43 protein-coding genes and 1 tRNA gene (1 of these 44 running past the window's edge) are annotated in these 57,671 nt (G+C 43.5%); 17 read left to right on the forward strand and 27 right to left on the reverse strand.

Going from position 1 to position 57,671, the window contains the following annotated elements:
* Positions 1-544 precede the first annotated feature (544 nt).
* The 19 genes from NH462_RS10925 to NH462_RS11015 all read right to left on the reverse strand — a co-directional run bounded on the left by NH462_RS10925 (position 545) and on the right by NH462_RS11015 (position 23,440).
* Positions 545-1,402: a tetratricopeptide repeat protein gene (locus NH462_RS10925; protein WP_253105698.1), complete on the reverse strand. Its 858-nt coding sequence runs from the start codon at positions 1,400-1,402 to the stop codon at positions 545-547.
* A 78-nt stretch (positions 1,403-1,480) separates the two neighbouring features.
* Positions 1,481-3,403, reverse strand: a complete 1,923-nt coding sequence (locus tag NH462_RS10930) for a DNA topoisomerase III (RefSeq protein ID WP_253105699.1) — start codon at positions 3,401-3,403, stop codon at positions 1,481-1,483.
* A gap of 103 nt (positions 3,404-3,506) precedes the next feature.
* Positions 3,507-5,621, reverse strand: coding sequence for a methyl-accepting chemotaxis protein (locus NH462_RS10935; RefSeq protein ID WP_253105700.1), 2,115 nt, complete (start codon positions 5,619-5,621; stop codon positions 3,507-3,509).
* 216 nt (positions 5,622-5,837) lie between these two features.
* Positions 5,838-6,164, reverse strand: a complete 327-nt coding sequence (locus tag NH462_RS10940; RefSeq protein ID WP_010370840.1) for a Na+/H+ antiporter subunit G — start codon at positions 6,162-6,164, stop codon at positions 5,838-5,840.
* Between the two features lie 9 nt (positions 6,165-6,173).
* On the reverse strand, positions 6,174-6,443 hold the full coding sequence (locus NH462_RS10945) for a K+/H+ antiporter subunit F (RefSeq protein ID WP_010370838.1): 270 nt from the start codon (positions 6,441-6,443) through the stop codon (positions 6,174-6,176).
* Positions 6,437-6,973, reverse strand: a complete 537-nt coding sequence (locus tag NH462_RS10950; protein ID WP_253105701.1) for a Na+/H+ antiporter subunit E — start codon at positions 6,971-6,973, stop codon at positions 6,437-6,439. Before NH462_RS10950 ends, NH462_RS10945 begins: the two co-directional genes overlap by 7 nt.
* Positions 6,974-8,488 carry a monovalent cation/H+ antiporter subunit D gene (locus NH462_RS10955; RefSeq protein ID WP_010370834.1) on the reverse strand — a complete coding sequence of 505 codons (1,515 nt, stop codon included), beginning with the start codon at positions 8,486-8,488 and terminating at the stop codon, positions 6,974-6,976.
* Positions 8,485-8,826, reverse strand: a complete 342-nt coding sequence (locus NH462_RS10960) for a Na+/H+ antiporter subunit C (RefSeq protein WP_010370832.1) — start codon at positions 8,824-8,826, stop codon at positions 8,485-8,487. The genes NH462_RS10955 and NH462_RS10960 overlap by 4 nt, the downstream gene beginning before the upstream one ends.
* Positions 8,826-11,618 (reverse strand): monovalent cation/H+ antiporter subunit A, encoded by a 2,793-nt coding sequence (locus tag NH462_RS10965; RefSeq protein WP_017217780.1) that lies wholly within the window; start codon positions 11,616-11,618, stop codon positions 8,826-8,828. The genes NH462_RS10960 and NH462_RS10965 overlap by 1 nt, the downstream gene beginning before the upstream one ends.
* A gap of 203 nt (positions 11,619-11,821) precedes the next feature.
* Complete coding sequence (locus NH462_RS10970; protein ID WP_253105702.1) at positions 11,822-12,949, reverse strand: hypothetical protein; 1,128 nt, start codon at positions 12,947-12,949, stop codon at positions 11,822-11,824.
* A complete protein-coding gene (gene nlpI, locus NH462_RS10975) occupies positions 12,927-13,814 on the reverse strand; it encodes a lipoprotein NlpI (protein WP_253105703.1) in 888 nt (295 codons plus the stop codon). Before nlpI ends, NH462_RS10970 begins: the two co-directional genes overlap by 23 nt.
* 409 nt (positions 13,815-14,223) lie before the next feature.
* Entirely contained in the window at positions 14,224-16,350 is a 2,127-nt protein-coding gene (gene pnp, locus NH462_RS10980) for a polyribonucleotide nucleotidyltransferase (protein WP_010370826.1), read from the reverse strand.
* Positions 16,351-16,574: 224 nt separating this feature from the next.
* Positions 16,575-16,844 (reverse strand): 30S ribosomal protein S15, encoded by a 270-nt coding sequence (gene rpsO / locus NH462_RS10985; protein WP_010370825.1) that lies wholly within the window; start codon positions 16,842-16,844, stop codon positions 16,575-16,577.
* 107 nt (positions 16,845-16,951) lie between these two features.
* A complete protein-coding gene (gene truB / locus NH462_RS10990) occupies positions 16,952-17,899 on the reverse strand; it encodes a tRNA pseudouridine(55) synthase TruB (RefSeq protein WP_253105704.1) in 948 nt (315 codons plus the stop codon).
* Complete coding sequence (gene rbfA / locus NH462_RS10995; RefSeq protein WP_010370823.1) at positions 17,899-18,303, reverse strand: 30S ribosome-binding factor RbfA; 405 nt, start codon at positions 18,301-18,303, stop codon at positions 17,899-17,901. The genes truB and rbfA overlap by 1 nt, the downstream gene beginning before the upstream one ends.
* Before the next feature lie 82 nt (positions 18,304-18,385).
* The gene (infB, locus tag NH462_RS11000) at positions 18,386-21,073 is read right to left on the reverse strand and encodes a translation initiation factor IF-2 (RefSeq protein WP_253105705.1); all 2,688 of its coding nucleotides are present in this window, start codon (positions 21,071-21,073) and stop codon (positions 18,386-18,388) included.
* Between the two features lie 25 nt (positions 21,074-21,098).
* On the reverse strand, positions 21,099-22,598 hold the full coding sequence (gene nusA, locus NH462_RS11005; protein ID WP_010370820.1) for a transcription termination factor NusA: 1,500 nt from the start codon (positions 22,596-22,598) through the stop codon (positions 21,099-21,101).
* Between the two features lie 39 nt (positions 22,599-22,637).
* Positions 22,638-23,093, reverse strand: coding sequence for a ribosome maturation factor RimP (gene rimP / locus NH462_RS11010; protein ID WP_010370818.1), 456 nt, complete (start codon positions 23,091-23,093; stop codon positions 22,638-22,640).
* Between the two features lie 270 nt (positions 23,094-23,363).
* Positions 23,364-23,440 (reverse strand) — tRNA-Met (locus NH462_RS11015).
* A 487-nt stretch (positions 23,441-23,927) separates the two neighbouring features.
* Between NH462_RS11015 and NH462_RS11020 the strand changes: the two genes are divergently transcribed.
* The 5 genes from NH462_RS11020 to NH462_RS11040 all read left to right on the forward strand — a co-directional run bounded on the left by NH462_RS11020 (position 23,928) and on the right by NH462_RS11040 (position 28,969).
* A complete protein-coding gene (locus NH462_RS11020) occupies positions 23,928-24,707 on the forward strand; it encodes a delta-class carbonic anhydrase (RefSeq protein WP_253105706.1) in 780 nt (259 codons plus the stop codon).
* 207 nt (positions 24,708-24,914) lie between these two features.
* A complete protein-coding gene (locus NH462_RS11025; protein ID WP_253105707.1) occupies positions 24,915-25,385 on the forward strand; it encodes a hypothetical protein in 471 nt (156 codons plus the stop codon).
* A gap of 148 nt (positions 25,386-25,533) precedes the next feature.
* The gene (locus NH462_RS11030) at positions 25,534-26,046 is read left to right on the forward strand and encodes a hypothetical protein (protein ID WP_010370811.1); all 513 of its coding nucleotides are present in this window, start codon (positions 25,534-25,536) and stop codon (positions 26,044-26,046) included.
* A gap of 59 nt (positions 26,047-26,105) precedes the next feature.
* The gene (locus NH462_RS11035) at positions 26,106-27,410 is read left to right on the forward strand and encodes a DASH family cryptochrome (protein ID WP_010370807.1); all 1,305 of its coding nucleotides are present in this window, start codon (positions 26,106-26,108) and stop codon (positions 27,408-27,410) included.
* Complete coding sequence (locus NH462_RS11040) at positions 27,410-28,969, forward strand: cryptochrome/photolyase family protein (protein ID WP_253105708.1); 1,560 nt, start codon at positions 27,410-27,412, stop codon at positions 28,967-28,969. Before NH462_RS11035 ends, NH462_RS11040 begins: the two co-directional genes overlap by 1 nt.
* A gap of 25 nt (positions 28,970-28,994) precedes the next feature.
* On the opposite strand, the gene NH462_RS11045 is transcribed toward NH462_RS11040, so the two are convergent.
* Both NH462_RS11045 and NH462_RS11050 read right to left on the reverse strand, forming a co-directional pair.
* Positions 28,995-29,393: a DUF3019 domain-containing protein gene (locus tag NH462_RS11045; protein WP_010370801.1), complete on the reverse strand. Its 399-nt coding sequence runs from the start codon at positions 29,391-29,393 to the stop codon at positions 28,995-28,997.
* Positions 29,383-30,198 carry a MipA/OmpV family protein gene (locus NH462_RS11050; protein WP_045961893.1) on the reverse strand — a complete coding sequence of 272 codons (816 nt, stop codon included), beginning with the start codon at positions 30,196-30,198 and terminating at the stop codon, positions 29,383-29,385. The genes NH462_RS11045 and NH462_RS11050 overlap by 11 nt, the downstream gene beginning before the upstream one ends.
* A gap of 211 nt (positions 30,199-30,409) precedes the next feature.
* Between NH462_RS11050 and NH462_RS11055 the strand changes: the two genes are divergently transcribed.
* The 3 genes from NH462_RS11055 to NH462_RS11065 are packed head-to-tail and all read left to right on the forward strand — an operon-like array spanning position 30,410 to position 33,107.
* On the forward strand, positions 30,410-31,420 hold the full coding sequence (locus NH462_RS11055; RefSeq protein WP_017217794.1) for a phospholipase: 1,011 nt from the start codon (positions 30,410-30,412) through the stop codon (positions 31,418-31,420).
* Positions 31,420-32,598, forward strand: a complete 1,179-nt coding sequence (locus NH462_RS11060; protein ID WP_253105709.1) for a peptidylprolyl isomerase — start codon at positions 31,420-31,422, stop codon at positions 32,596-32,598. The genes NH462_RS11055 and NH462_RS11060 overlap by 1 nt, the downstream gene beginning before the upstream one ends.
* A complete protein-coding gene (locus NH462_RS11065; protein WP_253105710.1) occupies positions 32,595-33,107 on the forward strand; it encodes a hypothetical protein in 513 nt (170 codons plus the stop codon). The genes NH462_RS11060 and NH462_RS11065 overlap by 4 nt, the downstream gene beginning before the upstream one ends.
* Positions 33,108-33,163: 56 nt before the next feature.
* On the opposite strand, the gene NH462_RS11070 is transcribed toward NH462_RS11065, so the two are convergent.
* The 4 genes from NH462_RS11070 to dapE all read right to left on the reverse strand — a co-directional run bounded on the left by NH462_RS11070 (position 33,164) and on the right by dapE (position 36,203).
* On the reverse strand, positions 33,164-33,832 hold the full coding sequence (locus NH462_RS11070; protein WP_253105711.1) for a hypothetical protein: 669 nt from the start codon (positions 33,830-33,832) through the stop codon (positions 33,164-33,166).
* A 27-nt stretch (positions 33,833-33,859) separates the two neighbouring features.
* Positions 33,860-34,306: an acyltransferase gene (locus tag NH462_RS11075; protein WP_253105712.1), complete on the reverse strand. Its 447-nt coding sequence runs from the start codon at positions 34,304-34,306 to the stop codon at positions 33,860-33,862.
* A 113-nt stretch (positions 34,307-34,419) separates the two neighbouring features.
* On the reverse strand, positions 34,420-34,866 hold the full coding sequence (locus NH462_RS11080; RefSeq protein WP_010607857.1) for an Hsp20 family protein: 447 nt from the start codon (positions 34,864-34,866) through the stop codon (positions 34,420-34,422).
* A 155-nt stretch (positions 34,867-35,021) separates the two neighbouring features.
* Positions 35,022-36,203: a succinyl-diaminopimelate desuccinylase gene (dapE, locus tag NH462_RS11085; protein WP_222242726.1), complete on the reverse strand. Its 1,182-nt coding sequence runs from the start codon at positions 36,201-36,203 to the stop codon at positions 35,022-35,024.
* 259 nt (positions 36,204-36,462) lie between these two features.
* Between dapE and NH462_RS11090 the strand changes: the two genes are divergently transcribed.
* A complete protein-coding gene (locus NH462_RS11090; protein ID WP_010370776.1) occupies positions 36,463-37,113 on the forward strand; it encodes an OmpW family outer membrane protein in 651 nt (216 codons plus the stop codon).
* Positions 37,114-37,187: 74 nt separating this feature from the next.
* Here NH462_RS11090 and NH462_RS11095 read toward each other — a convergent pair whose 3' ends face one another.
* Positions 37,188-37,721, reverse strand: coding sequence for an acyl-CoA thioesterase (locus NH462_RS11095; protein WP_253105713.1), 534 nt, complete (start codon positions 37,719-37,721; stop codon positions 37,188-37,190).
* 200 nt (positions 37,722-37,921) lie between these two features.
* Between NH462_RS11095 and NH462_RS11100 the strand changes: the two genes are divergently transcribed.
* A complete protein-coding gene (locus NH462_RS11100; RefSeq protein ID WP_253105714.1) occupies positions 37,922-38,488 on the forward strand; it encodes a hypothetical protein in 567 nt (188 codons plus the stop codon).
* A 24-nt stretch (positions 38,489-38,512) separates the two neighbouring features.
* Here NH462_RS11100 and tyrR read toward each other — a convergent pair whose 3' ends face one another.
* Positions 38,513-40,069: a transcriptional regulator TyrR gene (tyrR, locus tag NH462_RS11105; protein ID WP_010370766.1), complete on the reverse strand. Its 1,557-nt coding sequence runs from the start codon at positions 40,067-40,069 to the stop codon at positions 38,513-38,515.
* Between the two features lie 290 nt (positions 40,070-40,359).
* Between tyrR and NH462_RS11110 the strand changes: the two genes are divergently transcribed.
* The 7 genes in view from NH462_RS11110 to pgsB are tightly spaced (at most 15 nt apart) and all read left to right on the forward strand, a layout consistent with a single transcriptional unit that may run on beyond the window.
* Complete coding sequence (locus NH462_RS11110) at positions 40,360-42,564, forward strand: CapA family protein (RefSeq protein WP_253105715.1); 2,205 nt, start codon at positions 40,360-40,362, stop codon at positions 42,562-42,564.
* A gap of 15 nt (positions 42,565-42,579) precedes the next feature.
* Positions 42,580-44,553 (forward strand): hypothetical protein, encoded by a 1,974-nt coding sequence (locus tag NH462_RS11115; RefSeq protein WP_010370760.1) that lies wholly within the window; start codon positions 42,580-42,582, stop codon positions 44,551-44,553.
* Complete coding sequence (locus NH462_RS11120) at positions 44,554-47,658, forward strand: poly-gamma-glutamate biosynthesis protein PgsC/CapC (protein ID WP_253105716.1); 3,105 nt, start codon at positions 44,554-44,556, stop codon at positions 47,656-47,658. It begins immediately after the preceding gene.
* Entirely contained in the window at positions 47,645-49,897 is a 2,253-nt protein-coding gene (locus NH462_RS11125) for a hypothetical protein (RefSeq protein ID WP_253105717.1), read from the forward strand. The genes NH462_RS11120 and NH462_RS11125 overlap by 14 nt, the downstream gene beginning before the upstream one ends.
* On the forward strand, positions 49,884-50,636 hold the full coding sequence (locus NH462_RS11130; RefSeq protein WP_253105718.1) for a hypothetical protein: 753 nt from the start codon (positions 49,884-49,886) through the stop codon (positions 50,634-50,636). The genes NH462_RS11125 and NH462_RS11130 overlap by 14 nt, the downstream gene beginning before the upstream one ends.
* Positions 50,615-54,838: a hypothetical protein gene (locus NH462_RS11135; RefSeq protein WP_253105719.1), complete on the forward strand. Its 4,224-nt coding sequence runs from the start codon at positions 50,615-50,617 to the stop codon at positions 54,836-54,838. The genes NH462_RS11130 and NH462_RS11135 overlap by 22 nt, the downstream gene beginning before the upstream one ends.
* A protein-coding gene (gene pgsB, locus NH462_RS11140; RefSeq protein WP_253105720.1) for a poly-gamma-glutamate synthase PgsB crosses the window boundary here: on the forward strand, positions 54,828-57,671 show its 5' portion. It continues 1,224 nt past the right edge of the window; 2,844 of the gene's 4,068 nt are visible here — the first part of the coding sequence; the start codon lies at positions 54,828-54,830; its stop codon lies off the right edge, out of view. The genes NH462_RS11135 and pgsB overlap by 11 nt, the downstream gene beginning before the upstream one ends.

A 57,671-nucleotide genomic window follows, 5' to 3' on the forward strand; every position in this document is an offset into this window, starting at 1 on the left:
TATATAGTCACTCAGTTACAATTGAGACTCTAAATTTGTTTGCGTCATCTAGCGAACTAGAATCTGCTGTTAGAACTCAATCTGTACGAGTGCCCACACAGATGATTGCTTCATATTTTTAAAGAACGTTTCGAAACATTTCGTTGTTTCGAGGGGTGTGCATTCTAAGCATTCCCGATTTTTTGTCAACACTTAATTTTGAATTTCTTTAGAAGTTTTCTTCCAAGCTCTCAAAGCTAAGTTTTACTCGACTACCAACTAGTTGACTTATTACTTTTCAGCGTTGCTCCCCGTGTCGGTGGAAGCGCATTATAGGGATATCCGATTTTAGTGCAACCCCTTTTTTCATTAAAACTTATAAAAACGGTTTGTTCGAACAGAAAACACACAAAACCACTTAAAAACCACATTAATGCAACATTTTCTTCATAAAACTGTCACCAGTTTTCGCGAAAGGATCATAAGTATTGATCAAATTTGGGAGGATGCAAGATACAGTTGAAGAAATTTTCACCTGTATCTTGGTATTCAACGATCTATTCTTTTAGTAAAGAAGACTATATAGCTTTCGTCGATATGCTGAAGCAACACTATCGCCATCAGGAAGCGAAGCAATAATATCTAAAAATCCCTTTTTGGCTTCACCGTAGTTCATATCTTTCTTAAGCACCATAAGTAGGCTAGCTAATGCGTCCTCTTTTTTACCCACATCTAACTGAGCTTGAGCTAACTGACAACGTAAGTCTAATGAATCAGGCTCAGCTTCCACCGCTAGCTCTAGACGCTTTACCTCTGGCGAATCTTGTGCAGCCGCGGCTTGCGCCAATTTAGCGACTAAATTGTGATAATACGGGTCTCGCTGTTCTTCATTTACAGAATCTAACAACGCTTGAGCTTCATCAAATTTTTGAATTTGCATACAGATATCCGCAAACACCAACTTAACCCGAGTGTTACTACTGTCAATGTCGTATGCCTTCTTCGCATAACTAAAGGCATTATTTAGCTCGCCGCTTGCAAGGAATTGCTTCGCTTGATCAAGTAAAATAACTTCAGGTGATGGTAAATGCTCAGACAAAGCTTCTTTAATTTCTTCTTCTGTTTTTGCCCCTGCCAGCATATCTACTGGCGCACCACCTTTTAAAATCACAATCGTTGGCAAAGCTTGTAAACCAATTTGCTGAGCGAGTTGAGATGCCAGAGCTTGTTGGACATCACAGTCGATAACACCTATGGTTATGTGCTCACTATAAGCAGCCGCGATCCCCTCCAATATTTGGTCTTGCTGAACACATTCAGGGTTTTGATTGCTATAAAAGGTTAGTAATAACACTTTCTCTGGATTTGGGTCGGTTATTACTTGCTGAATGTTTTCAGGGGTTAGTTGGATTTTATTGCTCATATTCTATTTTCTGTCTGAGTAATTAATATGGTTGATATAGTGACACTATCTGAATTTACAACCAAGCCAAGAAAACAATTATGCAGAGCTTGGCTTTCTCTTTCGAGTAAATTTCCCCTTTCTTGCCCCGCGTTTTTTAAATGCAGGTACAGGGACGCCTTTCAGTGCATTCGTATTGATAGACTGAGCGCTGTCAATAAATCCACCTAACTCATCACAAAGCGGTTGCATAAATTGATTATACGACGTTTCCTTATTGGCGATCTTTCCAAGCAATGACTCCCAGAGCGCAGTTCTGTCTGGTAATGAAAGTGACTCAGGTAGGGTTTGAATAAATGCTTTTCCCAGCGCCGTAGAATATATCGTCTTACCTTCTCGCCTAAGAAACTGCCGTCTAAACAAAAGCTCAATAATTCCGGCCCGCGTCGCCTCAGTGCCAAGCCCGTCAGTGTCTTTCAATACCTTTTTGATAGATTGATCGGAAACAAACCGTGCAATACCTGTCATTGCACCTAATAAGGTCGCTTCAGTGTAATGCTTTGGCGGCTGAGTTTGTTTTTCTTTAACTTCACCTTTCTCGCATAAAAGTTGCTCTCCTACCTGTAACTCCGGCAATAGGCTTTCTTTTTCTACCTCATGACCTTTAAACAGTATCTTGAACCCTTGCTCTGTGATTTGCTTCGCTTGTGCTTTGAATTGACCACCACTAATCTCCAACTCCACTTTAGTTTCGTTGTAGCGGTAGGGGTGAAAGAATTGCGCAAGGTATTGTACAGAGATGAGTTGATAGACCTGTAACTCTCTATGCCCAAGCTGAGCACTGCGGAGCTTTTTAGTGGTTGGAATGATAGCGTGATGCGCTTCTACCTTTTTATCATTCCAACACGCTCCTTTTAGGTTCATATCAGCTAACTTAATATACTTACTTTCTATTCCCTGATTGTGCTCGGCAGCCGCAATGACTTGCTCTCTTTCAACAAAATGTTCTTGTGGTAGATAACGGTTATCTGATCTAGGGTAAGTGATCAGTTTATGTTTCTCATAAAGTGCCTGACAAATATCCAACACTTGCTGAGCCGATAAACCGTAGCGCTTATTTGCGTCAATCTGCAAAGAAGAAAGGTTATAAGGTAACGGCGGATTTATCTTTTTTGGTTTCGTTTCAACTTTATTTATTGTTGCTTGCTTTTGACTGATCCTATCCGCAACATTTTCAGCTAAGGCTTTAACCAGAACACGCCCATCTTCGTCCATATAAGGCTTACATGCTTCACTTGGTACCCACTTAGCTTCAAAGACTCCCCAATTTGGTTTATTGATATGTGCAATCACCTCATAAAATGGTTTCGATACAAAGTTCTCTATTTCTAAATCTCTCCTAACAACCAAACCAAGTACCGGTGTTTGCACTCTGCCAACCGACAAAACGGCATTCACTCCCGCTTTTTGCCCAGCCAACGTAAACGCTCTGGTTAAATTCATACCAAATAACCAATCCGCTCTAGCTCTTGCAAGTGCAGATACACTTAAAGGAACAAACTCTTGATTAGAACGTGTCGAAGCCAATGCCTTTTTCACAGCTTGTGGATTCAAATCACTGATCAACAAGCGTCGGATCGTTGCTCTTTTCCGGTCTGGCAAATTTACGAATTGAAATACTTCATCCACGAGCAATTGCCCTTCTCTATCTGGATCTCCAGCATGGTAGATTTCATCGGCTTTTGTGAGTAACTTTTTTAAAGTGCTAAGCTGCTTTTTTGTTTTTGGCTTTGCTTTGAACTGCCATTGAGTAGGCACGATTGGTAGATCATGAAACTGCCATTTTTTGTATTTGGCATCGTAGTCTTCAGGTTCTGCTTGTTCCAACAAGTGGCCTATACACCAAGAAACCACATCACCATTCGCGACTTCTATATAACCATCTTGTTTTTTATGTGGTTTTGGTAAGACATCGGCGATTGCTCGACCTAAAGAGGGTTTTTCTGCGATATAGAGTTTCATGATTGGCTTAACTGTATATAAATACAGTTATCATAGTGAATTTTGATGAAAAACGCCATAGCTGCAAAGAGACTGTCTCCAGTCTCTTTGCAAACCAACAAACTTACGTTCTTAATAAATTAAGTTGCTTGTGTTTTTGTTCGACTATCAGCGTCATTGAACTGGCCGCTTGCTCTACTTCATCTGCAAACTTCGAAAGCTCAGCAGCGGCGTCTGAAATGCCCGTCGTATTCGTATTAATTTCTTCGGTAACCATGCTTTGCTCTTCCGCAGCCGTTGCAATTTGTGTTACTTCATTAGAAATGCTTGTCAGCTCAGCAACTAGGGTACTCATTAACCTAGCCGATTCTTGGCAATAACTCACTGCATCTTCACCTAACTGCACAGAGCTCTCAATGATCCGACCTGAGTTCGCGACCTCGCTCTGTAAGTTATCAATTAGTTTACTAATGTCGTCCGTTGAGGCCTGTGTTTTTGACGCCAAAGCTCGAACTTCGTCTGCAACAACCGCAAAACCTCGACCTTGTTCCCCCGCCCGTGCAGCTTCAATTGCCGCGTTTAAGGCCAGTAAATTAGTTTGCTCTGCAATGGCTCTGATCACTTCTAGTATTTTGGAAATATCATCACTGCGCTCAGATACCTTCACGACCGCTTGTTTTGCATCAATGACTTGATCCGCCATTGATTGCACCGTTTCAGTTGTTTTAATGATGCTTTGTTCGCTTTGCTGAACTTGATCAGCGGCCTGATTCGTACTTGCAGCCGCTTTTTCAGACGCCCGAGCCACCTCTGAAGCGGTCGCACTGAGTTCGTTAATTGCAGTAACTACGCTGTCTATCTCTAGATGCTGATTAGCGACTTTGTTTTTGATGTTAATCGCAGCTTCTGTTGTTCGATGCGACTGCTCATAGGAAGATTCAGCAAGACCTTTGAGGTCATCAATCATTTTTCGTAGTTTATCAGTAAAGCGGTTAAAGCCATGTGCCAAGGCAATCAACTCAGCATGATGGCTCACTTCTAGCTCATGCGTTAAATCGCCTTCGCTAGAAGCTAAGTTCTCGACTCGTTCCTGAATATGCGTAAGCGGACCGATAATTGTGTTCACTAATACCACCGCAATGGCAATGCCAATAACAGCAATAACAATACCTATAATAAGCATCCAGCGACCAACGGAGTTTGTCGACTCCTCCAGCTGACTTTGCAGCGTTGTAGCAGAACTAAGTGCAATTGCCTTAGGTAGTTCTATTACCAGAGACCAAGTGGTGTTTGGTAACGCTATGTTGATAGGTACTGCTACGACTAAATCTTCATCAAGCTCTTTAATCCCAGAACCTGTGTGCAGCGATTTTAACACCTCAGCCCTATCTGACTTTGTCGACTCTGCAAGTGGGCGTGCTAAATTCTTATAGTGACTAGAACCCACAACAAGACCCAACTCACTTAACAAGGTTACCTTAGCGGCTCCTGAGTAAAGCGAGTTTGAGAGCTCGTCGACCATGGTTTGGAAAATAGGTAAGTTTACATCCACGCCCACTAAGCCTCTAAATTGACGATTGACCACGACTGGTGTGGTCAATGAGGTCATCAGCATTTTGTTGCCCGGAGAAATTTCATATAAATAGGGTTCCATGATGCAAGGCGCTATTTTATCTTTTGCGCACAGATACCACTCGGCTTCTCGTAGGCCAAATTCATTGATTGCATCGGCATATTTTTCTTCTGCCGACTCAACTTTTTGTTGCATCGGACCATCAGCTTCTTGAGTGAAGTAGAGCTCTAAGGTACCAGCGCCCGGCACAGAGTGACTCGAACCACCTTGATTACTGGCATCATTGCCATCGTAACCATTCGGTTCAAACTGTGCATACATAGAAGACACAAAGCGATTTTGCTTTAGCGCACCATTGACAATTTCTTGCACTTGTTCACGGCTCAGAGGATCCTGCTCGGCGGTATGCGATAGCACACCCGCCAAAGTGTAAGGAACACGATAGGCTTCATTGATAAAGCCAGCCACACGTTGCCCATATTGATTGCCTTTAGCGATAAGACCTTGGGATATTTCATCATAAATCGCTTGTTGGACCCCTTCACTTTGCTTGGTATTTTCTGCTGCAAGGTGAAACCACATTGTTGTCACTAATATAACAACCAAACTCGTTACTAATGCTGTTACAAAGAATAAGAGTTTGTTTTTAATCGAAGCTTGTTTCATAACATTCCCAGTTTTTAGACTTAGTATGCAAACAAATTGCACTGCACGTTCATCATCAACTTGATAAAACGAGTGACCCCTATTTTTATCGGCGACTATGAAGTCTTTTTTAACTGTAGCAAAAAATTTAATAACGTACTGAAATTTATGATACTTAAGCGAAGTATTTTGAGGAATAAATTATAAAGTGGTGGATAAAAAAATAGCGCCGAAGCACTATTTTTTTATCTTGTCTTTGCCAGTCGTCTTTTCATTACTTGGCAAACGGTGATGTATTGCTGACTTAATCAGCATATATCCAGAGATGGGGGCGGTGAGCAACAAAAATATTGAAATCAAGATTTCTTTTACACTCACGCCATCAGTCGTGGTACTGAAATACACCATTGCCGAGGTCAATAAGCACGCCATTCCAAGCGTTGTAGCTTTTGTAGGACCATGGAGACGCATAAAAAAGTCAGGCATTTTCACAAGACCAATAGAGCCTATCAATACAAATGCACCACCTAACAGTAATAAAATAGAAATTATCCATTCTGACATATCGCTCTCCTATTCTATGATGTCGCCGCGTAGCAAATACTTACATACTGCAACCGTACTTACAAAACCAAGCATTGCTATTAGTAATGCGGCTTCAAAGTACAATGCCGTCCCCATACTCATTCCATATAGAATAATAAGCGCAATGGTATTTATGTACATGGTATCGAGCGCTAAAATTCTATCTGGAATTGAAGGTCCAACAACCAAACGCCAAAGATTTAGCAAAAGTGATACACCTATCATCGCAAAGACAATAAGAATTACAGTTTCTAGCATTCAAAAATCTCCTTCAATGGCGCTTCATAACGAGATTTAACCGTATCAATCAATGCTTGCTCATCCGTAAGATCTAACACATGGATCAGTAAGTATTTACGTTCTGGTTTTTCGCCACTTTTTACAGACTCTGGCCAAGGGTATACCTCAGCACTTACGGTGCCAGGAGTTAAAGATACCGTGCTGGCTAAAATAGTAATTGGCATAGCTTGATCTATATCGAGCGGCACCAACACGAAACCAGGGCGTAATTTCTTCGTTGGCCCTAAGATCTTTATCGCGACCTCAACATTGGCAGTAATGATATCGTAAAGCACCAACAGCAAATGAGTAAACGCACACCATGGCTTAATGATCAGTGGTTGCTTAGTTCTAAACCTATAGGTAATAAGCGGGATCACAATCGCTAGAATAGTCGCGAGAATAATATGCCCAGCTGAAACACTATTATTCATCAATAACCATACGGTAAACAGCAGTAGACTGCGAAATGGAGTTGGTAGCCATTTAAACCTTGCTTCTAAACGCATCTATTTCGCTCCTTTTAACACTGCATTCGTCATGCTCGAAAAGTCGTGCAAAGAGTCGGCTGCCGACAATGCGTAATCAGTCAATGGACCGGCAAAAATCACCATTAACGGTGCACAAGTTATCAAGGTAAGAATTGCGATAATTTGGGCTGGATGCGCTTTTTCTGCCGATTGCGTATCGACCTTACCCGTATGATGCCAAAACACAGTGCTACCTGCTTTTGAGACACTGACTAATACCGCTAAGCTTACTAACAAATACACCGCCCAAAACCAATATGTGTGACTAGACTCGATGGTCGACTTTAAGATCCATACTTTGCCAATAAAGCCTGATAACGGTGGCATACCAATCACAGTGATTGCCGCTATCGCAAACATGATACCAAGTAACATGGGTTGTACTACTGGGCGACCTGCGGTGATCCTGTCGGCAACTTTACCCCTTTGTTTCCCCACTAAATCAGCGAGTAAGAACAATGCAGCAGACACTAACGTCGAGTGCACTAAATAGTAAATGGCTGCAGCACTACTATTTACAGTTTGTACGGCGACTAATGCCACTAGGGTACCAACCGACACCACCACTAAATTTGCAGACAGCTTACGTAAGTCTTGACTAGCAAGCACGCCAATTCCACCCATGACGATAGTCGCCAGAGCGAGCCACCATAGCCACTCTTGTGCCATATGACTTAATTCACCAGCTTGATCGCCAAAAATCAGTGTATACACGCGCATCATGGAATACACACCCACTTTAGTCATGATTGCAAATAAAGCGGCAACAACAGGCAACGCGGTTGCATAGGTGTTTGGCAGCCATAGATGAAGCGGTAGCAAGGCGCCTTTTAGCGCAAATACAACCAATAACAATAAGCCGCCAATCTTAGCAAGATAAACATCATCTCCTTGTAAGAAAGTGATCTTATATGCCATATCCGCCATGTTCAAAGTACCAAGCACACCGTACAAGATACCTAATGCAATCAAAAATACCGACGAACCTACTAGATTTAGGATCACGTATTGCAGTGAAGCACGGGTATTGTGCTTATCACCACCATGCATTAGTAGTGCATAAGACGCTATCAACAAAATCTCAAAGAATACAAATAAGTTGAACGCGTCACCAGTTAAGAAGGCGCCGTTTACCCCCATCACCAAAAAGTGCAGTAACGGATGGAAGAAACTTCCTCGTTCGTCGTCTCCGGCACAGCTATACAGCGAACACACAAAACACAACAACGCGGTTAAGCTGACTAACAGAGTCGAAAGTTGATCAGCAACTAACACAATACCAAACGGTGCTTGCCAGTTACCAATCGCATAAACCTGAATGCCAGACTGCTGAACATGTAGTAAAAGTGAGGCACAAACTGCAAACGTAATCAGCGACATAAGTACTGAAACTTTACGCCTAATCGCTAAGTTTTTACCACACGGTGGCATCAGCAGGATCACACCTGCCAACATGGGTAATAAAATAGGTAAAGAAGTCAAATGTTGGATCATGCTTTACCCTTTTTGTCAGGAACAATGCCATTTACATGGTCATTACCCAAATCAGAACGACCGCGAATAGCTAAGATCACGACAAATGCCGTCATCGCGAACCCGATAACAATTGCCGTCAATACCAAGGCTTGCGGCAGTGGATCTGCATACTCACTGCTATAACCAAGCACTGCAGCTTTGTTTAAGGTCAATCTACCCGATGCGAACAAAAACAAGTTGACCGCATAAGACAACATAGTTAAACCAAGAACAACAGGGAATGTTCTTGCTCGTAGAATCAAAAATACGCCACAGGCTACTAGCAAGCCTACGCACGATGCATAAAGCAATTCCATTAAATATTCACCTCTTCTTTGGGCGCATTTGCCGTTACTTTACCTAGGCTCGCCAAAATCATCAGCGTTGCACCTACCACGGTGATATAAACACCAAGGTCGAATGCGATGGCACTTGCCAACTCAGTTTTACCAACCAGTGGGATATCAAAATAATCAAACCATGAGGTTAAGAATGGTTTGCCAAAGAACCAACTTCCCACACCGGTTGCTAGAGAAATAGCGATACCCGTTGCGATAATCTTGCGGTAGTTGACATCAAAGCGCTCTGCAATCCAATTCGAACCATGAGCAATGTATTGTAAAATAAAGGCTATCGCCGTGATTAGACCTGCGATAAATCCACCACCTGGTAGATTGTGACCGCGCAAGAAAATATAAACCGAAACCAGCAATGCCAAAGGCAATAAGCTTTGTGAAATACTTGCCAGCAGTAGCGGATATCTTTCTTTTGCCCAAGGTCTGCCTTCACTGTCACTGCCAGGCATAAATAGTGGTAAGTTAATCAGTAACTTATAAATCCCAAGCGCCGCAATACCCAGTACGGTAATTTCACCTAGCGTATCAAAACCACGGAAATCCACTAAGATAACGTTAACGACATTCGTCCCGCCACCGCCAACTTTGGCGTTTGCAATAAAGAACTCAGAAATACTATCCAGCGGTCTTGTGATCAAGGCGTAACTGATACTTCCAATGATCACACCAATTGCTGAAGCAATACCCATATCACGGAGTACGCGAATAGAACTAGACTCCTTCGGCGTTCTTTGCGGTAAGAAGAATAACGCAAGCATTAACAGAATAATGGTTACTACTTCTACCGTTAACTGAGTAAGCGCCAGATCCGGTGCTGAGAAGCGCGTAAAGGCAACCGACACCATGAGACCAACAACCGAAATCATCAGCAGTGCAACCATACGAGTACGATGCCAGATAACCGTGCCAATTGCTCCAATCATTAATAAACCAGCACCAATACCGTTATGTACGTCAATTGGCGTCGGCTCTAAATTACCCACTAACTGTGACATTTCAAACAATGGCCAGCCCGCACTCACCAGCACAACAATAAACATCAGCATCAGATAACGCTGTAGCGAACCATTTTCTATTGCGTTTACACGCGCGCGACTCCAAGACACTATGTTGTACATAGTGCGTTCAAACGTTTTCTTAGCGTTCATTGGCGGTAATGAAGCTTGGAATTGGAATAGATATTTGCGCTGAGTATAAATTAATAAACCACCACATACCGCAAGACCACTCATAAGCAGTGGTAAGTTAAAGCCATGCCAAATAGCAACCTCAAAGGTTGGCGCTGCCTCCCCTAATACCGCACTTGATGCTGTTTTTAACATGCCATCAACGATAAAGTTAGGGAACATGCCGACTATCAAACATAAAGCGACCAAGATTTCGATTGGAAAACGCATATAGCGTGGCGCTTCATGTGGCTCCTTAGGTAAATCAATTGGATCTCCGTTGAAGAATACGTCATGAATAAATCGCGCCGAATACGCAACAGAGAATGCACCGGCGATTGTCGCCAAAATTGGAATCAACCACGACATAGAGCCCAGAAGTTGCTGGTGTAGCGTCTCGGCAAAGAACATTTCTTTAGACAAGAAACCATTAAGTAGCGGCACCCCAGCCATCGCAGAAGCGGCAACCATCGCAAGCGTTGCGGTATAGGGCATAAAACGCCACATACCGTTAAGTTTACGCATATCACGAGTACCCGTTTCATGGTCGATAATCCCCGTCGCCATGAATAAAGAAGCCTTAAACGTTGCGTGGTTAATAATATGGAAAACCGCCGCGACAGTCGCAAGCTCAGTATCCAGACCAAGTAATAAAGTAATAAGGCCTAAATGACTGATCGTTGAAAACGCCAGCAGACCTTTTAGATCATGTTTAAATAACGCGATATAGGCGCCAACGAGCAGCGTCGCTAAGCCAGTTAGGCCAACGAGAATAAACCACAGCTCTGTACCCGCCAGCGCAGGATAAAAGCGCGCCAGTAAGAATATTCCAGCTTTCACCATAGTCGCAGAGTGTAAGTACGCACTTACAGGCGTTGGTGCAGCCATCGCGTGCGGTAACCAGAAATGGAATGGAAATTGCGCGGACTTGGTAAATGCGCCAAGTAGCACAAGGATTAACGCCACTTCATATAATGCATGGGATTGAATAAGCTCACGACTCGATAGAATCACATCCAAGTTATAACTGCCAACAATATCACCTATCAACATCAAGCCAGCAAGCAGTGCTAAGCCGCCACCGCCAGTGATAGCAAGTGCCATTTTCGCCCCTTTGCGAGCCTCTGATTTATGCCACCAATAGCTAATAAGTAAAAATGAACTAATACTGGTAAGCTCCCAGAATAACCACAGCTGTAATACGTTATTAGACATAACGATACCAAGCATGGCGGTCATAAAGAGCATTAAGTAAGCATAAAGTTTAGGCATGGAATCATTGCTGCTAAGGTAGTATCTGGCATAGAAGATAACCAGCATACCAATGCCCAAAATCATGAAAACGAACAGTAACGCAAGACCATCCAGTCTAAACGCGATGTTAATATCTAGAAGCGGGACCCATTCAAATGTGTACCGAATAGTCTCTCCTGCGAAAACGGCAGGGGCGAGATCAACAGCAAGTAAAATTGCCACTGCTGGCGCTACTAAGGTTATAGCAGTCGACTGATTACGAGAAAGCTTTCCCGTAAATGCAGAGATAAAACTGCCAATTAAGGATAGCAAGGGTATCCAAAATAAAGTCATAGATGAAACCTTTTATTTGCGTCGTTATGGCTCGTTTAGATTAATGTGACAATCCCCCTTCCAAGTTGGAGCGATCGATACACATTAACCACACGTACATGAACCCTGTTATACTTGATTAGTGTTTGAGTTGTCTAGGGTTTCACTTTCTAGCTGATGCTATTTTAGCCAACCTTAACAAACTATTCAGAATAAGTTCAAAACTATTCAGCCGAATTAACCGCTATTTTATCTTCTAAACGTATTGAATTCAGTACTGCTAACCACCTTTTACGGTAATTTTCATCTAACTTAATTGATTGATATTCGAGCAAAGAGTGACTATTCGAGGGTTTATATGAGGAAAGTTTACCTAACTCGCAGGTGCGACTCGGCACCCAATTGTTCGGTGCGTGGTCACCAACGTAAAGATTTGGTGCCTTTTGCCCTGAAGTCGCGCAAAGCCATTTTGCTTTTTTAGCTGGTACTGGGTATTCATCTTCAAAACCACTAAAGTGCATAAGCTCGTGTACCAGCGTATTGTAGGTGCTGGTGGCGGTTAAAGTCATGTGCTTGCCGCTGACATTAGCAAGTCCTTCCGTTGCCATTAACACCAGATGATCGTATTCCGACAAGCCCTGCTCGTGTCGTAAGTCACACATTGCAAATCCCCTTCGCCTCTTACAACTGAGCTTATTCGCCGCATATATCGGTTTAGATAAACAATATACGCCTTTGGCTGGCTCTGGTTGTTGCTCATAAGCATGTTTAAGCACTTGTAAACGCTGCAAACCATCTAAATCACCGGCGATTAATGCAAGATTAAACCGACAAGACGCACTTGAATGCTGACGCTCTGAGAGAGTGTGAAACTGTCTTAAGTAGGGGTTATTCAAAAATGTCGTGACAGACTTTCCTTGCCACACCGCGAGCAACGAAGTGAGTTCTGGGTTTAACGCGTAGCGCTTTGAAAGCGCATAAAGCAAGTGATATCGGCCAAGTGATACTAACTGCTCGGACACTTGCTGGCGCTGCTGACGATTTAAACGGGACCAAGTATCAAGTAAAAGCGGCTTAGTGCTATTTTTCTCTTGAGCACTCAAACTGCGCTGTAACCGTTCAAACTCCCAACTTGGTTGCTTTAGGCCTGCAATGGCTTTTACTAATTGTGCACTTGCTTGTGAGGGTAACACCTCAAGCGCCGGTGCAATGGCAAAATAGCTATTTGGATTGGCGACGACAAGTGCTGATTTTTGTGCGCTAGAGAGGTGTGCATAATTAGGGCTGCTTGAAAACAGCAGCCCTATAAGCACGAAAATAACAAGGTGTTTAGCTCGCGTCTTGTTCGTCATTCAACTGGGCAAGTAAATCAAGCTCAAGACGCGCGTATTTATGTTCTACAAACTCATATACATTAGTTGCCAGTGCGAGCTTAAAATAGCTAATCGCAGAGGCTAAATCTCCTTGGGTCTGATATCGCTTAGCCAGATAAAAATAGGCTTCACAGAGACGCTGCGCGTACTCTTCTTGGGTGCTCACGCCCTCAGAGATCTGCGCAAGAAATGCATCTTCAGATAAAGTACCCAAATATAGTGCAACTAACTGAGACGACCACTCGTCAGGGTCTAATGCTTGGCTATTTGCCGCCAATGTCTGCTTAGCAAGTGCATCGTCTACTTGCTGCTGAGCAATATACAGCCACATAGCTCGGTACGCATCTTTTGGAGCACGCGCCAAAAAGGCTTCAAAATCTTTTACAGCTAAATCGGCTCGCTCGCCGTAATACAATGCGATACCACGATTTAAATAGGCATATTCATGTTGCTCGTCAAGCTCAAGCACGGCATCAAACATTTCATATGCGCGGCCATAGTTTTGTTCTAACGTTTGATGAATACCAAGGAAATTATATACTTCGGCGAGATCCGGCTTAATTTGTACGGCACGATTGAAGTCAATGCGAGCAAGAGTTTGTAAGCCAATGCTATCGTACAACATACCGCGATTGTATAGCAGTTGCGCGCGTTGCTCATTTGCCATATCTGGCTGCAAGAGTAACTCGTTAAATCGAGCAATGGCAATCTCATTACGGAAATTGGCTTGAAGTGGTACTGCAAGCGGAACATTTACAATGTTTTTAGTGGCCTCTGGCTGCGTGCTTTTACATCCTACCAGCCCCATTAGCACTAATGGCACAACTATTTTCGCTAACTTCATTTCCTTCCTCATTCAATGGCATTTGCCCGTTTAGAGTCTTTGCACAGGTATACCAACAATCTGATTATGTAACCTGAGGTTTGGATAAGGAATGTTCCAATTCATTGTTGCTAAAGCACAACTTAGTTTTCTCCTTGTCTAGCCAGAGAGTTTTAGGGAAAACAAGGCGAATTTACGCACCAATAGCTGGCTATTGGAAGTGAATTCAACGCAGTTAGCGCTAAAACTTTCTGCTAGAAAGGCATTAATTATCCGCAGCTCAGGTTATGTACTATAACTTTGCCTAGTTCTCTATTGACCAGATAAACTCAGTTTTGTTTCATCATTTTGAGTCAAACAGCATTAAAGCATAAAAAAAGGGGCTATTCAGCCCCTTTACACTTCTATTCTATGCAAAGCATTGCAAAGATTACTCAGCGCCTTCTTCTTTAGGCTGCTCAGCCTTTTTCTCTTGTGCTTCTTTGATACTTAAGCGAACACGGCCTTGGCGATCAACTTCAAGTACTTTAACTTTAACTTCTTGACCAACAGTTAAGTGATCTGAAACGTTATTTACGCGCTCTTCACTGATTTGTGAGATGTGCACTAGGCCATCTTTACCAGGAAGTACGTTTACAAACGCACCGAAGTCCACGATACGGATAACTTTACCAGTGTAAAGCGTACCAACTTCAAGCTCTGCTGTAAGCGCTTCGATACGTGAAATAGCAGCTTGTGCACTATTGCCATTCGTTGCAGCGATCTTGATAGTACCGTCGTCTTCAATTTCAATCGTTGTATCTGTTTCTTCAGTAAGCTGGCGAATTGTTGCACCACCTTTACCGATAACTTCAGCAATCTTCTTCGCAGGGATCTTCATAGTGTAGATACGTGGAGCGAACTCAGATAGCTCTTCAGAAGGTGCAGAAATCGCTTGGTCCATCACACCTAGGATGTGAAGACGCGCTGCTTTCGCTTGGCGAAGCGCGATCTGCATGATTTCTTTGGTGATACCTTCAATCTTGATATCCATTTGTAGTGCAGTTACACCGTTTGCTGTACCCGCTACTTTGAAGTCCATATCACCTAAGTGATCTTCGTCACCAAGAATGTCAGAAAGAACAACGAAATCTTCGCCTTCCTTCACTAGACCCATCGCGATACCTGCAACTGATGCTTTAACTGGAACACCAGCGTTCATTAGCGCAAGTGAAGTACCACATACTGATGCCATTGAAGATGAACCGTTTGATTCAGTGATTTCAGATACTACACGTACTGAATATGGGAATTCAGCCAGTGTTGGCATTACTGCCGCAATACCACGCTTAGCTAGATTACCGTGGCCGATTTCACGACGCTTAGGAGACCCTACAAAACCCGTTTCACCTACACAGAATGGAGGGAAGTTATAGTGAAGCATAAAGTGATGCTTGTGAGTACCAGTTAGGTCATCTAGCATCTGCGCGTCACGCTCAGTACCAAGGGTTGCTGTTACGAGTGCCTGAGTTTCACCACGAGTAAAGATTGCAGAACCGTGAGTACGTGGCAGTACACCCGTCATCACGTCTAGCGCACGAACCATATCTGGTTCACGACCGTCGATACGTTTTTCGCCAGCAATGATACGGCTACGTACAATTTTCTTCTCAAGTGAGCTGAATGTTTTACCTACCACTTGCTCGTCTAGTGACTCGCCTTCAGCAACTTCAGCGCCTAGCTTTTCAATGACTTCTGCTTTTGCTTCAGAAAGTGCTTCTTTACGTGCAACTTTGTCAGTAATACGGTAAGCATCACCTACTTTTTGCTCTGCAATTGCAGCTACTTTTTCAGCTAGTGTTAAATCTTTTTCAGGTGCTGTCCAATCCCATGCAGCTTTACCAGCTTCAGCACGGAATTCTTCGATTGCTTTGATGATAGCTTGTGATTGCTCATGACCGTATACAACAGCGCCAAGCATTTCTTCTTCAGTTAACACTTCAGCTTCTGATTCAACCATTAGTACCGCATTTTCAGTACCAGCAACAACTAGGTCAAGCTTACTTGTCTCTAGCTCTTTTAACGTAGGGTTAAGTACATATTGACCGTCGATGAAACCAACGCGCGCTGCACCTAGCGGGCCATTAAATGGAATACCTGAGATAGCTAGTGCTGCTGAAGTACCAATCAAAGCAACGATATCAGGTTGGATCTCAGGGTTAACAGAAACCACTGTCGCGATAACCTGAACTTCGTTTACAAAGCCGTCTGGGAATAAAGGACGAATTGGACGGTCGATTAGACGAGCAGTTAGTGTTTCACCGTCTGAAGGACGACCTTCACGCTTCAAGAAACCACCAGGGATACGACCCGCAGCGTACATTTTTTCTTGGTAGTTAACCGTTAGTGGGAAAAAGTCTTGGCCAGGAGCCGCTTCTCTTCTTCCTACAACAGTAACAAGTACCGAAGTATCACCAATGCTTGCAAGTACTGCGCCGTCAGCTTGACGTGCGATAGCACCTGTCTCTAGAGTCACCGTGTGTTGACCTAGTTGAAATTCTTTAATAATTGCTTGCACAATATTTTCCTTACTAAATTGTTTTCAACGTCAACGGGGACCAATCACAGTCTTAAATAAACTCACCATAATTTACTTAAGCACTACAATTGGAAATCCGATTGACGCTTGTTTAAAAGTATTTTTAAACGGCTGTAAGTATACTGATAGAACAGCCACAAAAAAAGGGGCTAATTAGCCCCTTTTTTACTGTTGGATAAATTTCCAACAAGAAATCAAAAATATTAGCGACGTAGGCCAAGCTCTTTGATTAGTGCAGCATAACGGTCAACGCTCTTGCCTTTTAGGTAGTCAAGAAGGTTACGACGTTGGCTAACTTTACGTAGAAGACCACGACGTGAGTGGAAATCTTGCTTGTGGTTAGCGAAGTGACCTTGTAGCTTGTTGATGTCTGCAGTTAGAAGTGCAACTTGTACTTCTGGTGAACCTGTATCACCTTCTGCGCGTGCGAACTTTGCTACGATTTCTGCTTTTTCTTGATTGCTTAGTGACATAATAACTCCAAAAAATAAGTGTAGTAATGCTTCAGCCGATCACTAATTCAGCCAAAGCGGAAGCTGGCGGATTATACCAGCATAAACTCCCCTTGCATAGGAAGATTTTATTGTGATTCCGGCTGAGCGGAAGATAGCGCGCGTTTTGCTTTCAATAACCCTTGAGGATTACGCTCGCCAATCCCAACAAACTTGCCATCAGCAACCACTTTAACAATACCGTCTGGTAAATTTTCGACAGCAACGGTTTGCCCATGACCAAAAGCGACGCCTTGCTCAGCGCTAATATCAACAACGCTCAAGTCGACCAAAGCGGTATCCATCGGCAACAATAATTCATCGATATAAGTCGAAGGCGCAACTTCTTCCGCTTTTGCTTTCTCAAGTAACGCTTCTAGCTCGACTAAGGTAATCATTTTGTCGCTAGGATAATGACCAACTTCACTACGGTGTAACATAATAACATGCGCACCACAGCCAAGCTTTTCCCCCAAATCATCAACTATCGTACGAATATAAGTGCCCTTTGACACATGCACCGTCATTTGAATTTGTTGAGTTTGCTCGTCATATTCGTCTAACGTAATACGATAAACATTAATCTTGCGGCATTTTCGCGGTACTTCGATCCCTTCGCGGGCATATTTGTATAGCGGTTGGCCCTGATATTTGAGCGCCGAATACATCGAAGGGTACTGATCAGATTCCCCCAAGAAGCTGGCAATTTCCTGCTCTAGCTGCTCCAGTGTTACATTTACTGGTCGCGTTTCAACAATTTCACCATCAGAATCTGATGTCGTCGTGCGCTCACCCAGCTGCGCTCTCACCACGTAGGTTTTGTCAGTATCAAGCAAAAACTGGGTAAACTTAGTTGCTTCACCAAAGCAAATTGGCAACATACCGGTTGCCAGCGGATCCAAAGCACCTGTGTGGCCTGCTTTTTGAGCGAAATAAATGCCCTTTGCTTGCTGTAGTGCTTTGTTAGAAGAAATACCTTGCGGTTTATTTAATAACAGAATGCCGTCGATCGCACGGCCTTTGGTGCGACGCGCCATTACTCTTCCTCTTGGTCTTTATCTCCAGACTCAGGACCACGCTTTGCGTTGTCTTCTCTGATCACAGAGTCAACCAAGTTAGAAATACGCATACCTTCCATTAAGGAGTTATCAATAACAAATTTAAGCTCAGGCATGATACGCGCACGGATACGCTTGCCAAGAAGCGAGCGAATATAACCGGTTGCTTCATTCAGAATAGCCGCACTTTGCTTAGTTTTGTCTTCATCACTGGTATTCAGCACAGTAATAAATACTTTTGCATAAGAAAGATCGCGTGATACCTCAACAGCTGACACTGTTACCATACCCAATCTTGGATCTTTAATTTCGCGCTGTAGGATCACTGCAATTTCTTTTTGAATTTGCTGTGCTACGCGATCTGTACGAGAAAATTCTCTCATTTTCACCACTTAAAATTTCAAAATCTATGAGATCACAAATGGGGGCTAGTGCCCCCATCTCAAGTATTTTAATAACTTACAATTAAAGCGTACGCTCTACCTGTACAGTTTCAAATACTTCGATTTGGTCACCGACTTTAACGTCGTTGTAGTTCTTAACACCGATACCACATTCCATACCGTTACGAACTTCAGCAACGTCATCTTTAAAGCGACGTAGTGACTCAAGTTCACCTTCGTAGATAACTACGTTATCACGAAGTACACGGATTGGTGCGCTACGTTTAACCACACCTTCAGTTACCATACAACCTGCAACAGCGCCGATCTTAGGTGACTTGAACACGTCACGAACCTCAGCAAGACCAATGATCTCTTGCTTAAATTCTGGTGCAAGCATACCTGTCATTGCTTGTTTCACTTCTTCGATTAGGTCGTAGATAACGCTGTAGTAACGTAAGTCTAGGTTCTCAGTTTCAATCACTTTACGAGCAGAAGCATCCGCACGTACGTTAAAGCCAACGATGATAGCGTTAGAAGCCGCTGCAAGCGTTGCATCCGTTTCTGTGATACCACCAACACCTGAACCGACGATCTTCACTTTCACTTCATCTGTAGACAGTTTAGTCAATGAATCAGCGATTGCTTCGATAGAGCCTTGAACGTCTGCTTTCAGAACGATGTTCACTTCAGATACGTCGCCTTCAGTCATGTTAGAGAACATGTTCTCAAGCTTCGCTTTCTGCTGACGAGCAAGCTTCACTTCGCGGAACTTACCTTGACGGTATAGTGCCACTTCACGAGCTTTACGCTCATCACGAACTACTGTCGCTTCATCACCAGCTGCTGGTACGCCAGAAAGACCTAAGATCTCTACTGGAATTGAAGGACCTGCGGTTTTGATGTCTTTACCGTTTTCGTCTTTCATCGCACGAACACGGCCATATTCAAGACCACAAAGTACGATATCACCTTGATTTAAGGTACCTGATTGAACAAGTACAGAAGCAATCGGACCGCGACCTTTATCAAGACGAGATTCGATTACCACACCAGATGCCATACCTTCTTCAGAAGCTCGTAGCTCTAATAGCTCAGATTGCATTAGGATTGCTTCTAATAGCTCATCAATACCAAGACCTGTCTTCGCTGAGATATGAACAAACTGCGTTTCACCGCCCCAGTCCTCTGGAATTACGTCTAGTTGAGCAAGCTCATTCTTAACGCGGTCAGGGTCAATGCCCTCTTTATCCATTTTGTTCACAGCAACGATAAGTGGTACTTCTGCCGCTTTCGCGTGTTGTACCGCTTCTTTCGTCTGAGGCATTACACCGTCGTCCGCTGCAACAACAAGTACAACGATATCGGTTGCTTTCGCACCACGAGCACGCATTGACGTAAACGCCGCGTGTCCAGGAGTATCTAGGAAAGTGATCATGCCACCTTCAGTCTCAACATGGTATGCACCGATATGCTGAGTAATACCGCCGGCCTCGCCGTCTGCAACTTTCGCTTTACGAATGTAGTCAAGTGTTGACGTTTTACCGTGGTCAACGTGACCCATTACTGTTACTACTGGCGCACGAGGCTCAAGAGAACCATCTTCGCTGCGGTCATTTAGTACTTTTTCTTCTAGCTCGTTTTCTTTCACTAGAATGACTTTGTGACCCATTTCTTCAGCAACTAGCTGTGCAGTTTCTTGATCGATAACTTGGTTAATCGTAACCATGTCACCCATCTTCATCATTGTCTTAACAACTTCAGCGCCTTTAACAGCCATACGAGAAGCAAGTTCTGCAACAGTGATTGTTTCACTGATACGTACTTCTTGTTTCACTTCTGCCGCAGGCTTTTGGAAACCGTGCTGTAACGAAGTTGGCGCTTTTAAGCGACCTTTTTTGCCTTTCAGCTTCTTCGCATTCGCTTCTGCAGCTTCTTCTTTCGCACTTGGCTTTCTCTTCTTCTTACGACGTGCGCTTTTCTCTTCACGTGCATCAGACTCATCTTCCGCTTCACGAGCGTAAGTAGAAGTTGTTAGGTGGTGATCAGCATTTTCTTCACGACGAAGACGCTCTTCTTCTTCCGCCTTCCAACGTGCTTCGTTTTCTTCAGCTAGACGACGAGCTTCTTCCGCTTGACGTTTTGCTTCTTCTTCTGCCTTCTTCAGGGCTGCCGCTTCTGCTTCTTGACGCAGACGCTCAGCTTCTTGACGTTCTTTAATTTGTTGCGCGCTATCCACTTCTTTACTCTGCTTATCTTTGGCTTGACGTTCAGCATCCGCTTGTCGCTTCGCCTCTTCTTTAGCTTTGCGCTCGGCTTCCTCATCGGCCTTGCGTTCCGCTTCTTCGCGCGCATTGCGCTCAGCTTCTACTTTGGCCTGTTGCTCTGCTTGTTGCTGAGCCATTAACTCTGCTTCTTTGCGCGCAGCTTCCTCTGCAGCTAAGCGTTCTTGCTCTTTCTGCTGCTCGATTGCGCTCTTTTTAACGTAAGTGCGCTTCTTACGGACTTCTACAGATACAGACTTCGCTTTACCAGATGAGTTAACACTTAACGTGCTTTTACTCTTACGCTGTAGAGTCATACGCTCAGGGCCGGTTGAACCAGTGCCGCCGTGTTGCTTGCTTAGGTGATCAAGCAACGTCGCCTTTTCGGATTCAGTAACTTGATCGCCCTCGGCTTTGGTGATCCCTGCATCTTTTAACTGTTGTAGTAATTTATCAACAGTTGTACCAATACTCTCGGCTAGTTTGTTAATGCTCACTTCTGCCATACGTGATGTTACCTCCGTTAATAAATTACTCTTCGCTGAACCAGCAAATGTTACGCGCAGCCATGATTAACTCACCAGCTTGCTCTTCTGATAACTCAGAAATTTCAACTAAGTCATCAATACCTTGCTCTGCAAGGTCTTCAAGTGTAACGATACCTTTGCTAGCAAAAACAAAAGCGGTATGACGCTCAAGTCCTTCAAGTGCTAGTAGGTCTTCTGCAGGTTCTGCATTTTCTAGACTTTCTTCATCGCGAAGTGCTTTCGTAGTCAGTGCATCTTTTGCACGGTTACGTAACTCTTCAACGGTTTCTTCGTCTAGACCGTCGATTTCTAAAAATTCAGCTACTGGCACATAAGCCACTTCTTCAAGTGAAGAGAAGCCTTCGTTAATCAGTAGTGTTGCAAAATCATCGTCGATGTCTAGATTTTCAGTGAATAGATTAACCAATTTATCTGATTCTTCCGAGCTCTTACGCTCCATCTCTTCCACTGTCATTACGTTTAGTTCCCAACCAGTAAGTTGGCTAGCTAAACGTACGTTTTGACCATTACGACCAATCGCTTGCGCTAGGTTGTCGGCTTCAACTGCAATTTCCATCGTGCGCGTATCTTCATCCATTACGATTGAAGCTACTTCAGCCGGTGCCATCGCGTTGATCACGAACTGTGCTGGGTTATCATCGTAAAGTACGATGTCAACACGCTCACCGCCAAGCTCTGAAGACACAGCTTGTACACGTGCGCCACGCATACCAACACATGCACCTACAGGGTCAATACGCTTGTCGTTTGATTTTACAGCGATTTTAGCACGAGAACCAGGGTCACGTGCAGCGCCTCTAAGCTCAATCATTTCTTCGCCAATTTCTGGAACCTCAATGCGGAATAGTTCCATCAACATCTCAGGCTTAGAACGCGTAACAAATAGCTGTGCACCACGCGCTTCAGGCTTCACTTCATAAAGTAGGCCACGTACACGGTCACCCGGACGGAAGCTTTCGCGTGGTAGCATGTCTTCACGGTAAATTACCGCTTCAGCATTGTTACCAAGGTCGATAACGATAGCGTCACGCGTTGCTTTTTTAACAACACCTGTCACTAGCTCGCCTTTTTGATCTTTATATGCATCAACAACTAATGCGCGCTCAGCTTCACGTACTTTTTGTACGATTACCTGTTTCGCCATCTGTGTGGTGATACGGTCAAATTTAATTGATTCGATCTGCTCTTCAACGTAATCACCTAATTGAATGTCAGGCTCATCAACTTGCGCCGCTTCAAACGTGATTTCCGCATATGGATTCTCTAGTGAACCGTCTTCTTGTGGTTCAACCGCTTTCCAACGACGAAAAGTATCGTACTCGCCCGTTTTACGGTCGATAGTAACGCGTACTTCGATTTCACCGCCATGCTTCTTTTTTGTTGCTGTCGCTAGTGCGAACTCTAATGCTTCAAAAATCTTTTCTCTTGGGACCGCTTTTTCATTGGAAACAGCTTCTGCCACCAACAATATTTCTTTTGCCATAGGTAATGCCTCGCTTGCCCTTGTCCTTCGCACTCAAAGTTAGAATTTTGCGATGATATTGGCACGCTCAATGTTGCTCAACATCAAGATGAAATCCTGAGCGTCAACTTTTAACGTGATCATATCGCCATTAACTGCTACTAAGTCGCCTTTAAAATTACGGCGACCTTCTTGCGGAAGTTTAGTACGCAAACGTACTTCCTCTCCCACTGCTGCTTCATAGTGAGCTTGTTTGAATAATGGTCTGTCAACACCAGGAGAAGATACTTCCAAACTATATTCGTTCGTAATCGGGTCTTCGACATCTAAAATTGCACTAACTTGACGACTCACTTCCGCACAGTCATCTACATTAATGCCGTTTTCATGATCGATATATACACGAAGTGTAGAATGACGACCAGCTTGCACAAACTCAAGACCGAGTAATTCAAAGCCACACGCAGCAACTGCAGGCTCCAACATTTCAGTCAAATCTTGCTCGAGTTTTGACACAGAACTCCTCCATACAAACAAAAAAAGGGCCTAAAGCCCCAAATCATAGCTGCTTGATCTTGGGCTCAGAATACACCTTGCGCCAGATACAACAACGCCCCGAACCAAGCGGGGCGTCACACGAATAACAAACTGTGTGGCCAAAGGCCGTGCTTGGTTTGCGAGCTATCTCAGCCAAATTAATCATCAACTTAAACAAAAAAGCCGATGCTTAAACGCAAAACGCGCATTACAAGGAATGCGCGAAATCAAAGAACTCAATCTTTAACTTGGTTGCGGGAGCCGGATTTGAACCGACGACCTTCGGGTTATGAGCCCGACGAGCTACCAGGCTGCTCCATCCCGCGCCAACACATAAAATTGTTTTACTTCTACTTTTCAAAGAAGTGGTAATCGGATTTAAACCGACGACCTTCGGCACTTCACAAAATCAAGCGCCCGACCATCTATCGAGCAACTCCATTCTACACCGAAACATAAAATTGTTTTACTTCTACTTTTCAAAGAAGTGACATCTTAAAAATGTCGTTTGAATGAGCGATGTATTGCCCATGCTTAAAGTCAATTGTACTGAAAAACGAAAGTTTCAGTCCGATTGCCTAAATATGCTGCGTATTATAAAGACAGTATGCCTAGATAGCAACCTTGATTTAGAACTATCTTCTGACGTTTCAGCTCGTTGCTGAGATGTAATCAGGTATTTTACTTTTCACATACAATACCCTGACGCCCAACTCATCGGTCCAGCTTCGTCCCCCTTCATTTTTTGTAACAAAAAAGAAATATTTGATCCATAATTGGGGACAATAAAATCACGAAAGAAAGGAAAACCAAATGAGAACGGTTATAAAATCAAGCAAATTGACAGCGCTGTCTATATTTAGCTTCGAAGCGTTTGCAGCGCAATGTGAGTCGGCAGGACCGCAAACACCGAGAGATATTGATAGTTTGCAGGGTCACAACAAACGGGTTTTTGCTATGGCGCCGCCAAAAGAAAAACTCAATCTATGTAACATCCATTTTCATAAAAATGCAGAACATAAAGCCAAAGACTTCTCTGTCGTTTCCAATGACCCGAAGTATGGTGGATTCCGATGTAATGCAACTGCAAGCCTCACCCCTGCGGAGCTTGCTCCTGTAGACGATAAAGTATGTAACAACGTAAAGCCCGGCGATACCATTGAAGTACACTGGGTTCATAGCTCTTGTGATGTAAAACCTGGCCCGACACTTGGCGCTTGCTTAAATGATAGCTGTGCCAACCCCGATCTACGCGTCGAAACTCAGGTGTTTTTAGTGGTTAATGATGAAAATGCGCAAGACTTCACTGAGCTTGATTATCAAGGTCAAGTTGGCGGCTACCATCAAGCAGGTGCGCTACCAAGTAATACCGGCACACCAGTGGAGTTTTTAGGTTCAACCACAGGGCCTAGCTATAACAACCAACAGTGCTCACCTTTACAGGTAAGCTGGAGTGTACGCCCAAGCTGTGCCAAAGTTGATATAAATAGTCTCGCGCGTTGGTGTAAAGATAATGCTTTTGAAGAAGACCATGCGCATGGCATTCGTAAACTCGTGACAGATCCACAGTTACTTTCTCCAATTACGCACTAAGTATCGTCTAAATAAACGTAGGCCAATGTTCCATGCAGGCCTACTACGCTTTATTTTGTACATTGAGACATCAATTATTGCAATGTAAGAAAAATCTCACAAAAAAATATTAAAAAGTCTCGCATTTAAAAAAAACAGCTATACTCAGACTTAGGCTATTTGTTTTTGAGCAAAGGATCCGCTCTTCATCAATTTGAAGAGGCGTCTATGAGCATTACTCCCTATCAATATCAACTTTTAACTCAAACGCTTGCGAGTATTCGTCCGAATTTCCATGGCTTTTGCACTTCTTGGTACAACCAAATTCAACATTACGATTTGCGCATGCAAATTCCAACAAATGTGGGACAACTCATAATCTGGGAGCATCAAATATTTGATTTTGTGCAAAATTGTGTGATGCGTACCCCACAGCAATCAAACTTATTACATTATCTGCAAAAACAACGCGGTACGCTGTTATTTATGGGAACGTCAGAAAAAGATATCAGTGTCTTGTTGTTTACCTTTACAGCAACGCTAAAAAGTCATCTTGGCAGGCATTTTACCACAGCAGCAAAAAACGCTTGGAACAAAGCACTGTTACTCATCGAAAACATGCTGCGCTTTGAATTATTCAAGAAAACGAATATCGTTGGTCTACAGGAGTTCAAAAGAGCGCAGCAACAAGCAAACTAACCTGAGCTGCTAAACGAAGTGACAACGGCGGCCACTAAACATCACTCTAAAATCAAAGTCATGCAGAGCATACAAAACCAAACTCTGCGTGACTTCTGGCTCTTAGCTATTTAGACTTTCACAAAATCTTTATATAGGAAGTGATAAAATGCTAAGAGCGATTGCCTTTGCGTCTACTATGGTCGTTTCACTTACCGCATGCGATATGCTGGAAGACTCTAAAGCCCAAATCGAGGCACAATATTTATCTGAACATCAAGAGCTACAGCAAGTGGTTGAGCAGATCCGTGATAAAGGGATAGAGTCAGTGCAAGCATCAGCAGAAGCAGGTAGTGTTGCAGCTTGCGTTGCAAATAATCTAGATGCCGATCCGATGGGCGCGCTTATTGCGGTTGAAGGCGCATTGCAAGACAGTGCAAATTTAAGCGACCTACTCAACTCTATTTCTCGCCTAAGCCAACAGGAAATTTCCATCGAACAGTTTCCTGATTTGCTTCAGCAAGGTGCTGATACAGTTAGATATTTAAGAACTTTGCTCGAGCAGTATGATTTGGCGGAGCTAAAACAGCAAGCAAGCAACTTACTTGAGCGAGGCCAAACCAAAACACAAGACGTTGGTGCTCACCTGCGTACACTTATAGAATCTTGCCAAACTAACTGAGCAATTTAGCTAATTGTTACGTATAGAGTCTTATTCATTCATGACTGTTAAGAATACACATGAAAGTAGGACTCTATTTATTTGAAAACGACTGCCGCCTTAGTGATAATCCCGCACTTACGACGCTGGCGTCTCAAGTCGACACACTTATCTGCATTTATCTACCCACTGTAAACCTCTGGACGGCTCGCAAAGCGCAGTGCTCACCTTCTTTTACTGTCGAATGTTATCGCAATCAGACGCTCAATGCCTTACATCAATCACTAGCGTCACAACAACAGAAGCTGTATCTGTTGCGTGACACAGCTCAGCTCAAAGCACTGACTGAGATTATTCATACACAACAGGTAACTCATATTGGTCGCGCTGTTCATCCAGGATTCGATGAACAAAAGCTTTGGTTAAAACTACAAGACAATTTCCCACATATTCAATACATTAGTGCTTATTCAAACACCCTTTTTGAACCAGACTCACTACCAATCAGCGTCAGTGAACTACCACCGAGCTTTACGCCATTTCGCAAAACTGTAGAGGAAATTGAACCTAAATTACCTATTGCAACCCCACAGCTTCCACCAAGACCGAATCGGGTATCAGATTTAGCTGAATTTAAAGCAAACTCTTCATACAGTATCAAAGTAGCCGCCGGTGAAGCGCAAGCTCAGCAGCAACTACAACAATACTTCCAAACGGATGCGGCTCTTACATACAAAGAAACCCGAAACGCCTTGTTCGGTGAGCATTTTTCCACTCGGTTTAGTCCAATACTTGCCTATGGCGCTATCAGTCCTAGACAGATCAAGCAAGCACTTACTCAATTTGAGCAGCAAAGAGGCGCAAATGAATCAACCTATTGGATTTGGTTTGAACTGTTGTGGCGTGAGTACTTTCATTGGTATGCACTTAAACATCAACACACGCTATTTAGCTTTTCAGGCGTCAAAGCCAAAACACCAAAAACCAGTTTCTATCCAGAGCGCTTTTTAAAGTGGTGCCAAGGCCGAACGCCCAATGCACTGGTCAATGCCATTATGCACGAATTGACTAAAACCGGTTGGATTTCCAACAGGGCAAGACAAATAGCTGCGAGCTACTTTGTGAATGAGCTTCAGCTAGATTGGCGCTATGGCGCCGCTTTTTTTGAGCAACATCTTATCGATTACGACGTCGCGGCAAATTGGGGAAATTGGCAGTATATAGCGGGTGTTGGAGCTGATCCTCGTGGCGGTCGCCATTTCAATATCACAAAGCAACAAGCACTATTTGACCCAGATGGTGAATATATAAAATTATGGCAAGGAGAAGCCACTCCACAACTTGACAGCCAAGATCATGTTGGTTGGCCTTTGGAGGATAACTAATGGCACAACAAAAACCTCAATATAAAGGCCTCAGATTAATTCTTGGCGACCAACTCAATGCCAAACATAGTTGGTTTGCTGACGATAAAGCAGAGTATCTTTATCTGATAGCAGAACTCAAACAAGAGGCCGACTACACCAAACATCACATTCAAAAAGTGTGTGCTTTCTTCAAAGCCATGGCGAATTTTGCCGTCGCGCTGGATAAAGCTGGATTCCATGTGCTACATCTCACCCTCGATGAGACTCAGGACTATTCGGATCTCCCCGCTTTAATTGCGTATTTATGTGATAAATATCAGGTGTCGAGCTTTGACTATCAAAGACCGGATGAATATCGCTTACTGAAACAAATGATGGAATTAACACTCGACCAGTTACAGGTTCGTTGCTATGACACTGAGCATTTTTTAGTCCCCTATGAAGAGCTGGATGACTACTTAACGCCAGGAAAACACACTACAATGGAGTTTTTCTATCGCAAACTCAGGCGCCGCTTTAATGTATTAATGGACGACGGTGAGCCGCTTGGCAAGCAATGGAATTACGATAGTCAAAACCGTAACAAACTCAAGCAAAAAGACATCGACGCTATCCCACAACCGCTTTGTTTTGCCAACGATGTTAGTGACATTTTAAAGCGGATTGAACGGCATAACGTAAAGACCATTGGCAACAGCGAAGGATCATTGCTGTGGCCAGTTAACCGTGCGCAAGCTCAAGATCTTTTGGCTTTTTTCTGTGAACACCTATTGCCTTCATTCGGGCAATATCAAGATGCAATGACCTGTAAAAGTGATGATAAATGGACGCTGTATCACTCACGGCTCTCTTTTGCGCTCAATGCAAAAATGCTTCACCCTAAACACATTATCGACAGTGCTATCGCAGCATACCAAGACAACTCACAAATTGATATTGCGCAGATTGAGGGGTTTGTTAGGCAGATATTGGGCTGGCGAGAGTATATCCGAGCTGTTTACTGGCTCAATATGCCTGACTACCGCCATAAAAATTACTTGCTTGCTCAGCGTAATCTACCAAGCTATTTTTGGCATGGAAAAACGAAGATGCGTTGCCTCAGTGAAGCCATCACCCAAAGCCTAGATTACGCCTACGCCCACCATATTCAACGATTAATGGTCACGGGAAACTTTTGCCTGTTGACCGGAGTTCACCCAGATCAAGTGGATGAATGGTATTTAGGTATATACATCGACGCCATTGAATGGGTAGAAATGCCAAACACCAGAGGCATGACACAATTTGCTGATCACGGCATAGTAGCAACCAAACCCTACGCCGCAAGCGGTAACTACATGCAAAAAATGAGTGATTATTGTCAACATTGTCACTACGACGTCAAGCAAAAATCGAGTGATGATGCCTGCCCACTAAACAGCCTCTATTGGCATTTTATGCACCGCCATGAGGATAAGTTTGCCAATAACCACCGGATTGGCATGATCTATCGAAATTGGCAAAAACAAGATGAGAAAACACGGCAGGAAGTGCTCAAAAGGGCACAATGGTGCTTAGATAACATTGAGCAACTTTAGGCTACGCTCGGACGTAGCCTAAACATTAAAAGAGGCGCCAACGCCTTTTTTTGGTTTTTACTTTGTGAACCCAGTTCACTTCAATAGTGGTCACTGCTAGCACATCTCGAGACTGCTTTGAGATAAGCTCATAGCTCAAACTCTCATCAGAGCTAAAGTCTAACTCATATTTAAAAGTATCCGCTTTGGCCCAACACTGGAGGATCTTTTTCGACAAACTCTCTCGAATGCAATAGTCACCTTCAGTTGGTGCATTTACCGTTACTTTGACGTCCGCATAGCAAGTCCTCCCCTGGTTCAGGGCAACACACTTGCTCGGTACAGCATGAAGTATTCCCACTGAGTTAGTTTCTTCGGCGTGGAGCTGGTGGCTCAACATGATCCCAAGAAACAACACTATCCATGTGATTAATTTAGAATACATATTTCACCCCAGTAAAGAATACTCTGGCGTGGCGAGAGCGAACTAAGGGGCTATCTAACGTATCTTGAGAACCAACTAACCATGATGCGCCTGCGCTAAACACCCAATCTTCTGCAATTGGATAATTTAGTTGCATTTGTACGAACGCCGAGGCCGAAGCACCGGGTTTATAGGGAGTCAAATAGTCATTGACCTCATCCTCTGAAACACCATAGAAGTAATTATGAAAATTACTAGAATAATAATTAGCGCCAAAGTTAAGCCATAAATCCCAGTTCCTCAATTCAAAGTTACGTGTCGCTTCGAGGTGAAAAACCCAACCATTTGTGTCACCAAAAACATCGTAGACTATTTCAGCAACGGCAAGAAATTCACCGACATGGCGATAATAGGAAAAGCCTAAAGAATTATCTTGATCGCGTTTACGAATGCCTCTTAGCTCAGGTACCACATCGTCGGTATCGTAGTAACCACGTTCAGAAAAAGGCAACATATAACTGCCATAAATGGCATCAATTCCCCATTCACCATTGTTGATAATTTGGTAACCAATATCCGAGCCACCAAAAAAATCTCCTGAGTGGGTATTCAAGTAAAAACTTTTATATTCTATTTTTGCATCGACTAGAAAAGTACCATGTTTGAATGTCGAGTCCGTGCCAATCAAAGCTGGCATTGTCATATCAACGTAAAAGGCACCAACACTCAGCTGCCAAGCAAACTCGTCATCAAGCTCGTCACTTTGTTCTTCGCAAATTCCATAAAACGGTAACAATAAACTGATTATTATAAGTAGTTTTTTCATAGTTCCATTCGTTTAGCGCAGGTGTGCCTAAATTCTCCCCGAGATCATACCTGACCCATTTGTGACCAACAAGCATCTTCTCTAATTTTTAACCCACACATAATTTAACTTTATTTTAATAAATATTTCACATAAATTATTTTAAATAGCGCACTTTGCTTTAAGCAGAAAATTTCGCGTTCACATAAATTAAAATCAATAGAGGCAATTCATGAAAAAATATTTACTCCCTTTGGCGCTAGTAGTCGCTGCTGGTCAAAGCCACGCATTTAGTCAAGAAACACATAAGCGTATCGTAATCGACGCTGTGAACTACATGGCGCAAAACCCGACAACAACACAATATGCAAAGCTACAAGCCTACGCACAAGCTAACGGTATGTCTGTATCTGCGCTTGCCAACTTACTAGGTCAAGCGGCTTATGACGTCGATGATTTTGAAGATACGTTTTTTTGTGGTGCCATCACGGGTGATTGTGTACAGGCACCTCTTTGGGGTGCTGCTGAAAGCATCGTGAAATACACCAGCTACTGGCACTTCCAAAACCATACTCAAGGAGCTGATACTCACGGCAATGACTTCGGTGGTTATAATTATCAAAAGTTAACCGTGTGGGGCTCTGTTGATACGATGGCGGCGACTTGGCTAAAAGGTGACTATTTAGACGATGGTCATGGCGGCGAAACTGGATGGTTCAGTGCTGATGACACTGAATACGATAGTTATGGGATCACAGAAAAGCACTATCGTATTGATAGTCACTCAACATATAGCATGTATGATGATTTTGAAGAAATGCCTTTTCAACCGATTGACAACTTAGGTCAGTATTGGTACCAAAGTTATGTGCAAAGCGGGAACCCACAAGTACTCGGTTTTGTATTTCACACCACAGATTTACTTCAACCACACCATACTTGGACAACATCAGATCTGAATCATGCTGGCTGGGAGTCTTGGGTGAAAGACTATTATGATCAAGAATCATTAAATGACTTTACTTTGGTCAAGCAAGCAATGAATAGTTTTAGTGCAGTTGATACTAGCTCAACAGACATCCGCCCACTACTAACGCAGGGTGGCGCTTTCTCCTACTCACAAGGTGGTATCGTATTGAACTCTGAGGATCATTACGACCGCGTAAATACAGGAAAACAAGTGATCCCACATGCGATAGCTATGGTTGTCCACTTACTTAATCACGCGATGGACGTGAGATAATGCGATTTGTTTTACTTTTCTTGGTAAGCAGTTTTTGCTTACCAAGCTTTGCCTCACCAAGTATACCTAAAGCCCTGACGCCTTTAGTCCATCAACTCTACCTTGAACAAGGCCGAACGCTATCTAAAAAGCAAACTACGGCGCAGTTACTTGAAAATCAGTTCTTATTATTCCAAGCGAAGCAACTTAACCCAAGTATTTTGGATCGCCAATCTAACGTTGGTTTCAGCACCCAATATCACGTCGATAAGTTTCTCGCAAGCTCACTCTTACATTGGTTCCCGGCACTTTCTCAGCTTGAAAAAAAACACTACCCTTTGGTATTTGATAAGGATCAGATGCTGTCTTTACTAGGACAGTACCCCGCTGATGGGCGATACCCTGCTGAGCAATTACTCAAATGGCAACAGCTGCAACTAACAAAATCAGCGCCACTGACACTTGCCCAAGTATTACATAGCCAATCAATGCAAAACCGCTTTAAACTTCACCAAGGAGAACTCGCGTTACTGCAAGCTATTGTCAATCAACATCTCAATCAACAGGCGCTATTTACCGCCGCAAAACCTTATGTTGCTAAGCAAGGTCTGACAATAGAACAGTTACGACAAGTGGTAATCGCAGAACTATTGAGGCCGAGCATGTTGGCATTTCTTGGTGTTAAGGAAGAGATGCATGGTGCAACGAGCCAGTATGTTGATACCCTAAGAAGTGAAATTCCAGAAAGCGCTATCGCGAAGTATTATGAGCGTCATAAGAAGCGGTTTAAATACATCAAGCAAGTCAGTGCGAGCGCAGCGAAATTTCCCGAACAAAAAGCCGCACAGCAATTTAATGATTATGCAAATGCACACTCATGGCAACAAGCCGTCGCTAAATATACCCCGATATTAATATGGCAGGCCCAACTCACTCCGCTGACGCGCCAAAGCACGCCGAAATGGGAAACACAGCTGGCGTTTAGTAATCAACAAGGCAAGATAACACCTAGTATTCGCACGCCAAGTGGCGAATGGCTAGTATTGTATAGTCAGTCACCTGTATATGATTACTACGATGTGAAAAGTGAAACAGTACGCTACCAAGCACTGCGGGCACTGACCCAAGAGTTTGCTCAGCACAAATTCGAGCAAGATTATATGGCTTGGAAAGCAGCAAACAGCGGAGCAGTAATATGAAGTATTGGCAAGCATTGATTGTCATATTCCTTGGGGCAGTGATCGCTGTATTCACACTGCGTTTTGCCAGCATAGGTTGGCAAAACCCCACATATAATACCCCCTCGCAGACAAAGCCTGAGCAGGAGAAAAGAACTGAAACGTTACTCAATACTTATGCTCCTATCAAACCAAATGCAGAGACCTCTTTCAAAGGCGTTAAGCCAATCACGGAACCTGAATATCTGCCGCCAATAAACCAAGCTGAAAAGCAGATAGATGATTTTCAGGGCGATTTGTCGGATACCGAAGCTTACCAAGCATATTTGGATCAAAAAGACACCAAGCTAAAACAACAGTATATTGCGGCTGTTGATGGCAAAGTAGCGCAAATAGAAACGCTGCTAGCACGTGGGATTAAAGAGGGATTACCACAACAACAGTTACAAGAGGCAAGAGATAAAATTACAGCACTTAAAGACATGCAAAGTAAATTGCGTACTGAATTGAGCGAACGTGATAACAAATAAAGTTAGCCAGTGGCTCTACTTGTGTTTCCTACACGCTCAGTCAGAGAATAAAACTGTCAACGTACCTGAAGCTGAATGTTGCCGCTAGCCACATTAGGGTTTTTCATCACTGCATTGAGGACTACATCTTGTTGTCCTCCCTGATAATAACTAATAATTTCTTCAAGCACTTTTTTGGGAGTACTTGGATTCATGGCAAGTGCAAGGTGCGTAGCAAAGTCTCGTTTTAGACTCAAATAAGTTAGCGTGTTTGGTGCCGTCGCGGGGTTTTGTGCAACCGCAAGATCTATCACATCGCCACTTTCAGGCAGATAAGAAACCAACGCTTCAAGTTGCTGAGCTGAAGTGTGGCTGTCTTTGGCTTGATTTAACACCAAAACATGTTGATTCATGTGTAATAAGATATAAATCGCAATGCTGACAACACCTCCCCAAAGCACTAAGTGTGTATATTTGATGCTCAGAACTAAGCCATCAACATGCATATCATGACGGGCAGCATGCATTTTCAAAAAGAAATAGCTAAAAATGGCACTAAATAGAAAAACCAAAAAGCTATAAATTAGCATCGCGTTTACGCCGGTATCTTGCGAAAAGGGCGAAAATTGCACTTGGTGATGAAATTGGGCAGACATGTGAAACAACAAAGTATAAAATCCACCCGCGATGAGTAACGACAACCCACCTGATTTCAACAACAATATCAGCTTATCTTTTAGCTCCATTCTTCATCTCTACGCAATATTTTTCTTCTACCTTACAAGTAACTCGCTAAAAACACTACTTAGATAAAAACTAAATACAATGATCGAGCCGTTAAACAAAGATGCAATGAGAAAGTGCTGACTCGGATAACGATACCCCGTCACTTTAAATCCAAGCGCAACAACCCCGAGTACAGCAAAGAATGGGGTAAATGTAAAAATAGCTTCTCCCACCACTAATCCAACAATGACGTCATGCAATGCGCCGCTCACGATAAAAGTAAACCAATAGCCAAGTTTTTCCCCCACTTTCGCTGCACATGGACGAAATACGAAACGCGCCAAGTAATAACTCCAGATAGGATTCCAATAAACCCAGAAGCCATCGAAAGACTGAGCGCCGAAAGCGCGCCGTAACATGTTTCCTAATGACTGACTATGACCCAGTGGTACACCATTTCGTCTTTTTACGTATTGTCTTAGTCCTAGTTTCATTTTCTGGGGAATAACAAGTGAGGCATAACGTTACTAATAACAAATGCTTTGTATTTAGGCAAAAAAAAGCCGCCTGACGGCGGCGAGTTGGAAATCAATAAATTAGATTGATATTACTTGCTTTCAAGCAAGTTGCCCGAGCCAATTTCTATTTTTCTTGGCTTCAGTGCTTCTGGGATCTCGCGCTCAAGGTCAATAACCAGTAAGCCGTGTGCTAAGTCTGCGCCTAATACTTTGACATGATCACCAAGTTGGAACTTGCGCTCGAACCCGCGTTCGGCGATCCCTTGATGAATAAATTTACGCTCGTTGGCTTCTTCAGTCGCTTGCTTTTGTCCCTTTACGGTCAACGTATTGTTTTCTGATTCCAGTGTTAGCTCTTGCTCGGTAAACCCTGCAACAGCCATAGTAATTTGATACTTGTCTTTACCTAGCGCTTCAATGTTGTATGGTGGATAGCTAGGTTGTTTATCTGTTCTCGCAGCAGCATCCATCATAGAAGCTAAATGATCAAAACCGATAAATGAACGATATAATGGTGATAAATCTACTGTACGCATAATCTTGTATCCTCTTAAAGCTATACATAGGTGCTCACTCTTCAAAAAGAACCAATAAGCACTTTTAAAACAAATAGTTATTTAATTTATGAGGCCCTATCGGCGTCCTCATAAAGCTATTTATGGTCAGCAGATTTATTTTCAAGAAAATTCTTTTAAAAATTTTCAACTTTTTTAAAAAACCTATTTAAAACAGATAAGTATATTTTTTCTATCGCATGCAGGTCGCTGAGGGATAGATGTTCATTCACTTGATGAATTGAATCATTCTTTACCCCGCATTCGATCACTTGTGTTTTTCCGGTCGCAAAGAAGCGACCATCGGAGGTGCCGCCTGCCGTACTTAAACTCGGATATTGCCCCGTTGTTTCTTGGATTGCTTGTTCTACCAGCGTTAAGAAACAGTTTTCTTGCTTTGCGCCGGTATAAAACGACTCACAAGGCCGCTCCCAACTGATCGCTAACATGGCACCAGATTTAGCCAGCGACTCTTGGATATAGTGCACAACTTCTTGGCTCTTATAGGCATGGCTGTAACGAATATTAAAGGTGATTTCACACTCTGCTGGCACTAAATTATCCACGATATTTGGAACTGTGATCCCAGTAACTTGCAGCGTGGTTTGCGATCCCGCTTCGTCTTTCCACCAAGGTAAAAGCGCGAGTTGACTAACCAACTGGCCTGCGATGTGAGCTGCATTAATCGTTTGTTCTGGATAAGCCACATGCCCCGCTCTTCCTTTAACTTGAATACGCCCAGAAATCGCCCCACGACGACCATTTTTAACCGTATCTCCTACCACTTGGTGTGAAGTCGGTTCACCAACCAAACAAGCATCTAGCTCGATGCCATTTTCAGCTAATCGCTCTGCAATCAATTTAGAACCAAACTCCGCTTCACCTTCCTCGTCAGAAGTGAGCAACCAGTAAAAGCTTCCTCGTAATTTTTCACGATGCTGTAGTAATGTTTTGGTTGCAGCAAGCATTGCGGCAACGCCACCTTTCATATCCGCAGCACCACGTCCATACATCACGCCATCAATAACCTGCGCACTAAATGGTGGCACAATCCAGCCTTTATTATTTGCAGGCACGACATCCACATGACCAGAAAAAGCAAAAGTTGGTCCTTGAGAGAAGCGATAACTTGCAATTAAGTTTTTTACTCCCTGCACCTCAAACTGCTCAATAGTAAAGCCCAGCGCGGCGAGTTGCTCTGACATGAATGCGATAGTGCCTGCATCACAAGGCGTAACCGAAGGCGCTTGGATCAAACGCGTTAATATTTCTGTCGCGTATGAAGTACTGAGGTTTTGATACTGTGTTGCTAGTGACATAACTAAGAATGATTTGTAGGTGAAATCTAGCAATTATTTAAAGATGTAACTTTGACCACAGCATTGCAGTTTTAATGCAAATTAATGACATTGAGAAAACTTAATCTAAATCAAACTTTCAAAAATTTCTGAAATCTTACAATTTAAAAATTGATCTAGAACAGTTTTTCATTTTTTGAACCCTTTTAAGATGGCTTCATTGAAAACACACACTGTTTCACAGTTTAAAAATGTCCTCACATAGGGTTAGGAGAAGAAAATGAAAACTTTAAGCGCTGCACTTTTATCTACTCTGCTAGTTGCTGCTCCCTTCGCACACGCAAATTTCAGTGTTAATGTTGGTGCTATTAACGTAAACCCTGACAATTCGGCTTCTGCAATTGATCAAGATAACTCTCTTGGTCTAGTTGCTGACTCAAATACTCAGCTAGGTATCACGCTTGACTACCACTACAGCGATAACATCGTATTTGAACTGGTTGCGGCAACACCATTTTCTCACACAGTTGACGGTGCTGGTGGCTTAGCAGGGGCTGAAATCGCTGACATTAAACACCTGCCACCAACATTACTTGCACAGTATCACTTCTTTGATGCAAGCGCTAAGTTTCGTCCATTTATCGGTGCAGGTCTGAACTACACAGTATTCTTCGATGAAGAGCCAAGTGCAGCACTGAAAGCAACACTAAAAACTAACGACGTAGAAGTTGATTTGGATAGCTCTTTTGGTATTGCATTACAAATTGGTTTTAACTACGACTTAAATGAAAAGTGGGGTCTGCATGGCATGATCTCTAAAATGGACATTAATACCGATGCAACTGTTTACGCTAACGGCGTAAAGGCACTAACATCTGACGTAGAGCTAGACCCTGTTGTAGCAATGTTCGGTGTGAAATATAAGTTCTAATACCTAAACCGTATAGAACACAGAATTACTGTTACTTTCTCAATCCCCAAGGCCACTGATGTGGCCTTTATAGTTTATAGATTACTGTTTTTCTTTGCCTCTAACATGGCTTTCCAATGCATAATCTCAGGAGATAAAATAGGTACCTCACCGTCAAACCCAGCCACTTCTAGCATTTCTTCGACCGCAACTACACCGCCCTTACGTTTGAATACCCCACGCACATATGCAATCGCGTGCAGTCCACGCTTAGAATGAAAGCGCTGTTCAATGTAAAAGTATTTGTGATCCCATCCCACCACCTTAGTGGTAATGGTAAATTTTTGCAGCGGCTTGATATCGCGAATATAAGTAATCGCCGTTGCGTTCACAATTGGAAACCAGCGGCGTTTCATCACAGCTGCAAATAACCCAACTCGCTCTGTCATCCAAGTGCGTGCTAAGTCCATAAATGCGAGGTATCGTGAATTAGTCAAGTGCATATTGATATCGCAATCGCTTGGCAGGGCGCGGTACTCAATATCTATCGGAGACAAAATGGAATCTGCTATTTGTTTATTCTGTCTTATTCTCCAAAACAGCAGCAGTAAACGAAAATATAAATTCATAACAATGGTCTTACCAGTTTATAATTTTTCGATTCTAGCATAGCAATTCATATTCTAAAGTGATTATTTTGCTACGCTTGCGTCTATAACCGATACATTACTTTGACCCTTGGTTGCGGTAATGCTGTCGGTAAACTAGATTAATAACCTGAGCTTCAAAAAATGAACGCCTTTCTAGCATGACCAGAAAGGCCCATAAAATGAGCTTAAAAACAATGAGTTCGGTTGTTACATACGCGAGCCTCAAATTAAGTAAAATAGCTGAAGTGAAGTCAATGAAAAAATTATCCCTTGTTACCTGTTCCACCTTATTTGCCTTTTCCGGTATGTGTTACGCAGACTTTGACTATAAAGGAGAAGGCGCGCTAACCTACCCAACCGGTGTAGAGAAAGCGTTTGAGTTTGGTTTTGCTTGGAACAAACAGACTGAACAGTTTCGCATCGGTGCAAATCATTATGACATGTCTGAACTACCAGAGTCTTACTCAGTTGCCATTACACTGAGTAAAGACGATACCCGCGTGTGGATCCAAGAATTCAATCAAGGTTTTATTTCTGAATTTAAGTGGCAAATTGCAGATCATCACATCTCTCTTGTGAAAAAAGAATTTAGCGACTCTGTAAAGGGTAATTACGTCTTAACGGTAAATGGGATAGATTACTTCTTTGCGCGAGATAACGTGAGTATCACAGTCTCTTTTGAAGAAGATGGCATCAAGAATATTAAGGTAGATGGCGTGACAAAAGACATGGGAACTAAATCATAAAGGCCACATTACGTGGCCTTTAGATCATACTTTGACTGTTTTTCTATTTATCCCATACTCACGCAGCTTGTTGGCTACGGCTGTGTGGCTTAATCCCAAACGTTTAGCCAATTGCCTTGAACTCGGATAAGCGGGGTAAAGCTTGCGCAACAAGGTTGCTTCAAATCGCTTCACCGCTTGGTCCAACGTCCCTTCAAAATCAGACTCCAAATAACCTAAGTCATGGGTAAAGGTCGGTAAGTTTAGATGCTCAGTACGAAGCTCTTTATCATCAAGCAACGAAACCGCACGATAAATGGCGTTTTCTAGCTGCCTCACATTACCAGGCCAAGGATAACTCTCTAAAAACTCAATACATTCTCTAGCAAGTGTTGGCGCTGGATGACCATTTTGTTGGGCATATTTTTGTACAAAATGTTCAGCCAAAGGCCCGATATCTGCTTTTCTATCTCTCAGTGGAGAAATTTCAAGCGTTAGTACGTTAATGCGATAGTAAAGGTCTTCTCTAAATACGCCCTCTTGAACCATGGCAGGCAAGTCTTTTTGCGTTGCAGCTATGATGCGAACATTAACCTTAACTTCATTCTCGTCACCGACTTTTCGGAACGTGCCGTCTTGTAAGAAACGCAGTAACTTAGTTTGTAACTGGGTTGACATTTCACCCACTTCGTCAAGGAATACCGTGCCACCATCAGCCTGTTCTAATACACCACGTTTTGGCGCTGCATTTTCTTCATAGCCTGCATAACCAAAAAGCTCAGACTCGGCAACGTCATCTGGCAGCGAAGCACAAGAAAGCGCAATAAACGGCTTTAACGAACGGTTAGACGCATAATGACATGCTCTAGCCAATAGCTCCTTACCCGTACCAGTTTCACCTGTGATCAGAATTGGCGCTTCTAGCTGTGCCATTTTTCTGGCTTCACGCACGACTCTACGCATGGCTGTGCTGTGGTTATGAATCGTCGCAAAACTTTCTTGGCCATAACGACGAAACGCACTGACTTGTTGTCCTAATCGCGACTGCGATTTAATGTTAATCACCGCACCGGCTAATACATCGCCTTCGATCCCTTGGGGCACCGAAATTGGCAAAATATCAGCAATAAAATCTTCCCCACCCACTTCTACACGGGTTGTCTGGCCTAACACCTCTTTACCTTCTAACCAACGGGTAAAGTTAAACCCTTTCAAAAGGTTGTTAATGTTGGCACCGATCACTTCCTTTTCAACCATGTTAAGGTCGCGACAAGCTGCGTCATTGCAATGACGTACCCAGCCTTTAGCGTCGATAGAAATTACACCATCAGGTAATGCACTGAGCAAGGTATTCAGCTCATTATGCTCACGTTCTGACGGTAAAAACGCTGTGGTACGAACATCTTCAACACCATCGATTAAGCGGATCTCAGGCATAATCTTCTGAAACTGTTCAAATTCGATGGGTGGAAAGCTCACGTACATTCGACAATTTACTGAATCGACTTCTATACCTTTCAAATCGACACGGTAACTCACCAAGATATTGAGAATTTCTTGGGCAATACCAATACGGTCAGCGCAATGTATCTCTAGACGCATTTGTTCCTCAAAGCGGGTTTTCACAATTGACGAGATCATACTCTAAGAATAGCTGGCCGACTAGAAAAACGTAAAGAATATTGAACAGAATTTTAGCTATCCTCGCAAATTCTTGTCCTATACTAATGAAGAACTGAAAAAAGTTGTTTTTTAAGACGTTTTTAAGCATTTGTTAAGTTTTTGATTTAGAAACTTACATTCCATTTCTAAGGATTGCAACGCATAAAGAGTTACAGATATAATACTAAAGAATTGGATAATGTATCTTTTTTGAAAGCAGGCTAGCCACAATGAAAAAAATCTTAAATGTAGTATTACTATTTGCGCTCACGGCCTGCTCAGTAGAGGACCCAAATGAAACAGGTCCTTCACAAATCGATAAGGATGAAGATAAAAGCCAACAAGATAGGGATAACGAGACGCCCAATTTAAGCGTGTTGCTGCAAAACACAAAAGCGATGCCCATCGCCAATGCCAACCTCACGATAAATGGTCTGTCATTTACCTCAAATAGCGATGGTGTATTTGACCTGTCGGCTCTAGCATACGGCGCTTATGTTGCAGAAATATCTCACCCCGATTATTTACCCTTGGCTTTTACCTTAGCGAATCAAAGTAACAATGAACAGCAGCTCACGCTTGAACTAAAAGCTAAGTCTAGCACGCTAAAAACCGTACTTTTCGCGGGTGATACCATGTTTGGGCGTCGTTATTTCAACCCTGATCTCATTACCATGGGGAATTCATTGCCCAGCACCCCTGACGGACTTATCCAGCCCCAAAGCGCAGGACCTGATGCCCAAGCGCTGGTGCAGTTTATGCATCCTTTATTTAAACATGTCGATTTTGCTTCGGTTAATTTGGAGTCTCCAATCCTAAAAAACCCAACCACGGTCCATCCAAGTAAAGAGTTTGCATTTTTTAGTCTGCCAGAGTCATTAATTGCCCTCAATGATTTGGGTATTGACTATGTCGCACTTGGCAATAACCACGTTTATGACTATCGAGCATCTGGACTGAACGATACCTTGAAGTACGTCGAGCAAGCCGGACTAAAACACAGTGGCGCAGGCACAAGCGCGGCAGAGGCATTTAAGCCCTATAGTCTAAGCCTTGGTGAAGCAACCATAGACTTTGTTTCCGCGACTTCTATTACAGGCGATCAACATACCGTCACTTATGTGGCATCAGACGCTAAAGGGGGAGCTGCCGATCTAACAGATACCAATGGTATGAAAGAAACAGTGGTGCAAGCCAGTAACAACGGCCGCTTTGTTGTGGCTCAGCTTCACGGCGGTGATGAGTATTCATACGCACCAACGGCGTATATTTCAAACCGATTTGATTTACTTTCCAAAAATGGCGCTAACTTGATGATTGCCCATCATCCTCACGTTGCGCAAGGGTTTGGCTTATACAATGGCGTACCAAGCATACTTGGGCTAGGCAACTTTGTGTTTGAGCAAAATCGTCTTGAAACCTTTTTAGGACTGATAGCTGTGGTAGAGTTAGAAACTGCAGGCACACCTAAAATCAGTGCACTAAAAGCCTATCCCGTTTATCTAGAAGACTATGTTCCTAAGTTTGTAAGTGGCGACCTTGCCAATGCCCTACTAAAACGTATCGCTGAATTTTCTTCACCCGAAGTCGGTATCTCATTGCGCTCGGGATTTGCAGAAGTCACCTTCGATAAACCGGTTCAAGCAAAAGCAACCGAGCAACAAGTTATTACCTTAGAAGCCGGTGAGCATATTGTCGATTTACGCCAATATTCAAGCAGTGCTGAGTTCCTTAGTAAACTCACAGCTAGTGATGCTCAAGCAGAGATTGTGCTTGGACGGGACTTATTGTTCTTTGGGGATTTTGAAGACTGGGACAGCGATAACGAAAAAGGGGAAGTCTCTCGTTGGTTAATTGAGGCCGACGATATCGCGCCGTGTTTAGTCGGCAAATATCGTGGCGTACAAGGGCTTTGTTTACAACGAACGCAATTTAACGAAACACCAACGCGTGTGCCGTTCAAACACACAATTCGTACCATGCCTATTACACCAGCGCCGAGCACAGCACAGGCTTACCATGAGCTCTCGCTCTTTGGTTATGCCAAAGGAGAGAACGCTGGTGAGTTTAAGGCTGATATTCGTATCTTAACATCAGAAGATAGCCTTATCTTTTCTGAGTCAACGCCCCAATTAAAGCCAGCGGGGAGCTATGAGTGGCAAACGTTTAGACAAGACATTACCTTACCTGACGATTCCGTTGTGCTTGGTGATGAAGGGCTGCCTGCTCGTGGAGTCCAGTTTGGCCTCTCCATGGCGCCACCAAGTAGTGGTGAAAGTGCCTTATTTTTAGATGATATTGCGATGATCTCGTGGCAGCGCCCTGTGCAACTTCAAAACGGTCAGTGGCAAAGCGCACAAATCCATGGCCAAGAATTTATTAAAGTAAAAGTAGCGAAGACGACTGAGCTGACTCTCACTTTTAGCCAACAATAAGAGAGTAAAAAAAGCATGTCGGTTTTTAGTCAATTAAACTTTATAAAACGCCAACGTGAGTTTTGGCTATTTATGAGCTTATTCGCTATTTTGTTGATCGCCTCAGCGTCCGGCTTGTATAAACAGGTAAACCTAATCGGGTTACAATGGTTTTCTAAGCTCAACACCACACAAGCAACGCAAGTAGTCGTGATTGAAGCGGAAAACTTACAACAACAACATCAGCAGTTGGTAAAAATACTCTCTGACTATCAACCAAAAGCCGTTGTGTTCTTTGCAAATACCGAACTTTCGCCACAACAATACGATGGCTCGATTTACTATCCATTCAATACGCAATCGGTTTGTCTGTTGGAAACAGAAAATTGGTATGGCAGCGCAATCAGCCTTGCACCACCAGCAAACACGTGTGACATACTGTGGGATAAAATATTTCCGCAGCATGGTGAATACCTCAACAAAATCATAGACTACTCGCTGCCTTATTATTCACTACCAAAATTCAGTGCGCAGAGAGTACTTGATGGTGACCTATTCACAGCACAACTCAGCGAAAAGGTCATCTTAGTTGCTCAGCATTCAAAGTTTTCACGCTTGAATAGTAATGCTTATTTTGGTGCGCAAGAACTTCCGCCTGTTTACCTACAGGCATTTATCGCCAATAGCTTTGCATCCGACAGCTTTATTCAGCCTTTAAATAAAGTGACGATAGTCGCACTCATGGTACTAGCATCAATATTTTTCTTAGTGTGGTACCAAAGAAATGCGACCAAGACCAATGTCATCATTGCGGTATCCACCAGCATATTACTGATCATAAGTGGCCTTGCTGCGCATCATTGGTACTCCGTGTTATTGCCGCTTGGTGAGCTGCTATCTTTGATATGGCTGACGCTACTTTGGGTGTTTATCTCTTTGAAATGGTCAGAAGAAGAAAACTTAAAGTCTCTCATCGCCCTGATCCAGCAACGTATGATGGGTCGATATCTACCACGGCACTTTCTTGAGCATAATGAACCTTGGGATGCAATCATCCAACTGGTTAATCAGCAGCTTAATCTGAGAAGAAGTATCTTTCTCACTCGCTTAGAGGGTGACCACAGAGTAACTGAAATACGCGCGATACACTGCCAGCTCAGTGATATCTTAGAGATGCGACGAGATTACGAGCGAGTACCTTATTCCGATGCAATCAAAGCCTTTGGTGCTATCAAAATTACTCGTCCTTTCTTCCAACATCTCGCGGAAGATGAGCAGCAGTATATCGCACCCTTGATGTACGCAGGAGATGTTCGGGGTTTTTGGGCGCTAACCGTCACTCCTCAAGATAACTTTGATGAGCAAGCATTTATTAAAAATGTAAATCTCTTTGCACATCAAATTGGTGAATTATTATTCCACTATAAAGTATTTTCTGCTGAGCAAAAAAACCTCAAAAGCACACTGACTCGGGCGCTGACTTTTTCTCTAAAGGAACCGTTAAGTCATAAAATCAAAAATGCAATTAATGAGATGGATCAAAAACTCACCTCATTGGAGCATGTCTTCAACCAGCTTCACAGTGCCAGTATTTTATATAACTTATTTGGCCAAATTGTGCAGGTAAATGAATCTCTTGAACGCTTTGCGAGAGAGCATAAGCTGTCTATTTTCGACATGTCCGCCTTAGACTTACTGTGTCGCTGTACCGAGATGGATAGTGAACAAGCTAAAGGAAAGCTGCGCTATTTAACCCTAAAACGTGGCAAAATCGTATTACCCGTATATTTAGACAATCGAACTTATTTACTAAGCATTCGCGCCTTACTCAAACAATCAACCAGCCTTAACGCCAGTACCCCATTTGAAACCAGCGGGGTGTTATTTGAATTTATTGACCTTGGCGAGCAGTTATCTCAGCTAGATGATAAAGAAGCCTTTTTAACACACTTGTCAGAGCAACTTGCGGTTAACGAGCAACTTTTGCCTGAAGAGTGGGATGACGAATAGATGGACTGGACGCTGACGCTATTCCCAAGTGCGGGCGGACTTGGGCAGTCCGTTATCACGTGTGTTTGGATAGGCATCGCGGTTGTTGCATTTTTCAATCTAAGGTTTGGCTTCCCGTTAACTGGTTTAGTGGTTCCAGGTTACCTAGTCCCTTTATTTATCGTGAGCCCAACATCGGCTTGGGTGATCATTGTTGAGGCCATTGTCGTTTATGGCTTAATGCGGTTTTTTGCCAAAACACTTGTTGAGCGACTGGGCTATGCAGAAATGTTTGGCCGCGACCGATTTTTTGCCATCGTTTTGTTAAGCATTATTGTCCGAGTTACCATGGATGTGCTGTTTTGGCCACTGGTCGCCGCGTACTTAACACAATGGGACATCACTTTTGATTATGCCGCACAGCTTTATAGTCTCGGGCTGATTATCATCGCATTGACCGCCAATGTAATGTGGAATGGCGGCTTTAAATATGGCATAAAAGTCACTGCTATTCAGTTGATTGTTACCTATATCATCATTCGTTTTGGATTGATGACGTTCACCAACTTTAGCATTGCCAATCTTGCCGTCATGTACGAAGCTGTTGCGGCCTCCATTATTGCAGCCCCTAAAGCTTATATTATCTTGGTGATCACCGCGTTTATCGCATCAAGGGCTAATTTAAAGTACGGCTGGGAATTTAATGGCATTATGCTGCCTGCGCTGCTAGCTCTGCAACTGATGCAACCCACTAAGCTGCTCACATCATTCGTAGAAACAGCGATTATTTTAGTCTTTGGATATGTAGTCTTAAACTTTACTCGTTTAAAACACGCCAATATCGAAGGCGCACGACTCATGCTGCTGTTTTTTAATATTGGCTTTGTCTACAAACTGATTTTAAACTACGTCGTCGTCGGTTACTTTCCAACCTTAAAAGTGACCGATACCTTTGCTTTTGGCTACATGCTATCGACCTTACTCGCCCTTAAAATTTACCAAAAAAATGCGTTAGGCCTTGTGATCCGTGCAACTTTTCAAACCTCAATTGTTGGTGGCTTTATCGCCATCTGCATCGGTTTTGCGATTATGATTATTCCTAGCCTATTTGTACAAAGTAATACATTAGCGATAAATGAAACAGCTAGCGATTTAACGCTCGGCCAAGTGATCAGTAATTACAAGAGCCAGCTGTATACTCAAAATGCGGCTAACGTTAATGTCAGCCAATATGTGACCGAGCAGCAACGTAGCCACTTTAAGCAAGCAATTAGGTTGCTTAAGCAGGATAGTGAGTCACGCTATGCCGAGGCCGCCACCTTACTGCGTCAAGCCGACTTTTCTTTGCAGCGTACGACACAATTTTTAGTAATAAAAGACAATCAACAAGATCATAAACGCGGCCTGTTTATCATTAATTTAGCTGCTCAAAAAGCCCATATCATCAGTGTGCCTTACCCCACCGCTGAGCGTCTTGCCAGCGAAGCTGGTGGGATATTGTTTTCCTATTGGCAAAGTCAGGCTATGGCATTTGGCAATGCGCGACCTAACCAAAGTGGCAATAAGAACGGCAAACAAAGCGAGTTCTACAGTGACTTTTTCATCGCGATGGATACCCCAGAGGTAGTCCAACTCAGAGAGATTAATCGGCAAGTAAGCCAATTGATGCACCAACACAGTTTAAAAGAAGACGCACAGATGTGGATATTTAACAGTGTGCCAAGCTCAGTGCAACAATCTGAACTTGCTACCTTGTTTAATATCAACGATGCACACTTTGGTCTCGCGGCAAATGCACCTTTACCTTACAGCCAGTTCCATGGCCAGATGATTGAGGCGTATTTAAGCTCGGATAGCTATTCGTCGTTGCTAAGCGCATATGGCCTGCAACGTATCGACAAAGACATAGATAAGATAAGCACAAGCGATGAGAGCATACAGGCACTTATTGAAGCATTTTCAAGTCACATTAGCGCCAAAGGTAGCGGTGCATTTAGCGCACTGAGCGATACCAGTGCTGCACTGTGGGAATATGAAGTGTTAAGGCCGCTATTTGCCATCACCCAAAACCTTGAGATAGTAACAACGCAGGAAACGCTTGAGGTAAGGCTGAGTCAGATAAATCGCGTAGCAAACCTATTACAGTACCAATTAACTTTAGTTAAAAATAACCAAGGGCAATTCGTTGCAATTTCTCCTTTAGATACCAAATCTGCCTATGATTTGGGTCAAGGGGTGTACTTTATTGCCTTGCTGGCTAAACCATCCCTCACTATTGCGGTGCCTAGACCACTCTTTGAAAGTAACACCTTGGAGTTCTCTGGTCAGTTGTTTACGGCCACCCATGCAAAGTTATTGGCAATCGCTGGTGCTCATCCGTATACCAGCATAGATGCAAATGTAATGGCAGCCGACAACGTGCGGTCATTATTTAATGTGGTGTATCAAAGTGCACAGCGCTACTTTTATGACAACCCCTTACTTAATTTACAGATCCGCAGTCATAGCGCGCCTGCAAGCATCAGACCTTCGGCGCTTGCGTACCAATTTACAACGCCTAACTCTATTCATAATGACACCATAGTAAAACTTCAAAGGGTGCTAGCTGATCTTGGTGTTAATACTCAAACCGTATTAGGACAACAAGCAACAAGAGGCTTAGAGCTAGGTACCACACCACAGTCGGGATATCAGCTGTTCGCACCAAAAAGTGAGTTAGCGGCACTGTGGTTGGCATCAGATTTTAAATCGCACTTTGCCATTACCAACGACGCTTTATTGCAACGCCTTTTAGCCGTTGCGCACACACCTAAACTCAAAGTGATCGACTTGCTAACCCTCTCTCCAGATGATTGGCATGAAGCTAGTGCACAATTTATTGACGCGCTTAACGTCGCCACTGGCCGTTATGCCACCACCCAACATTTACCAATGCTCCAAGCACTTTGTCAATTTGAAAGCCAATGTAAAATAAGCGCCTTCAGCACCCATAGAAATGGTGAGCTGGGATTAATGTTTACCCGAGATAACGTATTGCTCGCGCTATACTTACCAAGAAGAAATCGCGTTATTGATTTAGCCACTTATGCAAAAGCGGTTCATGAGGGGCGGTATGTACTGGATTAAGCAGATATTACGATTTGCTATTTTTACGGCTTTGCTGCTACTTTTTGTTTGGTTCGCCGTCACTTTATTTGTGTGGGTAAAATCGGCAGAGCCTTCAAATACCTCGACCCTGTTTAATATTCGCTCCAATGTTCATTGGCTAAAAACCGACAGTGCACTGAAGTTTTCCTTTTCTGCGTCTCGGACCATGTCTGTTCGGGTGTTGTCTAATGGGATATTCGAATCTCAGCCCCTGGATGATCAGCCTGTCAACTATGCTATTGAATATCAGTTACTTGATGTAAAAGGAGCGATTATTTATCGCGGTATTTATCACCATGCAGCTAAAGCTGCCTCGAACGACTTTCAGCAACAGGTAAAACAGATCATTGAAAACCGTGAAGCGTTGGCCGTGGCGTCTGGACAATCCTTTTATTTAAATCGTGAAGAGTTACAACAAGCTACGACTATCACGTTAAAGTTGATACCAGAGAATGCTCAGCTTAAAGGCGTGGTGGTACGCGTCCATGCCCAAACTAGTAACAGTATTACCGACCCCGCCAAAGCGTGGCTGAAAAGGCCAACCGAGTGGCGTGAACGCATGACGAATTACCACACCATAGGTGAAAACGCCTTAACCAACGAAGAAAAATACAATTCAGTCATGTTAGATTGGCAAAAGCTAGCGCCGCAGGGTGTGCCTAATATTGACTTTCGTGCTGACTTGTTATACGAATCACTGCCCTACAATGTGCTTAATCATGATTTTTCGACCCAGCTAGACTTAGATAGTTTGTTTATTTCTGAGCAGCTAAGCGCTAGTTTTCGCGTCTATGAACACACGGAATATTTATTAAGTCATTCCGAGAATGCAAATCTTACTTTTGTTTGGCACGATTTACGCCAACTCGAAGCGCCAAAGCCACTAACGCCTGAGGTGCTATCCGCTGCGCAAGCTAAACTAAGCAACTTACCAACCGGCCTTGTTACCATTAGCGCAAGCGCCCCCACCAGCATTCGGGTATTTAGCAATGGCGTCGACCCTATAGTTCCGCTACATAGTTATTATTATATGCTCAACGCGCAAACGCCGGTTTACTATCAAGTCTCACCTAAAAGCGATATCGCTTTAGAGTGGCGCGCGCCTATCGGCAGCACTCTCTCTGTGAGCCTCTATAGCAACAATGAGCTGATCAAGGACTATGTTTTTACCGCAACGGCGGAGCAGGCTTTGTTTGATAGACTGATAACTGAAACCACGGAGCGACAAACCTTACCAACCGCAGAGAAGCGTTATTTGGCAATACCAGATAACGTTACTCAAATCAAAATTGAAGCCGAAGACGCGATGGTGAAGCTGCAAGCCCGCAGTCCAACATTTAATTACCTGAGTCATCGTTGTGACCCAGTGTGCGACCCTGAAAGTCCAATTTATCAGGGTATTGACGCATGGTTTAGCCAAAAGGCCGACAACCATTACCTCTTTCATACGCAAAAGCAGATAGCATCGGTGCGTTTATTTGAAGCGCCACCAGAAGTACCGGAGTTGCAGCCTCAATACCGCTCCAAAGACTTAGATCAGCTTTTAGCTGTATCGGATATCGCGTTGGTGCCCATTGAGCAAGCTTACTTTGATAACTCAGTACCGCAAATGGAGTTTGAATATCGTCAGGTAGCTAAATCTGCACTCTTTAAGCTAGGTAAAGCAACAAGCTACCCAAGCAGTGTGATTGTGAAGCAAAAGCGCAAACCTACACTATTTGAAGTTCCGTTAAACAGCTTACAAATAGAGGAGTTAGCGAACACCCAAGCACTTTTCATCAATCAAGGGCTTCCAAGAACCGTGCGGAAGATCCGCCTGTACAAAGTGGCAAAAACAACGCCACTTACCGTTGCTGTTAGTGAGAATAACTTGCAACCTAACGCTTTGGTCGTCAAAGTGTTTAGTGCCGACCCTCAAGCTGAAATCACGGTAGCAACCGCTCTGGATAGCACTAAGGTAATCACCCCAAGCGATGAATACACCATTTTAGCTAAACACTTTGTACTGCACCTAAACCCTGCACAAACGAGGATGTTTTTTAACCCTAATCACGCAGAGCTGTACGAGTATCCAAGTATTACTTTGCCGCTGTTTCAAGACTTAACATCGCCTAAAACCATGACGCTTCGCTTTTCACATGATGTTTGGATAAGTGTATTAGAGGAACATGAACAGCCTGATGCAACATTAAACTGGTGGCAAGATGAAACGCCTTAGTCGCTGCGTACTTTACATTGCATTGTGCCTGTCATTGAATGTTAACGCTGCGATTCCCAACAGCAGCAAAATGGCGCACTGGTTTAAGCAACCTGTAGCGCTCGATGGCTGGCAATTTACGCAACACGCAGAGCAATTTACATTGACGCCAAAACCTCAAAGTGACGCGCATGGCGAAGTCACATATGCACCAAAGCATCGGCCTTGCGTGGTGTCTGTTCCACATCGCTTTCATGATAAACATACGCAGACCATTGGTGAGCACATTTTCCAGCACAGTTGCCAAGTGTTACTGAACAACACAAAACACAGATACGATAACAACGACACAGGTAAAACCTATGATTACGCCAAGCAACCTCACAATATTCATACTTCAGCAATTGTAAGTTTTACATCTTTACACCCAACAGCAAAAGTATTCCAAATACATGGGTTTAGTCAGAAAAAGCGAAAAACCGACGCCGGTAAACTAAGCGAAATAATTTTGAGCCAAGGCAAAACAAATGACGACACACTATGGAAGTTGAAGTCTTGTCTTGTTAAGCAAGGTTATCGGGCGCTGATTTACCCTCAAGAAGTCCAAGAACTTGGCGGGACGCAAAATATCATGCATCAGCTTGCGCTTCCTGAATATAGCTTTATCCATATTGAGCTAAGCTATCAAACAAGAAAGCAATTAATTAATAACAATCAACAACTAGAGCAGTTTACTAAATGCGTGCAATCACTTTTATAATGACACTAATGCTGTTTGCAACGATATCCCGAGCAAATGAGATAGGGATACAAACGGCAGCCCAATGGGTTGATCTGTCACGTATGCAATTTATCCAAGCCAATGCTAACAAGCACTTTGCACCGCAGCAAAAAGCGTGGCTGTTTTTGCCAAGTCACGCGTGGTTAGTAACGACACCAAATGCCCTCGAGACATTCGAGTTTTTTGCAGGGGAAACTCCAGAGCTACAACGTGCCATTCCAACGTCCGATTGGTTATGTATTCAATCCCGCTGCCAACTGAGTGCAACAGCACAAAACCGTTTAATTCAGGTTGCATACACAGGTGATAACGCTCAATCTCTCGCGCTTTGGCAAGGCAGTATGCACAGCCATAGAGATCCGTATCGAAGAGCACTCAGACTGCCAGGACTTGACGACCAAATACTGCAATTAGCGCAAGATACAGAGCGCTGGTTTCACCTACAACCTACACAAGTGACAAGCGTATTCTTTGAGCACGCCAAAAAGCTCAAACTAGAGGTTCGAAAAGATCTGCACGCGATTGCGCAAAATGGTACTGCTACAATTAAAGTTAACGGTGAGGTTATCAGCACCATTGCAATATCAGATATCCAAGCGGATGAGTACCTTGAGCCTAAAGTCGGCTTATCTAACCAAGATTATATTACCGTCCCGCAAGGTAGTTATCTCACTATCACAACATCGGTGCCTACCTACCTTAACTTACTACAAATGCACCGTGGTATATACGACGACAATGCAGGAATAAAGCAGCAAGAGTCGTTATTTAATCCGTATTGGAATAAACAGCTGAACGAGCAGCTTAGCGCCCTTTACATGAATGGTGATACTTCTCCACTCACTTTTAGCGCTACTGATACAGCATTGGCGGTCAAACGTAAGCAAATGCTTAACGATATTGCCTCTACACTGTACTTTTTAACGCCAAGCTCCCCTCAACCGCTCACTCATCATGTTGCGATAAGTGGAGTAACACTGGGCAGCCGCAGCGCCGCTGGGCAAGTGCTGCTCACCTCGAGCGCTCAGCGAGTCAATTACATTACCTCGTCTCAGCCACTTAACTATCGTCTTGAGAACATACTGAGAATGGATAATGCAATTACCTTGTATGTTCGATCAAGAACGCAAGAGCGCTTAACCATCACCAGCGAGCATGGCCGACATACGCTGCTTGTTGCGCCTAGCAGTCATTTTCAAAGACTTACCCTACACATAAATCCAGCATCCAAAGCTGTGACGATTGAAGGTGCTAAGCAATCGCTTGATATCGCTGTAGCAGTCAACCGATTACAACCATTTCCCGACTTCTTGACCATGACGCAAGAAACGCTAGGCCAAGGGCCACTCGTTCAAGGTCTGTTGGCAAGAAGCAAACAAAATCGAGCGGACACTTATCATTTATCACTGAGTGGGCTGAGTGCGCCGGAAATAAGCGTTAAGACAGACAGCCACGACCAGTTTACCGCCACTAAAGTGCTTGCGGAGCTGCAAATGACAGCAAAGACTAAACCCCTCATGGCGCTTGCTAAACTAAAGCCGTATTTGAGTGGTCATAGTGAGCAAGTTACGCTAATGGCTTGGCAACTTAATATTGCTATTTTGACTCAGCTAGAACGCAGTGGAAACGCCGAGGTGTTACTAAAGTCATTGCTTAAAAGCACCGCCCAATCTTTAAGAGAATACGCTGCCAATGAGCTACTCTCGAGATATTTAGCAAGGAATGAATATATCCAAGCTAGCCTATTATGCACTGCCCACGAAACCGATATCACGCAATATCAATGCAATGATATCCTGTTGACATATCTACTTGACTCCGGGCTTCAGCAAGAAGCGCTGTGGACAAGCCAGCAAATGGCATTAACACCAAAACAGGCCGAACGAATCGCGGCAATTCAAACAAATGAACTTACCGAACCACAGTACAGCCTCAGTCACTATGGTTTACAAGTCGTGGAGTCACTGGATGATCAAACTGAGCACTATCCGCTAAGTTCAGATAAACCCATCAAGCTGGTTGCTAAAACACCTTTGACGGTCAAGCTAAGTGCGCGTGCAACCTACCAAGGACAAGAATACAAAAATACCCAATGGCTGCTGTATGAACACGACGCCAAAACCCGGCTTTTACCCATATTTAGTGATATTGCAGCAAACTTACAATTGCAACCACAAGCGACTCGGTTATCTGTTGCATCACAGCAATATATCCAATTAGCCGCAAATGAAAGTCTCACGCTTTTCAGTAGTAATGATTTGTTTGTAGAGATCCGGGTGCAACCAGAAACCGCGAATACTCCAGCTTTTGTAGATAAGTCTGCACACTTGGTTAGTCGCGCTGATGCGCGCATAGCAGATGAGCTCAGCGCTAAAGAAATCGCGATAAATGCCTTGTATCAATTGAGTCAGCAAACATTGTCTAACGAAAGCTACAACAGGGTCCTTCAACGTCTGCACCCAAGTTTATCGGGTGATGCCGTTTTAACCGATTTATATGCCCGCTTGATGCGCTATGGTCAATGGCTTGCCGCGGAACAATATACTAGCTATGTTGGCACGCAAAAGGTAAAGGTTGATACGCTTGCGGCGCAAAGCGTTGGTGACCAGATCACCGCACACCTCACAGAAAATCAGCCGTCAGGCCTGCCGCTCAGAGCAAACGAAATACTGACTATTGATTTTTCTGAGTACCAACAAGTTCAAGTAAGAGTAAAGTTTGCCTACTCTTCCGCCAAGCAAATTGTTGCACCGCCTGCTAATGTAGAACTAGTAGGGCCAAATCAAGGTGATGTGATCTCGCTGCAGCCAATGCAACCGCTCTATTACGGCATTAAACAAATCGAGACGCGACAAGGACTATTGCAATTACGTTGGCTCAACCCTCTATCGGGGCAAAGTGTGAGTGTCCGTCCGCAATACTTCGACCAAGGTCAATGGCATGATATCCCATTGGATACGAGGCAAATTTTTTATCGCTCTGATGAAACAACCCCAATCACGGCGAAATTAACTCGAGATAGTCTGATTAAAATTGAAACCTTTGCCGATGGTATTAGACATGAAGCCACCTATTTTCACCCAGCAGGACAAGTCTCACTAACCGGCCAACAGCAGCAAACGTTAGCACGCATGTCTATCTGGACGTTAAGTCCAACATTGCACCGCGTTAACCTAGTACCTGAAGTGCCAATGTTCTTAAAAACCAAGCAACAGTTAACACCAACAAGTGCTGAACCCGTATTTCAGCAGGCTCGCATTGAAACTGATGAGAGTCGCACTGGCATCGAAGGCTTTTTGAATATTGATAGCGACGACATTGTACAGACAACGGAGCCTAGCCCTAGCCGTACTACACTCGATTTAGGTGTATCACTGAGAATGAAGGATGAAAATAACTGGTACCGCATCGATACTTTCTACACGATGGATAATCATCACCAAGACACTTTCTCCATCAATGGTCAATATGATTGGCTCTCGAAACAGTCGAACTGGTTTGCAGAAGCAAGAATGCGTAATCGCTGGCAGGATGCAACGGCAATCAGTGAAACCCATTTAAGCTCTAGTATTTCGGCAAAGTTTGGCCAAATTCACCGTTATAACAGCGGTTTTAGAAGCATTTGGTGGTGGCAGCCTTTTTACACGTACACCAGTATCAGCAAGGACGAATTTATTGCAGACGAGCAAATTGGCCCTGATATGTACACCTTTTACCGTAATAATCACAAGCACGGCTGGCAAGCGCATGCTGGGCTGCGCTATCAGCCCTGGGTTGATAGTTACTTCAGCTCCGGCGTTACACTGACGTCAAATCAAGATTGGCAAACGCTCGACAATGCACTGTTTTCATTTGATTGGTATCAATTTTATCAAGGCCATATTTTTCATGCCGGATTAACATCAAGCTATGTATTTGCCGATCAGAACCGTCCTAATCCAACATGGCAATACTTAACTCAATTGGGTTGGCAAACGGGCTTTGACTTTAGTCATAACACCGCGGGTTGGTTAGGTGTAACTTGGACTCAAGACTGGTTTAACAATACCCATCAGGTTGGGCTACAAGTACGTTTAGGCAACTTACAGCAAACCGCTTTTGCCCCCTATGCTCACGATGAAATTATTTTTGAATCGTTACAGCTAAGTCATTTATTAGAGCAAGATTTACATGAGCGTTGAAGCCTTAAAGAGTCAATTAGAAGCCCTATTTTTTGCCGAAACTGAAAAGTTTTGGCTGAACTTGTATCAACATAAATACAGTGCGTTGATCGACGAATTGTGTGCATGGGAACTCATTTACAATCGCCCTGAAAACGAGGATGAAACCGACTGGCTGGTACTTCAATCTATCGCCTTTTTACGCCATAAAATTGAGACTCTACATGAGCAAATTTTGCTGCTTGAGGTATCCCACACCGGATTTGTACAGCGTATCGCTAAGTCTGAATTTGCCAGTGAAAAAGAGCTTCATATTATTGCATATGCTCAAGAACTTGGCACCACTAACGCCGCGTTAGAACAAGATAAAAAAGCTTTTTCACGATGGTTTGACGAAGGTGCTGTAGTTGCTCGATATCAACATCAAGTTGCCGCTATTGAGCAACAGGTTAAATTTTTAATCGCCAAACTTGGGGCGCTAACGAATCGATATTTACGTGCTCACCACGATACCCTAGAAAATGCCTGGCAACGCTTGGATTTACAGCCATTTTGCTTAAATTTACTCGCCCATAGTCAAAATCAACATATTCGTCATGGCTTGATCCGCGCACTGGTGAATATGGTCGCAACCTTAAACAACTATGAGGTCGACTCAGAATTAGACGCAGAGCTTATCGCCAAACTTATTGAATTGCTTGAGTCTGACAATATGCCCTATCAGGCAATCGTCGATATTTTAGAGATCTTAATACATCAACGCCCCACCTTTATTCGTGCCTACATGTGGGCTTTGCTTGAAGAAGCGAACGATATTGAAAATAGTCAGCAAGTTGATGCCGAAGTACTCTATATTTTGAGTATCTTTCCTAAAATTATTGTCAGCCAGCCAAAGCTTACAGAAAAAGATCTCAATATGCTTTGTGCACTCAGCGAGCACACCTTACCTAGGGTGCGCCAGGTTACGCTAGAGTTTGTCGAGTTTTATCCCACATCGTTTGCACAAGAGTTAATCGCCAAACGGTTTGAGCAAGAGAGTGAAAATGCCGTACTTTTCACCTTGATAAAACAGTTATCCGCCGACCGCTTTTGCCAACACGACTTTGCATTTTTACTGTGGCAACGTGTACTAACTGGAGACTTTAGTATGCAACTCAAGCGCTTAGCACTTGAGCAAAGCGCGCGTATTATGTTGAATATGCAACTTGAATCAAATCAAGCCGATCTCTGCTTCAAACGGTTTGTTGACACCTTGAATGACTGTTTATCGAACGAAACAAACATCGCCGTTTGCCGTTATATCACCAGAGCCAGAGAGCAGCTAGGTAGCTTCTATCATCAAGCCATCATCGCGCAGCTCAATGCTTCCCTTGAAGCCAACGAACAAAGTGACGCACTGGCAACTTGGTCTCGTGATGAACTGGGCCGCTCACTTTCTTATATCGCACAGCGCGGTCAAAGTCTTAATGCCTCAAAAACAAAAGCTGGCTGGCGTATCCAACAAGGCTATCGTCAAGCAAGAAGATTATGGCGAGTAATACACGAAATAAGACAACCAAGTACCGATAAACGTCAAAGCTATTCTCATACCAAAGCGAAAAAGCCCAGCGTATCGATCCACGTCCCTAGCTGCACTACCGCGGAAATTAGCGAAACAAAAGTGCCGGGGGAATTGCTCTTTAATATCGCTGAACAAACGAGTCGACCACATCTACCATTACTCGACTTTTTGCTAAGTGTACTGACCAATGACCACAGTAAAGAAGACGCCAAAACCTATACGCCAGATGGTATTTTAGCCGTTACTCCGCCATCGACTTTATGGCAACGCCTTAAGGCGTACTGGACCATAACATGGCAGTTTGCAGAGCTAGACCGCTTAAGAAAAGGCAACGAGCTTGAGCAAAGTAAGTATTTGGATGCACTTAGCACGCTGGGGTTTTCGCTACGCTTTAGTGCCTACGGGGATATCGCGGGAACGCCATTTCCTGTCGCGAAAGACATTCAGCAACTTTATACTCGCTCTGGTGTCACCTCAGCGCTACTCACAATTTGGAGCAGTTTTAAAGAATACGTCGATGCCATTTATCAGAATAGTATTTCGCAGCTGGTTTTCTTTGTGCTTGCATTTATTAGCTACTTTTGGACTCGGCATATTTATGTCAGTAAAAGAATAAAGCAAAACCGCAAACACATCCCGGTGTCCATTGGCGGCTGGGGAACACGAGGAAAATCAGGAACCGAGAGACTTAAGTCGGCTTTATTCAGTAGTTTAGCACTGAGGGTAGTGAGTAAAACTACCGGCTGTGAAGCGATGCTTATCTATTCAAAAATTTCTGGTGAGCAATATGAGATCCCGCTATTTCGGCCTTTCGACAAGGCGAGTATTTGGGAGCAAGCTGATGTGCTACATTTTGCAAAACAGGTAAAGGCGGACGTTTTCCTGTGGGAGTGTATGGGCTTAAACCCAAGGTATGTGAAAATTCTAGTTCGCTGGATGAAAGACAATTTTGCTACCATTACTAATGCCTACCCAGATCATGAAGATATTTTGGGCCCAACAGGTTTAGATGTGGCAAAAGAAATGTCTGCCTTTTTGGGCTACAATACCCAAGTGTTCACCGCCGAGCAGAATATGGCCTCCGTGCTCAACTTGGCGGCGGAGCAAAAAAACACGTCGCTCATTCAAATTCATTGGGGCGATGGGTATCAAATAACGCCTGACATTCTCGCAAAATACCCCTATGTTGAGCATCCGGATAACATCGCCCTAGTCTGCAAAATGGCGCAATATATTGGCATCAATAAAGACTATGTGTTCAAAGAAACGGCTTCTAGGGTTATTCCCGATGTT

It is taken from the genome of Pseudoalteromonas sp. OANN1 (assembly GCF_024124685.1).
Taxonomy (GTDB): Bacteria; Pseudomonadota; Gammaproteobacteria; order Enterobacterales; family Alteromonadaceae; genus Pseudoalteromonas; species Pseudoalteromonas piscicida.

Bases quoted from the DNA above. Each gene is read 5' to 3' on its own strand.
- NH462_RS11035 (WP_010370807.1), top strand. From the start codon at position 26,106: ATGAAAGTAGGACTCTATTTATTTGAAAACGACTGCCGCCTTAGTGAT.
- rbfA (WP_010370823.1), bottom strand. From the start codon at position 18,303: ATGAGAGAATTTTCTCGTACAGATCGCGTAGCACAGCAAATTCAAAAA.
- NH462_RS11065 (WP_253105710.1), top strand. From the start codon at position 32,595: ATGAAGTATTGGCAAGCATTGATTGTCATATTCCTTGGGGCAGTGATC.
- NH462_RS11020 (WP_253105706.1), top strand. From the start codon at position 23,928: ATGAGAACGGTTATAAAATCAAGCAAATTGACAGCGCTGTCTATATTT.
- NH462_RS10965 (WP_017217780.1), bottom strand. From the start codon at position 11,618: ATGACTTTATTTTGGATACCCTTGCTATCCTTAATTGGCAGTTTTATC.
- NH462_RS10955 (WP_010370834.1), bottom strand. From the start codon at position 8,488: ATGATCCAACATTTGACTTCTTTACCTATTTTATTACCCATGTTGGCA.
- NH462_RS11130 (WP_253105718.1), top strand. From the start codon at position 49,884: ATGAAACGCCTTAGTCGCTGCGTACTTTACATTGCATTGTGCCTGTCA.
- rpsO (WP_010370825.1), bottom strand. From the start codon at position 16,844: ATGTCACTAAGCAATCAAGAAAAAGCAGAAATCGTAGCAAAGTTCGCA.
- NH462_RS11040 (WP_253105708.1), top strand. From the start codon at position 27,410: ATGGCACAACAAAAACCTCAATATAAAGGCCTCAGATTAATTCTTGGC.
- truB (WP_253105704.1), bottom strand. From the start codon at position 17,899: ATGGCGCGTCGCACCAAAGGCCGTGCGATCGACGGCATTCTGTTATTA.
- infB (WP_253105705.1), bottom strand. From the start codon at position 21,073: ATGGCAGAAGTGAGCATTAACAAACTAGCCGAGAGTATTGGTACAACT.
- nusA (WP_010370820.1), bottom strand. From the start codon at position 22,598: ATGGCAAAAGAAATATTGTTGGTGGCAGAAGCTGTTTCCAATGAAAAA.
- NH462_RS11135 (WP_253105719.1), top strand. From the start codon at position 50,615: ATGCGTGCAATCACTTTTATAATGACACTAATGCTGTTTGCAACGATA.
- NH462_RS11055 (WP_017217794.1), top strand. From the start codon at position 30,410: ATGAAAAAATATTTACTCCCTTTGGCGCTAGTAGTCGCTGCTGGTCAA.
- NH462_RS11110 (WP_253105715.1), top strand. From the start codon at position 40,360: ATGAAAAAAATCTTAAATGTAGTATTACTATTTGCGCTCACGGCCTGC.
- NH462_RS11025 (WP_253105707.1), top strand. From the start codon at position 24,915: ATGAGCATTACTCCCTATCAATATCAACTTTTAACTCAAACGCTTGCG.
- NH462_RS11030 (WP_010370811.1), top strand. From the start codon at position 25,534: ATGCTAAGAGCGATTGCCTTTGCGTCTACTATGGTCGTTTCACTTACC.
- NH462_RS11045 (WP_010370801.1), bottom strand. From the start codon at position 29,393: ATGTATTCTAAATTAATCACATGGATAGTGTTGTTTCTTGGGATCATG.
- NH462_RS10925 (WP_253105698.1), bottom strand. From the start codon at position 1,402: ATGAGCAATAAAATCCAACTAACCCCTGAAAACATTCAGCAAGTAATA.
- dapE (WP_222242726.1), bottom strand. From the start codon at position 36,203: ATGTCACTAGCAACACAGTATCAAAACCTCAGTACTTCATACGCGACA.
- NH462_RS10935 (WP_253105700.1), bottom strand. From the start codon at position 5,621: ATGAAACAAGCTTCGATTAAAAACAAACTCTTATTCTTTGTAACAGCA.
- NH462_RS11060 (WP_253105709.1), top strand. From the start codon at position 31,420: ATGCGATTTGTTTTACTTTTCTTGGTAAGCAGTTTTTGCTTACCAAGC.
- NH462_RS11115 (WP_010370760.1), top strand. From the start codon at position 42,580: ATGTCGGTTTTTAGTCAATTAAACTTTATAAAACGCCAACGTGAGTTT.
- NH462_RS11125 (WP_253105717.1), top strand. From the start codon at position 47,645: ATGTACTGGATTAAGCAGATATTACGATTTGCTATTTTTACGGCTTTG.
- NH462_RS10970 (WP_253105702.1), bottom strand. From the start codon at position 12,949: ATGACGAACAAGACGCGAGCTAAACACCTTGTTATTTTCGTGCTTATA.
- NH462_RS11080 (WP_010607857.1), bottom strand. From the start codon at position 34,866: ATGCGTACAGTAGATTTATCACCATTATATCGTTCATTTATCGGTTTT.
- nlpI (WP_253105703.1), bottom strand. From the start codon at position 13,814: ATGAAGTTAGCGAAAATAGTTGTGCCATTAGTGCTAATGGGGCTGGTA.
- NH462_RS10960 (WP_010370832.1), bottom strand. From the start codon at position 8,826: ATGGAATTGCTTTATGCATCGTGCGTAGGCTTGCTAGTAGCCTGTGGC.
- NH462_RS11120 (WP_253105716.1), top strand. From the start codon at position 44,554: ATGGACTGGACGCTGACGCTATTCCCAAGTGCGGGCGGACTTGGGCAG.
- NH462_RS10940 (WP_010370840.1), bottom strand. From the start codon at position 6,164: ATGTCAGAATGGATAATTTCTATTTTATTACTGTTAGGTGGTGCATTT.
- NH462_RS11075 (WP_253105712.1), bottom strand. From the start codon at position 34,306: ATGAAACTAGGACTAAGACAATACGTAAAAAGACGAAATGGTGTACCA.
- NH462_RS10945 (WP_010370838.1), bottom strand. From the start codon at position 6,443: ATGCTAGAAACTGTAATTCTTATTGTCTTTGCGATGATAGGTGTATCA.
- NH462_RS11050 (WP_045961893.1), bottom strand. From the start codon at position 30,198: ATGAAAAAACTACTTATAATAATCAGTTTATTGTTACCGTTTTATGGA.
- NH462_RS11090 (WP_010370776.1), top strand. From the start codon at position 36,463: ATGAAAACTTTAAGCGCTGCACTTTTATCTACTCTGCTAGTTGCTGCT.
- NH462_RS10950 (WP_253105701.1), bottom strand. From the start codon at position 6,973: ATGCGTTTAGAAGCAAGGTTTAAATGGCTACCAACTCCATTTCGCAGT.
- tyrR (WP_010370766.1), bottom strand. From the start codon at position 40,069: ATGCGTCTAGAGATACATTGCGCTGACCGTATTGGTATTGCCCAAGAA.
- NH462_RS11100 (WP_253105714.1), top strand. From the start codon at position 37,922: ATGAGCTTAAAAACAATGAGTTCGGTTGTTACATACGCGAGCCTCAAA.
- NH462_RS11095 (WP_253105713.1), bottom strand. From the start codon at position 37,721: ATGAATTTATATTTTCGTTTACTGCTGCTGTTTTGGAGAATAAGACAG.
- NH462_RS11070 (WP_253105711.1), bottom strand. From the start codon at position 33,832: ATGGAGCTAAAAGATAAGCTGATATTGTTGTTGAAATCAGGTGGGTTG.
- NH462_RS10930 (WP_253105699.1), bottom strand. From the start codon at position 3,403: ATGAAACTCTATATCGCAGAAAAACCCTCTTTAGGTCGAGCAATCGCC.